The sequence below is a fragment of the Massilia sp. TWP1-3-3 genome (assembly GCF_049897805.1).
Lineage (GTDB): Bacteria > Pseudomonadota > Gammaproteobacteria > Burkholderiales > Burkholderiaceae_D > Telluria_A.
Genome location: NZ_JAFCWX010000005.1, coordinates 170,499 through 226,217 on the forward strand (window position 1 = coordinate 170,499; position 55,719 = coordinate 226,217).

56 protein-coding genes (2 of these 56 running past the window's edge) are annotated in these 55,719 nt (G+C 62.9%); 29 read left to right on the forward strand and 27 right to left on the reverse strand.

Annotated features, from left to right (window positions below; translation table 11 throughout):
- The 4 genes from ACP7D4_RS06845 to ACP7D4_RS06860 form a co-directional block, all read right to left on the reverse strand.
- Positions 1-723, reverse strand: the 5' portion of a protein-coding gene (locus ACP7D4_RS06845; protein ID WP_426208319.1) for an AAA family ATPase. Its footprint begins 888 nt before the window's first position; only the first 723 of its 1,611 coding nucleotides appear in the window; its start codon is at positions 721-723; the stop codon falls past the left edge of the window.
- A 75-nt stretch (positions 724-798) separates the two neighbouring features.
- Entirely contained in the window at positions 799-1,302 is a 504-nt protein-coding gene (locus ACP7D4_RS06850; RefSeq protein ID WP_426208321.1) for a hypothetical protein, read from the reverse strand.
- 140 nt (positions 1,303-1,442) lie between these two features.
- Positions 1,443-1,628: a hypothetical protein gene (locus ACP7D4_RS06855; RefSeq protein ID WP_426100480.1), complete on the reverse strand. Its 186-nt coding sequence runs from the start codon at positions 1,626-1,628 to the stop codon at positions 1,443-1,445.
- A 300-nt stretch (positions 1,629-1,928) separates the two neighbouring features.
- Positions 1,929-2,855 (reverse strand): LysR family transcriptional regulator, encoded by a 927-nt coding sequence (locus tag ACP7D4_RS06860; protein ID WP_426100478.1) that lies wholly within the window; start codon positions 2,853-2,855, stop codon positions 1,929-1,931.
- Positions 2,856-3,027: 172 nt separating this feature from the next.
- Between ACP7D4_RS06860 and ACP7D4_RS06865 the strand changes: the two genes are divergently transcribed.
- The 16 genes from ACP7D4_RS06865 to ACP7D4_RS06940 all read left to right on the forward strand — a co-directional run bounded on the left by ACP7D4_RS06865 (position 3,028) and on the right by ACP7D4_RS06940 (position 17,862).
- Entirely contained in the window at positions 3,028-3,294 is a 267-nt protein-coding gene (locus ACP7D4_RS06865; protein WP_426100476.1) for a hypothetical protein, read from the forward strand.
- Positions 3,295-3,367: 73 nt separating this feature from the next.
- The gene (locus ACP7D4_RS06870; RefSeq protein ID WP_426208322.1) at positions 3,368-3,634 is read left to right on the forward strand and encodes a hypothetical protein; all 267 of its coding nucleotides are present in this window, start codon (positions 3,368-3,370) and stop codon (positions 3,632-3,634) included.
- A 390-nt stretch (positions 3,635-4,024) separates the two neighbouring features.
- Positions 4,025-4,270 carry a hypothetical protein gene (locus ACP7D4_RS06875; RefSeq protein ID WP_426208324.1) on the forward strand — a complete coding sequence of 82 codons (246 nt, stop codon included), beginning with the start codon at positions 4,025-4,027 and terminating at the stop codon, positions 4,268-4,270.
- Between the two features lie 44 nt (positions 4,271-4,314).
- A complete protein-coding gene (locus tag ACP7D4_RS06880) occupies positions 4,315-4,578 on the forward strand; it encodes a hypothetical protein (RefSeq protein WP_426100470.1) in 264 nt (87 codons plus the stop codon).
- Positions 4,579-4,910: 332 nt separating this feature from the next.
- Positions 4,911-5,783: a BadF/BadG/BcrA/BcrD ATPase family protein gene (locus ACP7D4_RS06885; protein ID WP_426208325.1), complete on the forward strand. Its 873-nt coding sequence runs from the start codon at positions 4,911-4,913 to the stop codon at positions 5,781-5,783.
- 1 nt (position 5,784) lies between these two features.
- Positions 5,785-6,519 carry a GntR family transcriptional regulator gene (locus ACP7D4_RS06890; RefSeq protein WP_426208327.1) on the forward strand — a complete coding sequence of 245 codons (735 nt, stop codon included), beginning with the start codon at positions 5,785-5,787 and terminating at the stop codon, positions 6,517-6,519.
- Positions 6,516-7,640, forward strand: coding sequence for an N-acetylglucosamine-6-phosphate deacetylase (gene nagA / locus ACP7D4_RS06895; protein WP_426100464.1), 1,125 nt, complete (start codon positions 6,516-6,518; stop codon positions 7,638-7,640). The genes ACP7D4_RS06890 and nagA overlap by 4 nt, the downstream gene beginning before the upstream one ends.
- Entirely contained in the window at positions 7,633-8,643 is a 1,011-nt protein-coding gene (locus ACP7D4_RS06900; protein WP_426208406.1) for an SIS domain-containing protein, read from the forward strand. The genes nagA and ACP7D4_RS06900 overlap by 8 nt, the downstream gene beginning before the upstream one ends.
- 15 nt (positions 8,644-8,658) lie before the next feature.
- On the forward strand, positions 8,659-9,915 hold the full coding sequence (locus ACP7D4_RS06905) for an ABC transporter substrate-binding protein (protein ID WP_426208329.1): 1,257 nt from the start codon (positions 8,659-8,661) through the stop codon (positions 9,913-9,915).
- Positions 9,912-10,778 carry a carbohydrate ABC transporter permease gene (locus ACP7D4_RS06910; protein ID WP_426208330.1) on the forward strand — a complete coding sequence of 289 codons (867 nt, stop codon included), beginning with the start codon at positions 9,912-9,914 and terminating at the stop codon, positions 10,776-10,778. Before ACP7D4_RS06905 ends, ACP7D4_RS06910 begins: the two co-directional genes overlap by 4 nt.
- Positions 10,778-11,596: a carbohydrate ABC transporter permease gene (locus tag ACP7D4_RS06915; RefSeq protein ID WP_426100458.1), complete on the forward strand. Its 819-nt coding sequence runs from the start codon at positions 10,778-10,780 to the stop codon at positions 11,594-11,596. The genes ACP7D4_RS06910 and ACP7D4_RS06915 overlap by 1 nt, the downstream gene beginning before the upstream one ends.
- Positions 11,593-13,074 (forward strand): beta-N-acetylhexosaminidase, encoded by a 1,482-nt coding sequence (gene nagZ, locus ACP7D4_RS06920; protein WP_426208331.1) that lies wholly within the window; start codon positions 11,593-11,595, stop codon positions 13,072-13,074. Before ACP7D4_RS06915 ends, nagZ begins: the two co-directional genes overlap by 4 nt.
- 26 nt (positions 13,075-13,100) lie before the next feature.
- Positions 13,101-14,393 carry an MFS transporter gene (locus ACP7D4_RS06925; RefSeq protein WP_426100454.1) on the forward strand — a complete coding sequence of 431 codons (1,293 nt, stop codon included), beginning with the start codon at positions 13,101-13,103 and terminating at the stop codon, positions 14,391-14,393.
- A 1-nt stretch (position 14,394) separates the two neighbouring features.
- A complete protein-coding gene (locus ACP7D4_RS06930) occupies positions 14,395-15,528 on the forward strand; it encodes an ABC transporter ATP-binding protein (protein ID WP_426208333.1) in 1,134 nt (377 codons plus the stop codon).
- 140 nt (positions 15,529-15,668) lie between these two features.
- Entirely contained in the window at positions 15,669-16,961 is a 1,293-nt protein-coding gene (locus tag ACP7D4_RS06935) for a tetratricopeptide repeat protein (RefSeq protein ID WP_426100450.1), read from the forward strand.
- A gap of 340 nt (positions 16,962-17,301) precedes the next feature.
- A complete protein-coding gene (locus tag ACP7D4_RS06940; RefSeq protein WP_426208335.1) occupies positions 17,302-17,862 on the forward strand; it encodes a hypothetical protein in 561 nt (186 codons plus the stop codon).
- Here the strand turns inward: ACP7D4_RS06940 and ACP7D4_RS06945 are convergent.
- Both ACP7D4_RS06945 and ACP7D4_RS06950 read right to left on the reverse strand, forming a co-directional pair.
- Positions 17,859-19,379 carry a tryptophan halogenase family protein gene (locus tag ACP7D4_RS06945; protein WP_426208337.1) on the reverse strand — a complete coding sequence of 507 codons (1,521 nt, stop codon included), beginning with the start codon at positions 19,377-19,379 and terminating at the stop codon, positions 17,859-17,861. The genes ACP7D4_RS06940 and ACP7D4_RS06945 overlap by 4 nt on opposite strands.
- Before the next feature lie 73 nt (positions 19,380-19,452).
- Positions 19,453-22,191 (reverse strand): TonB-dependent receptor, encoded by a 2,739-nt coding sequence (locus ACP7D4_RS06950; protein WP_426208338.1) that lies wholly within the window; start codon positions 22,189-22,191, stop codon positions 19,453-19,455.
- A gap of 349 nt (positions 22,192-22,540) precedes the next feature.
- Here ACP7D4_RS06950 and ACP7D4_RS06955 point away from each other — a divergent pair, with 349 nt between their 5' ends.
- Positions 22,541-23,278, forward strand: coding sequence for a GntR family transcriptional regulator (locus ACP7D4_RS06955; protein WP_426208339.1), 738 nt, complete (start codon positions 22,541-22,543; stop codon positions 23,276-23,278).
- Between the two features lie 73 nt (positions 23,279-23,351).
- Here ACP7D4_RS06955 and ACP7D4_RS06960 read toward each other — a convergent pair whose 3' ends face one another.
- From ACP7D4_RS06960 to ACP7D4_RS06980, 5 genes are all read right to left on the reverse strand, one after another.
- On the reverse strand, positions 23,352-24,659 hold the full coding sequence (locus ACP7D4_RS06960; protein ID WP_426208341.1) for a hypothetical protein: 1,308 nt from the start codon (positions 24,657-24,659) through the stop codon (positions 23,352-23,354).
- Between the two features lie 3 nt (positions 24,660-24,662).
- Positions 24,663-25,445: an SDR family oxidoreductase gene (locus ACP7D4_RS06965; RefSeq protein WP_426100438.1), complete on the reverse strand. Its 783-nt coding sequence runs from the start codon at positions 25,443-25,445 to the stop codon at positions 24,663-24,665.
- A gap of 93 nt (positions 25,446-25,538) precedes the next feature.
- On the reverse strand, positions 25,539-25,988 hold the full coding sequence (locus ACP7D4_RS06970) for a CBS domain-containing protein (RefSeq protein WP_426208343.1): 450 nt from the start codon (positions 25,986-25,988) through the stop codon (positions 25,539-25,541).
- Between the two features lie 123 nt (positions 25,989-26,111).
- Positions 26,112-26,456 (reverse strand): DUF3579 domain-containing protein, encoded by a 345-nt coding sequence (locus ACP7D4_RS06975; RefSeq protein WP_426100959.1) that lies wholly within the window; start codon positions 26,454-26,456, stop codon positions 26,112-26,114.
- Positions 26,457-26,569: 113 nt separating this feature from the next.
- Entirely contained in the window at positions 26,570-27,532 is a 963-nt protein-coding gene (locus ACP7D4_RS06980; RefSeq protein WP_426100434.1) for a CobD/CbiB family protein, read from the reverse strand.
- Positions 27,533-27,799: 267 nt separating this feature from the next.
- On the opposite strand from ACP7D4_RS06980, the gene ACP7D4_RS06985 reads away from it, so the two are divergent.
- Together ACP7D4_RS06985 and ACP7D4_RS06990 are read left to right on the forward strand one after the other, a co-directional pair.
- On the forward strand, positions 27,800-28,120 hold the full coding sequence (locus ACP7D4_RS06985; RefSeq protein WP_426100432.1) for an NINE protein: 321 nt from the start codon (positions 27,800-27,802) through the stop codon (positions 28,118-28,120).
- Complete coding sequence (locus tag ACP7D4_RS06990; RefSeq protein ID WP_426100430.1) at positions 28,089-28,448, forward strand: DUF2752 domain-containing protein; 360 nt, start codon at positions 28,089-28,091, stop codon at positions 28,446-28,448. Before ACP7D4_RS06985 ends, ACP7D4_RS06990 begins: the two co-directional genes overlap by 32 nt.
- Here the strand turns inward: ACP7D4_RS06990 and ACP7D4_RS06995 are convergent.
- The 5 genes from ACP7D4_RS06995 to rpsP form a co-directional block, all read right to left on the reverse strand.
- Entirely contained in the window at positions 28,390-29,058 is a 669-nt protein-coding gene (locus ACP7D4_RS06995) for a CoA pyrophosphatase (protein WP_426208345.1), read from the reverse strand. The two genes, ACP7D4_RS06990 and ACP7D4_RS06995, sit on opposite strands and share 59 nt — an antisense overlap.
- A 67-nt stretch (positions 29,059-29,125) precedes the next feature.
- Positions 29,126-29,509 carry a 50S ribosomal protein L19 gene (gene rplS / locus ACP7D4_RS07000; RefSeq protein WP_426100426.1) on the reverse strand — a complete coding sequence of 128 codons (384 nt, stop codon included), beginning with the start codon at positions 29,507-29,509 and terminating at the stop codon, positions 29,126-29,128.
- Between the two features lie 150 nt (positions 29,510-29,659).
- On the reverse strand, positions 29,660-30,406 hold the full coding sequence (trmD, locus tag ACP7D4_RS07005; protein WP_426208347.1) for a tRNA (guanosine(37)-N1)-methyltransferase TrmD: 747 nt from the start codon (positions 30,404-30,406) through the stop codon (positions 29,660-29,662).
- Between the two features lie 26 nt (positions 30,407-30,432).
- Positions 30,433-30,960 carry a ribosome maturation factor RimM gene (gene rimM / locus ACP7D4_RS07010; protein WP_426100422.1) on the reverse strand — a complete coding sequence of 176 codons (528 nt, stop codon included), beginning with the start codon at positions 30,958-30,960 and terminating at the stop codon, positions 30,433-30,435.
- Between the two features lie 37 nt (positions 30,961-30,997).
- Positions 30,998-31,249: a 30S ribosomal protein S16 gene (gene rpsP / locus ACP7D4_RS07015; protein ID WP_426100420.1), complete on the reverse strand. Its 252-nt coding sequence runs from the start codon at positions 31,247-31,249 to the stop codon at positions 30,998-31,000.
- Positions 31,250-31,472: 223 nt separating this feature from the next.
- Here rpsP and ACP7D4_RS07020 point away from each other — a divergent pair, with 223 nt between their 5' ends.
- Positions 31,473-31,889 (forward strand): NINE protein, encoded by a 417-nt coding sequence (locus ACP7D4_RS07020; protein ID WP_426100418.1) that lies wholly within the window; start codon positions 31,473-31,475, stop codon positions 31,887-31,889.
- A gap of 163 nt (positions 31,890-32,052) precedes the next feature.
- Here ACP7D4_RS07020 and ACP7D4_RS07025 read toward each other — a convergent pair whose 3' ends face one another.
- Entirely contained in the window at positions 32,053-34,056 is a 2,004-nt protein-coding gene (locus tag ACP7D4_RS07025) for a hypothetical protein (protein WP_426208348.1), read from the reverse strand.
- 165 nt (positions 34,057-34,221) lie between these two features.
- Between ACP7D4_RS07025 and ACP7D4_RS07030 the strand changes: the two genes are divergently transcribed.
- On the forward strand, positions 34,222-34,821 hold the full coding sequence (locus ACP7D4_RS07030) for a glycine zipper 2TM domain-containing protein (protein ID WP_426208349.1): 600 nt from the start codon (positions 34,222-34,224) through the stop codon (positions 34,819-34,821).
- Between the two features lie 339 nt (positions 34,822-35,160).
- Here the strand turns inward: ACP7D4_RS07030 and ACP7D4_RS07035 are convergent, their stop codons facing one another.
- The 7 genes from ACP7D4_RS07035 to ACP7D4_RS07065 form a co-directional block, all read right to left on the reverse strand.
- Positions 35,161-36,951: an acyl-CoA dehydrogenase gene (locus ACP7D4_RS07035; RefSeq protein ID WP_426100412.1), complete on the reverse strand. Its 1,791-nt coding sequence runs from the start codon at positions 36,949-36,951 to the stop codon at positions 35,161-35,163.
- 112 nt (positions 36,952-37,063) lie between these two features.
- Positions 37,064-37,996, reverse strand: a complete 933-nt coding sequence (locus tag ACP7D4_RS07040; RefSeq protein ID WP_426100410.1) for an electron transfer flavoprotein subunit alpha/FixB family protein — start codon at positions 37,994-37,996, stop codon at positions 37,064-37,066.
- Between the two features lie 26 nt (positions 37,997-38,022).
- On the reverse strand, positions 38,023-38,772 hold the full coding sequence (locus ACP7D4_RS07045) for an electron transfer flavoprotein subunit beta/FixA family protein (RefSeq protein ID WP_426208350.1): 750 nt from the start codon (positions 38,770-38,772) through the stop codon (positions 38,023-38,025).
- A 194-nt stretch (positions 38,773-38,966) separates the two neighbouring features.
- Positions 38,967-39,194, reverse strand: a complete 228-nt coding sequence (locus ACP7D4_RS07050) for a sulfurtransferase TusA family protein (protein ID WP_426208408.1) — start codon at positions 39,192-39,194, stop codon at positions 38,967-38,969.
- 323 nt (positions 39,195-39,517) lie between these two features.
- Positions 39,518-42,127 carry an alanine--tRNA ligase gene (alaS, locus tag ACP7D4_RS07055; RefSeq protein WP_426208352.1) on the reverse strand — a complete coding sequence of 870 codons (2,610 nt, stop codon included), beginning with the start codon at positions 42,125-42,127 and terminating at the stop codon, positions 39,518-39,520.
- A 95-nt stretch (positions 42,128-42,222) separates the two neighbouring features.
- Positions 42,223-42,975 carry a glycerophosphodiester phosphodiesterase gene (gene ugpQ, locus ACP7D4_RS07060; RefSeq protein ID WP_426208354.1) on the reverse strand — a complete coding sequence of 251 codons (753 nt, stop codon included), beginning with the start codon at positions 42,973-42,975 and terminating at the stop codon, positions 42,223-42,225.
- 15 nt (positions 42,976-42,990) lie between these two features.
- Positions 42,991-43,989: a GlxA family transcriptional regulator gene (locus tag ACP7D4_RS07065; RefSeq protein ID WP_426208356.1), complete on the reverse strand. Its 999-nt coding sequence runs from the start codon at positions 43,987-43,989 to the stop codon at positions 42,991-42,993.
- A 96-nt stretch (positions 43,990-44,085) separates the two neighbouring features.
- Here ACP7D4_RS07065 and ACP7D4_RS07070 point away from each other — a divergent pair, with 96 nt between their 5' ends.
- Positions 44,086-44,757 (forward strand): DJ-1/PfpI family protein, encoded by a 672-nt coding sequence (locus ACP7D4_RS07070; RefSeq protein ID WP_426208358.1) that lies wholly within the window; start codon positions 44,086-44,088, stop codon positions 44,755-44,757.
- On the forward strand, positions 44,754-45,536 hold the full coding sequence (locus ACP7D4_RS07075) for an MBL fold metallo-hydrolase (protein ID WP_426208360.1): 783 nt from the start codon (positions 44,754-44,756) through the stop codon (positions 45,534-45,536). The genes ACP7D4_RS07070 and ACP7D4_RS07075 overlap by 4 nt, the downstream gene beginning before the upstream one ends.
- On the opposite strand, the gene ACP7D4_RS07080 is transcribed toward ACP7D4_RS07075, so the two are convergent.
- Positions 45,537-45,887, reverse strand: a complete 351-nt coding sequence (locus tag ACP7D4_RS07080; protein ID WP_426100396.1) for a DUF1294 domain-containing protein — start codon at positions 45,885-45,887, stop codon at positions 45,537-45,539.
- Between the two features lie 240 nt (positions 45,888-46,127).
- Between ACP7D4_RS07080 and ACP7D4_RS07085 the strand changes: the two genes are divergently transcribed.
- Entirely contained in the window at positions 46,128-46,646 is a 519-nt protein-coding gene (locus ACP7D4_RS07085) for a hypothetical protein (protein WP_426100394.1), read from the forward strand.
- 80 nt (positions 46,647-46,726) lie between these two features.
- Positions 46,727-47,116 (forward strand): DUF3597 domain-containing protein, encoded by a 390-nt coding sequence (locus ACP7D4_RS07090; protein WP_426100392.1) that lies wholly within the window; start codon positions 46,727-46,729, stop codon positions 47,114-47,116.
- Between the two features lie 3 nt (positions 47,117-47,119).
- On the opposite strand, the gene ACP7D4_RS07095 is transcribed toward ACP7D4_RS07090, so the two are convergent.
- A complete protein-coding gene (locus ACP7D4_RS07095; RefSeq protein ID WP_426208361.1) occupies positions 47,120-48,169 on the reverse strand; it encodes a serine endopeptidase in 1,050 nt (349 codons plus the stop codon).
- A gap of 265 nt (positions 48,170-48,434) precedes the next feature.
- The gene (gene ycaO, locus ACP7D4_RS07100; protein ID WP_426208363.1) at positions 48,435-50,141 is read right to left on the reverse strand and encodes a 30S ribosomal protein S12 methylthiotransferase accessory factor YcaO; all 1,707 of its coding nucleotides are present in this window, start codon (positions 50,139-50,141) and stop codon (positions 48,435-48,437) included.
- 208 nt (positions 50,142-50,349) lie between these two features.
- Between ycaO and ACP7D4_RS07105 the strand changes: the two genes are divergently transcribed.
- From ACP7D4_RS07105 to ACP7D4_RS07120, 4 genes are all read left to right on the forward strand, one after another.
- Entirely contained in the window at positions 50,350-52,632 is a 2,283-nt protein-coding gene (locus tag ACP7D4_RS07105) for a family 1 glycosylhydrolase (RefSeq protein WP_426208365.1), read from the forward strand.
- Positions 52,633-52,896: 264 nt separating this feature from the next.
- Positions 52,897-53,862, forward strand: a complete 966-nt coding sequence (locus ACP7D4_RS07110) for a hypothetical protein (RefSeq protein WP_426208366.1) — start codon at positions 52,897-52,899, stop codon at positions 53,860-53,862.
- A 63-nt stretch (positions 53,863-53,925) separates the two neighbouring features.
- Positions 53,926-55,683 (forward strand): cation:proton antiporter, encoded by a 1,758-nt coding sequence (locus tag ACP7D4_RS07115; RefSeq protein WP_426100382.1) that lies wholly within the window; start codon positions 53,926-53,928, stop codon positions 55,681-55,683.
- A 12-nt stretch (positions 55,684-55,695) separates the two neighbouring features.
- A protein-coding gene (locus tag ACP7D4_RS07120; protein WP_426208368.1) for a substrate-binding periplasmic protein crosses the window boundary here: on the forward strand, positions 55,696-55,719 show its start. 759 nt of this gene lie beyond the right edge of the window; only the first 24 of its 783 coding nucleotides appear in the window; it begins with the start codon at positions 55,696-55,698; its stop codon lies off the right edge, out of view.

Sequence of the window (55,719 nt, forward strand, 5' to 3'; positions counted from 1 at the left end):
CAGGTTGATCCTGCGCGGCACGCCATGGGTGAGCTGGTGGATGCGCGGGATCAGCGCGCGCGGAAACGGGGTGGAGGCGACCGCGCCGGCCACGGCCAGCCGGTGCGCGATGTAGCTGCCCGTCTCAAGCTCGGACAAGGAGCCCAGGTGATAGCGCGCGATCACGCGCTGCGCCAGCTGTTCGAGTTCGGGCCGCGCCAGCATGGTGCGCAGTTCGGGCTGGCCGATCAGGATAATTTGCAGCAGCTTGCGCTCGTTGGTCTCGAGATTGGTGAGCAGGCGCAGTTGTTCGAGCACGTCGGCCGAGAGGTTCTGCGCTTCGTCGATGATCAGCACATTGTTCTTGCCGCCGGCGTGGCTGGCCAGCAGATGCACGTTGATCGCGTCCACGTACGTCTTGACGCTGACCGGCCCGGCGCCCGGCAGCGTGAGCGCGATGCGAAACTCGTCGCAGATCGACAGCAGCAGTTCTTCAACCGTCAGCTTGGGGTTGAAGATATAGGCGAGCTTGCAGTTGGCGGGAATCTGCTCGATGAAGCAGCGGCACACGGTGGTCTTGCCGGCGCCGATTTCACCGGTCAGCAAGACAAAGCCGCCGCCGCTGCCCACGCCATAGAGCAGGTGCGCGAGCGCTTCGCGATGGCGTTCGCTCATGAACAGGTAGCGCGGATCGGGGGCGATCGAGAACGGCGATTGCTTCAGGCTGAAGTAGTGCGTGTACATGGATTCCCAACGGTTTTGCCAACAATCTTGCCGACGGTTGCGCCGAAGGCTACACCCAGATTCGCCCCGCGCGCGTCAGCGCAGTAGCGGCAGCGGCTTGTACTTGGCGCAAAAGACCTTGGACTTGGTCTTGAAATAAACGATCTTGCTGCCCGGGCGCGATTCGCGCACCGGAAAGGCCGACTTGTCGGTGGCGTCATGGCGCACGCCGACCGCCGCGCGGATCGCTTCGTCGAGCTTGTCGGGCGCCGAGTCGGTGACGGCGCCGAGGAAAATGATGTCGCTCGTGTCGTCGCTGACCATGACGTCGGTGACGGCCGCGCCCCACAGGTTGCCGTCGGCCTTGAACCAGTACGCGCCGCCTTCGTGCTTGTATGACGGGCCGAAAGCGGTGGACAGGTAGTCGTAGAAATAGGCATTGTCGAGCTGGCTGCGGCACAGCACCGCGCTGCCGATGACGGGACCGAAGGTCGACGGCGCAGCCATGCTGGCGGCGCAGGCGAACGACAACAGCGCCCCGGCCGCAGCAACCCAGGCGTTGGTGAACAACCGGGCGCGCATGTCGATCGCCGAGCGCATTGCCGCAGCTTTATTTGCGCGCGCGCTCGTCTTTCTTGACCTTCTTGGCGTCCTTCTTTTCCTTGGTCGACTTGGCCGGTTCCTTCTTCGTTTCTTTCTTGCTGTCTTGTGCTTTACTCATTTTAAAACTCCTCGGTGAACTATAACTTTGACATCCAGCTTCGGTTTGCCGCGATCTGCGCCTTGGCGGCGGCCGGCAAAGCTTCGAAACAGCCTGGATGCTGCTTGAGCGCGCTTTCGCGCACTTCTTTTTGCAAACCGTTGATTACGAACACATACACGGTAGCGCCTTCCATGTTCTTCCGTGTACCCATGTAGCGAATCATGTCACTCTCCTCACGTTCGTAGCGCAATTGCGTACATTATGACACCGGCACCGCAGTTTTAGCCATGAATTCACTGCAATTGCACTGGGGCGGGCCCGGGCGCCGTCCACCACGAAAAAAAGCCCGCACGGGGCGGGCTTTCGAGGTGAGCAGTACACTGCTCGCGCAACTTGTTGTTGTTGTATCCGCCTAGTCCAGAAGGCGTACCAATCTGGAATCACAAAGTTCCGAGTAGAAATATATCACGGCGCCGGACCGCACGGCCGACTATTCCGCCAATTGTGGCGGCAAAGAAACGACTCAAACCAGATCGAGCCAGGGGTCGCTTTCGGGACGGGGAAACTGGGCGCTCATGAAGTCGACAAAGCTGCGCACCTTGTAAGACATCAATTGCCGGCTCGGGTAGACCAGGTTGATCGGCATGACGCCCAGGTGATGCCCTTTGAGCAATTGCACCAGGCGCCCGCTGCTAAAGTCATCGTCCAGCGTAAACGAGGAGCGCACCATGATGCCCATGCCGGCCAGCGCCGCGTGGCGCAACACCATGCCGTTGTTGGAAATCATGCGGCTGGTGATGGGGATGTCGCCCTTGGCGCCGGTGTCGCCGTCAAAACTGACGGGCCAGCTGTGACGCAACTGTTCGAAGGCAAAATTGAGGCACTTGTGGTCCGACACCTCGTAGGGCGTGGCCGGCGAGCCGTTGCGCGCGATGTAGTCGGGCGAGGCGCACAGCACCAGTTTTGACAGCGCCAGCCGGCGCGCAATCATGGTCGCCTCGAACTTTTGCAGCCCCAGCAGGATGCCCACGTCGAAGCCCTCCTCGACTAGGTCGACCGTGTGGTCGGCCAGCGTGACGTCAAGCACCACGTCGGGCATGCTGGCGGCGTACTGCGGCAGCAGGTGCGCCAGCTGCGACTGGCCAAAACTGGTCTGGCAGTACACCCGCAGCGTTCCGCTGGCCTTGCGCGCCGAGGATGACGCGAGCGCGTCGGCCTCGTCGACGTCGCTCAAGATCTGCTTGACCCGTTCCAGGTACTGCTGGCCGGTCTCGGTGAGCGACAGCTTGCGCGTGGTGCGGTTCAGCAAACGCGTGCCCAGGTGCGCCTCCAGGTCGGCGACGTTGCGCGTAACGACGGTATTGGACATATCCAGCGCCTGCGCCGCGCGGGCAAAACTGCCGTGTTCTACCACCTTGGCGAACACTCTCATTGATTGAAGTCGATCCATGGCTGGCGATTATCCCGATTTGCGCAACATTGTATTGCCAGTATTCCCCTTTTTTGCGCGGAGCGCAACGTATAGACTTCGTTTCATGGATGAGCGAACAACGCTTGTCACCGCCGCAAGCCGTAAGCCCCAAGCCCGCAAGCGACGCTAACCAACTACCAGGAGAAACACCATGAATGCATCGACACTGTTTACCGCCGTAGCCGCCATCGCTTTTGCCGGTTCCGCTTTCGCCGCCGACGCGCCCGTCGCCAACGCAGCAGTGAGCGCCGCAGCGGCCGCTCAACTGACCGTCACCGCGCAAGCGCTGAACATTCCGGTTGTGCTGGTCAACAAGGCTGCCGGCCGCAGCCGCGCTGAAGTACGCGCCGAAGCTGTTGAAGCCGTCAAGCATCAGCGCGCTACCGAAGCTGGCCAGTTTGACTGGATCAGCAAGTAATTAGCCGCAAGCAGATACGTCCTACCCTATTGAATCGTACTGGCGCCGAGCGCCGCTTATCAGGAGAAATACCATGAATGCATCGAAACTGTTCACCGCTGTTGCCGCTTTCGCTTTTGCCGCTTCCGCTTTCGCCGCCGACGCGCCGGTCGCGCCAGCTGCGAGCACGGCTGCCGCAGCCGCCGCCGCTGCCCAGGCAGCAGCAGCCGCACAAAGCGTTGCAGCAGCCGCCGCCGCCAAGACCACGCTGACCCGCGCCAAGGTGCGCGCCGAAGCCATCGAAGCGAACAACGAGCGCCGCGCTTCGGAAGCTGGCAACACCGACTGGTTCATGAAATAACAGTCATCTGAAAAGAAGGCGCCTTGCGCCGGATGCGTAGCTTGCGGCCAGACCGCGAGGACGCTTCCGACGCAAGGCGCTTTTTTTTGTTTTTTTTCGTTCCTGCCACTTGCGCACCGCGCAAAACAGCGTTCCATCGCTTTGCCCGAAAGGTTCTCGGAATCAGACGGTAGGTCGGATTGCGCTTGCGCTTATCCGACCTACGCTTCTCACTGCAGCACCTCACACCAGCAGCAATCTTCCATTATCCCGGTTTCCGCAACAAGGCATTGCCTCAAGTCACCTTTTTTATCTCTGGCGCAACATATAAACTTCGTTTCATGGATGAGCGAACAGCGCTTGTCACCGCCACGAACCAAATTGTACTAACCAAATACCAGGAGAAATACCATGAATGCATCGAAACTGTTCACCGCCGTTGCCGCCTTCGTTTTTGCCGCTTCCGCCTTCGCCGCCGACGCCCCGGTGACCACCACCGCTACCGCCGCCGCTACTACCGCAGCCGCAGCCCAGGCGGTGGCCGCCGCTGCCGCCAAGGCCCCGATCACCCGCGCCAAGGTCCGCGCCGAAGCAGTCGACGCGAACAACGAGCGCCGCGCCTCGGAAGCGGGCAACACTGATTGGTTCATGAAGTAATCGCAGGCCAATCGGCGCCGCGCGCCACAATGAGGAGAAATACCATGAATGCATCGAAACTGTTCACCGCTGTCGCCGCCCTCGCCTTTACAAGCGCCGTCTTCGCCGCCGACGCGCCAGTTGCCAACGCCGCCGCCGCCGCCACTGCCACAGCTTCCACAGCCCAGGCCGCAGCTGCCGCGCAAGCCGTCGCCGACCAGGCTGAAAAAGCTGCCCGTGCCCGCGCCGACAAGCGCGCCCAGGCCGCCGACGCGAACGGCAACCGCCGCGCGACCGAAGCGAGTCAGTTCGACTGGATCATGAAGTAATCTACTCATCAAGACGACAACGCCCTGGGCCGGATGCACATGCATTCGGCCCAGGGCGTTTTTGCGTCAACAACTGCCGACGCGGACCACTTCGCCCCCTTTGGTATTAGCAAGGCTTCGAGAACGTGCCAAATTGCCACCAAAGACGGACCAAAGACATACCAACGGCATATTTCTATAAATTGTTAATAAACAAGCACTTACGATAAATAATTGGGCCGCCTCCGCAATGCCAATTCCGCAAATCTTAATACCACTTAAATACCTGTTGACATTGCGGTTTGCCAAACATATAGTGCCCTGACTCTTGCAGCGGAACTTGAAAAGCAAACATGATTGAATATCTGATCGGCGTCGACGGCGGTGGAACGGGAACCCGGGTGCGGCTGGCGCGCGCCGACGGCGCCGAACTGGCTCAGGGCGCCAGCGGCCCCTCCGGCCTGTCCCTCGGCATCGATCTGGCATGGCAGGCGATCCAGGATGCGGTGGCCAAAGCCTTTGCTGCCATCGGCATCACCAGCCCCGCCCTCGGCAGCGCGGCCATCGGCCTGGGCTTGGCTGGCGTGCACAACCCGCAATGGGCCGCGCAGTTTGCCGCGGCCAATCCCGGCTACGCAGCGCTGCGCCTGGCGTCCGACGGCTTTACCACCTTGATCGGCGCGCACCAGGGCCAAGCAGGCACCATTGTCGCCATCGGCACCGGCAGTGTAGGACAGGCGCTGCTGCCCGACGGCAGCGAGCGCGAAGTGGGCGGCTGGGGCTTTCCTTCCGGCGACGAAGCGAGCGGCGGCTGGATCGGACTGCGCGCCATCAACCACATCCAACAAGTCATCGACGGTCGCAAGACAAACAGCGCCTTTGCGCAGGAGATCATCGACGCCTGCGGCGGCGAACGCAATGCGATCCAGGTCTGGATCGGCACGGCGACCCAGACCAGCTACGCGTCGCTTGCGCCCATCGTCGTCAAACACGCGCCGACCAACGCCACCGCAAACGCCTTGCTGACCGAGGCCGCGCTTGAAGTGGCCAGCATCGCCCATGCGCTCGACCCGTCGGCCACGCTGCCGCTGGCGCTGTGCGGCGGCCTTGGCGCGCCGCTGCGCGCCTACCTGCCTGCGGCCCTGCTGGCGCGCAGCGTTGCGCCCTGCGGCGACGCGGCCAGCGGCGCGCTGCGCATGATTGCATTGCACTTGAAGGGGAAATGACATGCTGGCCCAGCTGAGCGACTTCAAACGCGATGACGACAGCGTCACGCCCCTTTACGTGCAGCTTGCGAACAAGCTCTCGTCGGGCATCACCAGCGGCGACTGGCGCGCCAACGAAGCGCTGCCCTCCGAGCGCATGCTCTCAGACATGCTGGCCATCTCGCGCGTCACGGCGCGCAAGGCGATCGACATGCTGTGCGAGCGCGGCATGCTCACGCGCCGGCGCGGCTCGGGCACCTACATCACGCCCAAGCTCGAGCAGCCGCTGGCGCGCCTGACCAGCTTTTCCGAAGAATTGAGCCAGCGCGGTTTTACCGCCGGTTCGCGCTGGCTGGAACGCAAGCTGGGCATTGCCGCGCCGCTCGAACTGCTGTCGCTGGGCCTGTCGCCCAACGTGCCGGTGGTGCGCCTGAAGCGCCTGCGCACGGCAGACGACGTGGTGATGGCGATAGAAACGAGTACCATCCCGGCACTGCACATGCCCGACCCGTACGGCGTGACCGATTCGCTGTACGGCTACCTGGAAGCGCGCGGCGCCATTCCAATGCGCGCCCAGCAGCACATCCGGGCCGTGAATGCGACCGCCGAACAGGCGCGCCTGGCGGGCCTGCCTCCCGGGGCGGCCATGCTGCACATTACCCGGGTCAGTTATCTTGAAAGCGGCGTAGCGGTGGAACTGACGCACTCCTACTGCCGCAGTGATTATTATGAATTCGTAGCGGAGTCGCGCAGATGAGCGAAGCACTTAGTGGCAATATCGGTGGCAACATCCTTACCCCGGACGGTTGGATCAGCGGCACCATCAGCTACGGCGAGCGCGTCACGGCCGTCGAAGGCGGCGCCGTCGATCCGGCCTTGAACGGCGACGATTACATCATCCCCGGCTTCATCGACCTGCACGTGCATGGCGGCGGCGGGCGCGACATCATGCAGGCGGGCGACGCGCCGCACGTGATCGCCGCGATGCACGCCAGGCATGGCACCACCTCGCTGCTGGCCACCACCATGACGGCGCCGCCGCACGAAATTACCGAAGCGCTCAAAGCGATCGGCGCGGCCTGCGCCGCGCGCCGCCCGGGTGCGGCCCGTATCCTGGGTGTGCACCTGGAAGGCCCCTATATCAATTCGGGCAAGCTCGGTGCGCAGCCCAATTATGCGCGCGCCGCCACGCTGGCCGAAGTGCAGCAGCTTGGCTCGCATGCGCCGATGCGCCTGATCACCGTGGCGCCCGAAGTCGCCGGCCACCTGCGCCTGGTGCGCGAACTGTCCAACGCCGGCATCCGGGTCCAGATCGGCCACACGCTCGGCTCCTACGAAGACGGCGTGGCCGCGCTCGAACACGGCGCGGCCGGTTTTACCCATTTGTTCAACGCGATGAGCCCCTTGCACCACCGCGAGCCCGGCATGGTCGGCGCGGCGCTGGCGCATGCCCAGTACGCCGAGATCATTCCCGACATGCTGCACGTGCATCCGGGCGCGATCAAGGTCGCCCTGCGCGCCATTCCGCACCTGTATTGCGTGACCGATTCGACCGCCGCCACCGGCATGCCCGACGGCGACTACATGCTGGGCCGCCACCGCGTGCAAAAGTGCATGGGCGGCGTGCGCCTGCCCGACGGCACCCTGGCCGGCAGCACTCTGACTATGGACCAGGCGCTGCGCAACCTGGTCGGCCTGGGGCTCGATCTGGCCGACGCTTCGCGGCGCGTGTCGACCAATGCTGCCAACTACCTGGGCGAAACCGCGCGCGGACGCCTGGCGCCCGGCGCCTTTGCCGACATGGTGGTCCTGGGCCGCGACCTGATGATCAAAGCTGTTTATATAGAAGGAGAAATGTGTGACCTCACTGATGCTTGAAGAAGCCCTGTCCGCCGCCGAATGCGTCGCCTTGCAATTGTCCAGCGATGTCGATCGCTACGCCGAACTTGGCCGCAAATTAAGGTCCACCAATTTCGACACCGCCTTGACCATCGCGCGCGGCAGCTCCGACCATGCGGCCAATTATTGCGCCTACCTGATCATGGCGCGCATGGGGCGCGTGGTGGCGTCGCTGCCGATGTCGCTCATCACGCTCAACAAGGCGCCGATCGAAACGCGCAACACGCTGGCAATCGCCGTCTCGCAGTCGGGCCAGAGCCCGGACGTGGTGGACCCGATGCGCTACTTTCGCGGCGGCGAAGCGACCACGATCGCGCTGGTCAATGATATCGAATCGCCACTGGCGCAGGCAGCCGAATGGGCAATGCCGCTCCACGCGGGCAAGGAACAGAGCGTCGCTGCGACCAAAAGCTTCATCACCAGCCTGGTGGCCGGCGCGCGCCTGGTCGCCCAGTGGCAAAACGACCCTGAACTGCTGGCCGGTCTGGAAGCGCTCCCTGACGCACTGCGCGCCGCGGCGCAAACCGACTGGACGCCGGCCCTCGAGGTACTGGCCCCGGCCCGCAACATCATGGTGGTCGGGCGCGGCATCAGTTTTCCGATCGCGCTTGAAGCGGCCCTGAAGCTGAAAGAAACCTCGGCCCTGCAGGCAGAAGCTTTCAGCGGCGCCGAGATCAAGCACGGCCCAATGGCGCTGATCGAAGACGGCTATCCGCTGCTCATATTCGCCACCCGCGGCCCGACCCAGGCCGGCGTGTTGCAGCTGGCGGCTGAAATGCGCACCCGCGGCGCCAAGGTGATTCTGGCCGCGCCGGCGGACGTGCCCGAGCGCGACCTGACGCTGCCGGTTGCCGCCACGCCCGACCTCGATCCGATCGTCGCCGTGCAAGCCTTCTACATCATGGCGGCCCACCTGTCGAAGGCGCGCGGCATGGATCCGGACCGGCCGCGCCACCTGAGCAAAGTCACCAAGACCAACTGACAGGCTGCGCCATCAATGAACATCAAGATACTGCTGACAGCATTGATGGCGCTAGCGCTCGCAACGTCGCCAGCGCGGGCCGACACAAAAATTGAATTCTGGACCTTCAGCATGAAGCCCAAGTTCACGCCGTATTTCGAGTCGGTGGTGCGTACCTACGAAGCGGCAAACCCGGGCGTCAAAGTCGAGTGGATCGATTTTCCGTGGGACGTGATCCAGACCAAGCTGGTCACCCGGATCGTGGCCGGCACCCCGCCCGCACTGGTCAACCTGAACGTGCCGTGGGCGGACGAATATGCGCGCGACGGTTTGCTCACGCCCGTCGACGCCTTTCTCGGCAAGCATACTTACATCCCCAGCACGCTGGAAGACCTGCGCTTCAAGGGTAAGACCTACGGTTTTCCCACGTACAGCAATGTCGCCGTACTTGCCTTCAATACCCTGATTTTCAAGCAAGCGGGCCTCACGCGGGGACCTGCGACGTTCGACGAGCAGCTCGCCTTTGCGCGCCAGATAGCCGCCAAAACGGGCAAGGCCGGCATCGCGCCCGCGCTGTCCAAAATCGATGGCCTGTTCATGTGGCAGGGCCTGGGCGTCATCGAGCATGGCAAGGCGGTGTTCAATTCGCCCGCCCACGTCGCGCTGGTGGAAAAGCTCGCCGTCACCTACAAGGCTGGCGGCCTGCTCAAGGAAAGCCTGTTCGCCGAAGATAATTTTCCCGCCGTGGTTGACGCCTACAAGGGGGGCCGCCTGGGCATGCTGCTCGCGCCGCCCACCGCGCTCAAACGCATCGAAGCTGACGCACAGGACGTCTACGCCATCACCGACGTCGCCCCCGCGCCTCTTGGGCCGACCGGGATTGCCGACGGCGGCTGGCTGATCCACTTCGCCATTCCGGCGCGGGTCGATCCCGCACTGCTGCCGGCGATCGGCAAGTTTGCGCGCTACCTCACGGGCGACGCCAACCAACTGGCGTTCGCCCGGCAGGCCAGCGTGTTCCCGACCAGCGTCAAGGCGGCCGCCGATCCGTTCTTCCTGGCGCTGCCTGCCAACTCTGGCGCCGCGCAAAAGGCCGTGGCCGCGGGCGCCGCATCGATGGCGCATTCGCGTACGCTGTACGTGGCCGGCATCGACGACTACGACGAACTACGCCGCTCCCTGGTGAAAGCGGTTGAAGCGGGCGTCACCGGCAAGCAGGACGTCAAAGCTGCGCTCGACCAGGCTGCCGCCATCTGGAACAAGAAACTCGCAACCCAGAGGCGGCGGCCATGAGCGCGCGCCGCCAAGCGCTGCAAGGCTGGCTGTTCCTCGCGCCGGCCCTGGTGTTGCTGGCCGTATTTTCATTCTGGCCGGTGGTGTTCGGCTCTTACCTCGCCTTTACCGACTACAGCCTGGTGCGCCCGACGCAGTGGGTCGGGCTGGATAACTTCCGCTATATTTTCGACAACGAGATGTTCGTCACGGGCCTGAAAAATTCGCTGATGTTCCTGTTGATGGTACCGCTTGTCCAGGTAGGGGCGATCGCGCTGGCGGTGTTGGTCAACAACCGCCTGCCGGGCATCCGCTACTTTCGCGCCGCGTTCTACGTGCCAGTGGTGACCACGGTGTCGGTGGTGGGCATCATGTGGGGCTTCATGTTCCACGAACAGGGCACGCTCAACTATGTGTTCCTGCAACTGCGGCTGGTCAATGCGCCCATCGGCTGGCTGACGGACGACACGCTGGCACTGTTCGCGGTGATGTTCGTCACGCTGTGGCGCGGCCTTGGCTGGTACATGGTGATGTATCTGGCCGCGCTGCAGGCCATCCCCACCGACATGCAGGAAGCAGCCATGCTCGATGGCGCCAATGCCTGGCAGCGCTTCTGGCGCATTACCATTCCCATGCTGCGCCCCACCATCATGGTGTGCTCCATCCTGTCGGTGCTGGCCGCGCTCAAGGCTTACCAGGAGGTCGACGTGCTGACCCAGGGCGGCCCGATGAATTCCACCTTCACGGCCCTCTACTACGCTTACGACCAGGGGCTCAAGCACCTCAAGCTGCCGCGCGCGCTGGCCGCCAGCATGGTGGTCTCGAGCGTGTGCGTGGCCATCGCGCTGGTGTGCCTGCGCTACTTGAAGCCGAGGCACCGCTGATGCGCGCGCGCCCTGTCAAGATCGCCGGCCACTACCTGATTCTGTGCCTGCTGGCCGTGGTGTGCGTGTTTCCATTCTGGTGGACGCTGGTCACGGCCTTGTCCACCGAGGGCAATGTGTTCGCCTTTCCGCCGACCTTCTGGCCGCGCGCGCCGTCGCTGGAAAACTTCGCCGCAGTGTTCCACGCGATTCCGATGCTCTCGTTTTTCAAGAATTCGCTGCTGATTGCCGCCTGCACGGTGTTCTGGAAGCTGGCGCTTTGTTCGCTGGCCGCCTACCCGCTGGCGCGCATGCATTTCCGGGGCCGCAAGCTGGTGTTCGGGATTATCCTCGCCACGCTGGTGCTGCCGTCGGAAGTGAACTTCCTGGTCAACTTCATCACGGTCACCAAACTGAGTTTGGTCGACACCTATACCGGCGTGATTTTGCCCAACGTGGTGACGGCGGTGGCCATTTTGCTGCTCAAGCAAGCCTTCGAGGAAGTGCCGCAAGATTTGGTCGACGCGGCGCGCGTGGACGGCGCCTCGGAGTGGACCATTTTTACCAAAATTATGCTGCCGCTGGTGGCGCCCTGGCTGGCCACGGTCGGCATCCTCACCGCCGTCGAGGCGTGGAACGAATATATCTGGCCCTCGATCGTCATGAGCAAACCGGATGAATTTCCTTTGTCGGTCGGCGTGCTGTACCTGCGCGGCACCTTTGGCAGCAGCACCCGCGTGATTGCTGCGGGCACCGTGCTGACCATCTTGCCGACGCTGGCCGCTTTCCTTTTCACTCAACGATTTTTCATGCGCGGCATGGACGGAGCAGTCAAATGAACCAATACCATCAACTTGCCGGTCAACTGATCATGATCCGGTTTCCCGGCACCGAACTCGATGCCGCTACCGCCGCCTTGATTCGCGAGAACCGCGTGCGCGGCGTGTGCCTGTTTCGCGGGAATATGAGCAACCAGGAGCAGCTCGCGCGCTTGACGTTTGATCTGCGCGCGGCGATGGGGCCGCAAGCGCTCATTGCGCTCGACCAGGAAGGCGGCGCCGTGGTGCGCTCGACCTGGGTGCCGGCGCCGCCGGCGGCGATGGGCCTGGGCGCAGCCGACGACGTGGCGCTGGCGCGCGATATTGGCGCGGCAGTGGCGCGCGCGGTCAAGGCCATGGGGTTCAACTGGAACTTCGCGCCCGTGCTGGACCTGAACAACAACCCGCACAATCCCGTGATTGCGGAGCGCTCTTTTGGGGCCGAGCCGCAGCGCGCCACCGAACTGGCGCTGGCCTGGATGGAAGGCAGCACGTCCGAAGGCGTGGCCTGCTGCGTGAAGCACTTTCCCGGCCACGGCGACACCCATGTCGACTCGCACCGCGACCTGCCCACCGTGAACAAGCCGCTGCAGGAACTGGAAGAGTTCGAATTCAAGCCCTTCCGCATGGTCGGCAACCGCGCCCCGGCCATCATGACGGCGCACATCATCTATCCCGCGCTGGACGCGGAGTTCCCGGCCACAATGTCGCGCCGCATCCTGCACGACCTGCTGCGCACCGAATGGGACTACCGCGGCGTGATCATCACCGACGGCATGGACATGCACGCGATTGCCGGGCGCTACGGCGCCGGCCCGGCGGCCGTGCGCGCACTGCTGGCCGGCGCCGACATGGTCATGGCGCTGGGCACACTCGACACCCAGCTTGAGACCATCGCCGCAATTGCCGTGGCGATCGAATCGGGCCAACTGCCCATGGCCGAAGTGAACGAGCGCCTGGCGCGCCTGGCCACGCTGGCCGACGCTTACCCGTGCCAGGGGCGCTCCTACATGGAAGACGCGGCCGACCGGCTGGTGATGGCGCACGGCTGGCGCCGCAGCCTGACGGCGCGCGGCAAGCCCCAGCGCCCTGCGGCCGGGGGCAAGGTGCGCCTGGTGGTGCGCCGCGATGTGGTGAGCGACGGCGTGTCCGAAGCGGGTGTACCGGCGGCGGTGGTGGCGAGCATGCTGGGGCGCCTGTACGACGTCGACATGGTCACCTTTACCGATGCCGAAACGTTCGACTGGTCGACGCTGCCGGACGATGGCCGCTTCGTGTTCCTGGCGTCGACCTCGCGCCTGCGCTATGGCCCCAACGCGCGCGACAGCTGGAAGCCGGACCTGCACCTGGCGCTGTGGAATCCGTACCAGGCGCTCGACATCGAGGCGCCCGCCCTGATCACCTACGGTTTTGCCGCTCCGGCGCTGGACGCGGTCGAGGCCTGGCTGGCCGGCACGCTGGAAGCGAACGGCACGGTGCCGGTGCCCGGTTTCGCCTAACACCCGTCAGAACAACAAGGTCCTCGATGAACAACACCTCCACCGCACGCGCCCCTTACCTGTGGGTCCCCAGCCTGTACCTGGCGCAGGGGCTTCCCTTCTTTGCCGTCATGCAGCTGGCCGCCGTGATGCTGCAAAGCCGCGGCATGGCAAACGACCAGATCACCCACTGGACGGCGCTGATCGGGCTGGCCTGGGTGTTCAAGCCGCTGTGGAGTCCCTTCATTGAACTTGCCAGCAGCAAAAAGAAGGTGGTCGTCATGTTCGAGCTGGCTGGCGGCGTCGCCCTTGGGCTCGTGGCGCTGTCGATGCACATGCCGTTCTGGTTTGCCGCCAGCATCGCCATGCTGGCCATGGTCGCCATCTGCGCCTCGACCCACGACATCGCCTGCGACGGCCTGTACATCGCCAGCCTGGATGAAAAAGGCCAGGCCGAATACGCCGGCTGGACCGGGACATTTTTCAACGCCGGCCGCGTGATTTCGGCCGGGGGCCTGGTGGCGCTGGCCGGCGTGCTGGAAAAGAGCAGCGGCGTCGTCACCGCCTGGTCCACGATCTATGCCCTGCTGGCGGCGATGATGATCGCACTGGGGCTCTACAATCTGGCGGTCCTGCCGAAAGGGACCAATGCCGTGAGCGCCGGCCACAGCGCGCGCGCCATCGCCGATACGCTGTCGGAAGTGATCGTTGAATACTTCAAAAAGCCCGGCATCTTTGTCTGCATCCTGTTCATCATCCTGTTTCGGGCGGGCGAAGCGCAAGTCCAGTCGATCGGGCCGCTGTTCTTGCGCGCCGCCCGCGAGCTGGGCGGCCTTGGCCTATCGACCACGGAACTGGGGGCGGTGTACGGCTCGGCGGGCACCGTCGCTTTCATTGTCGGCAGCATCGCCGGCGGCTACTTCACGGCGCGCCTTGGCCTCAAGCGCGCGATACTGCCGCTGATCCTGGCGGTCAACCTGCCCAACATCGTGTTCTATCTGCTTTCGCTGTACCAGCCGGCCAATATCGTCATCATCGGCGCGGCCTTGAGCGCCGAGATGTTCGGTTACGGCTTTGGCTTTGTCGGCCTGATCTTGTACATGATGCAGGTGGTCGCGCCAGGCAAATACCAGACTGCCCACTATGCCCTGTCGACCGGCATCATGCAGCTCGGCTTTGCGCTCTTCAAGTACTTCAGCGGCGACGTGCAGATCGCCCTGGGCTACCAGCATTTTTTCCTGTGGGTGCTGGCCTGCGCGGTTCCGGTGGCGATCATGTCGCAAATGATTTCAATGAGCGCGCGCCAGCAGAACCCGCTCGCCAAACTGGTTGCGGCCTGACATGGCCAGCGTTGAACTGAAGGGCGTGGCCAAACATTACGACAAGCAGCGCCCGGTGATTCACGGCGCCGACCTGGCGATCCGGGATGGCGAATTCATCGTCTTTGTCGGGCCGTCCGGCTGCGGCAAGTCGACCTTGCTGCGCATGATCGCGGGCCTGGAAGACATCAGCGCCGGTGAACTGTATATCGGCGCTCGCCTGGCCAACGATATTGCGCCGGCCCGGCGCGGCCTGGCCATGGTGTTTCAGTCGTACGCGCTGTATCCGCACATGACGGTGTTCGAGAACATGGCCTTTGCGCTCAGGCTCGCCGGCATCAAGGGCGAGCAGCTTGAGCAGGCCGTGGGCCGCGCCGCGGCCATCTTGCAGATCACGGATTTGCTCGAACGCAGGCCCAAGGAATTGTCGGGCGGCCAGCGCCAGCGCGTGGCAATCGGGCGCGCGATCGTGCGCCAGCCTGGCGTATTCCTGTTCGACGAGCCGCTCTCGAATTTGGACGCAAGCCTGCGCGTGCAGATGCGGGTGGAGCTCTCGCGCCTGCACCGCGAACTGAAGTCGACCATGATCTACGTCACGCACGACCAGGTTGAAGCGATGACGCTGGGCGAGCGCATCGTGGTGCTGAACGCCGGGGGCATCGAGCAGGTGGGCACGCCGCACGCGCTGTACAACGCGCCGACGAACCTGTTCGTGGCCGGTTTTCTGGGCGCGCCCAAAATGAATTTCATCGCCGGCCAATTGGCTGGCGCGCTCGATGGCACGGCCACGGTGCGGCTGGCCGGCGGCGCGCTGATCGAAGTCGCGTGCGAGGCCGCGCAGGCGGCCCTTGGCGCGCCCGTCACGCTGGGCATCCGCGCCGAGCACATGGTGCTGCAGGCGGGCGGCGCCAACAGCATCGCGCTTGAAGTGCGCCACGCCGAATACCTGGGCGACCAGACCATCGCCTACGCCAGCCTGGCCGGAGCGCCGGAGCTGCTGGCAATCAGGCAGGCGAGCGACAGCGCGCCGCTCGCGCCTGGCAGCCGCATTCACGCGTACCTGCCGCCGCAGCGCTGCCACCTGTTCGACGCGGCCGGCAAAGCGTTCTTACATCCGCTTACCATTGAAGTTGGAAATCAGGCCACCGTTGTTTAGTTTATGTGACAATACGCCCTTCGCCCCGAACGGCAACGTTTGAGGCACTGACAATTTCCAAATTTCATGTCCACTATTTGGCGGGTCGCCGCGTTATGGCGAAGGCACTACCCGCCCAGATACTATTTGAAGGATCATCCATGTCCCAGTTCCGTTTCGCACGTATCAGCCTGATCCTGGCCGCCCTTGGCCTGAATGCCGCGCCTGCCCTGCTCGCCAGCGCCCACGCGCAAGCCAAACCGGCCGCGGCCGAAGCGGCAAAGGCGGACACCATCCGTCCCGACATGTTCAAGCTGCTCGACCCGGCCAAGGTCAAGGAAATGATGACGGCGAAAAAATTCCCTGAAGTTCAGGCGAACATCGCCGCCGCTGAAGCGTTCCCCAACATCACGCCGTACGAAGGCTACGTCATCAACCGCATGAAGCTGGCCCTGGCCGCCAGCAGCGGCAACGATGCGATGGCGATGGCGGCGCTCGAGCCGGTCATCAACTCCGGCCGCCTGGACGCCCAGGAAAAAGCCAACTTCATCGAGGCGCTGGCCAACTACAACTACAACGCCAAGAACTACCCGAAAGCCATCGAATGGCTGAAGGTGTACCAGAAGGAAAGTACGACGCCGGACAAGGTTCGCCCCGCCCTGGCGCGCGCCTATCTGGTCACGAACGACTACGCGAACGCCAAGGCCGAGCTGGAAAAAGTCATCGCCGCGGCCGACAAGGCCGGCACCAAACCCGCCCAGGACGACCTGCGCCTGCTGGCCGGCGCGGCCGGCAAGCTGAAGGACACGGCGCTGTACACGACCACCCTGGAACGCCTGGTGACGCTGTACCCGACGCCGGAATTCTGGACCGACGTGCTGCGCCGCATGACCAACAAGACCACCTTCAATGACCGCCTGCGCCTGGACGGCTACCGCCTGCAGATGACCACGGCCAAGGAGATGGAAAGCGACGAATACCTGGACATGGCCGAGCGCGCCATGATGACGGGCTTTTTCGGTGAAGCCAAGCAAGCGCTGGATGCCGGCTTTGCAGCGGGCAAGCTCGGTACCGGCAAGGATGGACCGAAGCACAAGCAGCAGCTTGACAAGGCCGCCAAGGCCGCTGCCGACGATGCGAAGACGATCGATGCGGGCGAAGCGGGCGCGCTCAAGGCCAAGACCGGCACGCCGCTGGTCAACCTGGGCTATGCGTACGTGACGCTGGGCCAGTTCGACAAGGGTATCGACCTGATCAAGCAGGGTATCGCCAAGGGCAGCCTGAAAAATCCGGAAGACGCCAAACTGCGCCTGGGCGTGGCGTACGCCAAGGCCGGCAAGAAGGATGAAGCGCTGAAAGCCTTCGAGGCCGTCAAGGGCAGCGACGGCACGGCTGAGCTGGCGCGCTACTGGACGATGCATCTGAATGCACCGATGGCGGTGGCGGCGAAGTAATCGACGAGTTGCCCTTGAATGGGCGCTTGGGTCAACAGCGGTCCGCGGCGCAAGCCGGCGGGCCGTTTTTTTATTGTTTTGCCAGCGCCGGCCCGACAGAAATAGCGAAGTTGGCGAACTCGAAAACGAAAACCACATCGTCCCCGCGCGGGGACGATGTAGGGCGGCTGCACTATCGACCCTTCCATTCTATGGCCCCCGCATGCGAGGACAATGCATCGGGCTCTTACGTTTGTTACAGCCCCTCTGTTAGCCAGCGAACATTGCAATTCGTAAATTTCTCGCATACTTTTCCTACTGCTCGGAAACCGTTTTTTCGACATCATCATTGGGAACCAACATGGAACGCACGCGTGTCTTACTGATCAACGGTTCGCAGCAGGATGAACGCACCGGCCGCATGATCGCTCTGGCGCAGGAACTGCTCGAAGCCGACGGCCTGGAGATCGATATCCTCGACCCCGCCGTCCACCTCAGCGCCGACGTGTATGAGAAGTGGCTGTTCGCGCATGCCGTGATGATCATCGCGCCGGCCGGCGCATCGGTCGTCGCCTTGCACGTCAAGCCGCCCATCGACCGCCTGACAGCGGCCGGCTACACCGCGCACTTCGCCGAGCGCGCCTATGGCGTCGTGGTGCACGGCAAGGACGGCGCCATCGACGGCACGCGCCACCTGCTCACGCTGTGGCTCGATGGCATGGGCATGGTCGACTCGGACAGTTTTGCCGCGCTCGACCGCCACCTTGGCTACCATGAAGCCGACACCTGCGAGCAAGCATTCGACGGCGAAGCGGACTGCCAGGAAGAAGTGCGCAACGTCGCGCGCGCCGTGCGCAACGCCGTCACTGAACTGCGCGCCGGCCGCCTGTCACCGCCGGAACGGCGCGCCCGCGCTGCTTAGCGGCCCACCATCTCTTGCAGGACCAGCTTGTGATCGCGGAAATTGAGCGCGCAGCGGCGCAAAAATTCGCGCATCTGGGCACGCTGTTCGGCGTGCCCGGACGCCTCCTGCGCCGACGCCACGCGCGCCGCCGGAAACACGCCCATGCCGGCCATCAGCGCGTACCACGATCCTACCGGATAGTAGCGTTCCAAGTCCTGGCGCACCAGTTCTGCCGATAAATCCTTGGCCTGCAGCCAGGTGCCAAAAATGCCTTTCAAGCAATCGGACATGCCGCCAAGCTCGCTTGCATTGTCGCGCCAATAGACCGTGTCGGTGCGCGAACTGGTCTTGAAGTGGGCCACGATGTAATCCCGATGGCCGTCGAAAAAGCCATTGACCTCCTGGTTGTACGCGTGGCGCGCCGGTTCGCTGAAGTCGCCCTTGTCGAGAAACAGTGCAAAGATCGCCACCGTCATCTGGGTCAGGTACAGCGCGGTCGCTTCGAGCGGCTCGAGAAAGCCCTGCGACAGTCCCACGGCCACGCAGTTCTTGCTCCAGTGCTGCGCGACGCGGCCGATCTTCATCTTGAGGTGGCGCGCGGGCGTGCTGCCGTCCAGCTGGCCCAGCTTGTGGCGTAGTTCCGTTTCGGCCTGGTCCGCATCGCAGTAGCGCGTGCTGTACACATAGCCGTTGCCGTAGCGATTGGTCAGCGGAATTTGCCAGGCCCAGCCGTACTTCATGGCGGTCGATACCGTCTGCGGTGCGATCGGCCCGTCGAGCGGCGTGGGCAGCGCCACGGCTGCGTCATTGAACAGCACGTCGCTGTAGCTGACAAAAGGCGTCTTGAGCGTCTTGTCGATCAGCAGCGCTGAAAACCCGGAGCAATCGATGAACAGGTCGGCCGCTACCGCTTCGCCATCACTGGTGTGCACGGCGGCGATATTGCCATCCGCATCTTGCGTGGCGTGCGTGACGTGGCAAACCCGGTAGCGCACGCCCCGTTCGAGCGCCTTCTTGTGCAGGAACTTGCCCAGCAGCGCAGCATCGAAATGGTAGCCATAGGTGGCGGTAAACGGGAAACTTTCGCCGGCGAGCGGCGCCAGCTTGTTCTCGACCAGCATGCGCGACAGGAAGTAGTCGTCGGGCCGCGCATCGACGTCCCCCCCCTGCAAGCGCGCATGCACGTTGCTGATGAAGACAGGCTGGGTCAGCTTGTCGACCATGGTGGAAAATTGGTGGAAGTAACTGCCAAAGCCCGGCTTGGTGGACCAGCCGTCGAAAGTAATGCCGCTCTTAAAGGTGGCATTGCATTGCGGCATCCACTCGCTTTCCGCAATATTCAAGCTGTCGAAAAAGCGCTTGAGCGCGGGCGTGGAGCCCTCCCCCACCCCGATCACGCCGACGGTTGGCGACTCGAGCACGGTGATGGTCACGCCTTTGGCCGCCAGCGTGTCGGCCAGGATCATGGCGCTCATCCAGCCGGCCGAGCCGCCGCCGACGATGACGATATCTTTTAGTTCCGATGCATTTTTCATCTTTTCTCCCCGTAGTCCAGACGCAAGAAAACGGAGCCGAACCGCCGCTCCGTTTTCTTGTGCCTTGAACGACTTAGATCTTGGCGTTCAGCGTCAGGAAGAGCTGGCGGCCATTCTTGTAGAACGAGCCCGGCAGGTTGGCCGCACCGACGTTGTGAATCTCGGAGCGGTGCATCGGATTGTTCAAGTCCTTGCCGTCCAGCGAGATCGACAAGTTGTCGTTGATCTTGTAGGCCAGCGTGGCCGACAAGGTCCCGATTTCAGCCTGGTACTGCGCCGTATTGCGGCTAAAGCCGTTCAGGAAACCCGAGCGGTAGCTGTAGCCCACGCGCGCTGAAAAGCGGCTGCCTTCGAAAAACGCGCCCACGTTGTAGGCACGCTTGGATGCGCCGATCATCGTGCAATCCGGCTCGACCGAACGGCCGCACACGGAACCGGCCAGCTTGCCCGTTTCTTCGGCATCGGTCAGCGTGTAGTTGACGTTGAAACCGAAGCCGTTGGACAAGTCTTGCACGTAGTTCAGTTCCAGACCGCGAATCTCGGCCTTGGAATTGACCGGCGAACTGGTGTTGTACAAGACGTTCGCTTTTTCCTGCTGGTTGTAATAGATGCCCGAGCTGTTGCCGTACGATACGTAGCCATCGAGGTTGGAGGCAAACGCGGTGGCGCTGAGCACCGAACGCGGTGCGAAGTACCATTCGACGCCCACGTCAACGTTGTTCGACGTGATCGGCGCCAGATTCGGGTTGCCCGTGGTGCCGGTGTGCTGCTGGTCGCGCAGGTCAATGCCGGCCATGGCGCCCAGTTCCGGACGCGCCATCGTACGGCTGATGCCGCCACGCAAGACCATGTCCTTGTTCAGGTCGTAACGCAGGTTGGCGCTTGGCAGCGTGTCGTTGTAGGTATTGTTGTAGATGCGCGGCTCAAAGGACTTCGACGGCCCCATCTCGTATTTGAGCACGTTTTCCTTGGTTTGCGCAAAGCGCACGCCGACGTTACCCGACAAACCGTTGTCGTTGCCGAAGTCCGCCATCACGTAAGCCGATTTGGTCGGTTCCTTGATCTGGAATTCGGCCTGGCTGCGGTGGATGGTGAAATCGGTGTATTTGTCGACCCAGCCGAAGACCGCGTCTTTTGAAAAAGTCCAGTAATTCGATCCCACGCCCGACACGTCGCTCAAGTGGTCAGGGAAATGCGTCAAACCCGACAGCGGCAGGTTGGCCGGATTCTTCAGGCCAGGCAGGTCCGTCAGATCGATCACGGACAAGCTGCGTTCGTGGCGCGCCGTGCGCACGCCGGTCTTGAGCGTCTTGAAGAAACCGGCCGCCAGTGTGTACTCAAGATCGAGCTGCGCATACGATTCCTTGTCGTTCGACGTCACGTGCGAACCGAAGGTGCCGGGTATGCCGTCGTAGCCGCCGCCGATCGAATGCGTGGCGCTGCCGGCGGTAACGTAGTCGACCGGCTGGTCGGCGCCGTTGGTTTTGTAGCTGATGGCGCCGAAAGGAATCGGGTTGCTCAGCGCGCCGCTTTCGGTGTTGCCCAGACCCTTGGTCAGGCCCAGCTTGCCGCTCACGGTAAAGGCGTCGCTCAGGCGATACTTGCCGTCAAGGTTAAGAAACCGGGACGAGCTCTCGGCGATCGGACGGCCAAAGATTTCCTGGATCGAACCGGACATGCCCGCGCATGGCACGCAGTTGGCCGGCACGGTTGCCGCAAGTTGCGTAATGATGCCGTTGCTCACGGCGCCGCTGACGTTGGCGGCCGGGAAGGTTGGCGCGGTCCAGGAGTTGCCCAGGAAGCGGCCTGACGCTTGCATGAAGTTGTGGTTGATGTTCGGTGCGTCGAGCTTGGAACTGAAGGCGGTGACGTCGAAGGTCAAGTCTTTCGATGGCTTGAACTGGAAGTCGACCATGGCGCCCTTGCGGGTGCGCTCCTGCTCGAACCAGGCGGTGCCGCCCAGGTAGTTCATGTAGGCGCCGGCGGCACCGGGAATCGCATTGGCGACCGGCGAGCCAGGCTCGACCTTGTCGTACCAGATCGAATTTTCCTGGGCCACGCGGCTCAGGTGGCGCTTCTGGTGAAACGCTTGCAGCAGCACGCCAAAGGTGCTCGCCTCATTGCGCCACGCCACCATGCCGCTCAGTTGCGGGTCGGTGGTGCCGGCGTAGTCGGAGTGCATCGCGCCCACGCTCGCTTGCGCGGCGAAGGCTTTCTTGCGCAACAGGTCGAGCGGCTTGCGGGTCTGGATGTCGACCAGGCCCATGGCGCCGCCATCGACCAGGTTGGCCTGCGAACCCTTGTAGACGGTCACTTTGCCGATCAGTTCGGAAGGGAACAGCGTGAAGCTGACACTGCGTCCGCCACCGATGATGTTGTCGGCAAACCAGTCGCCGCTGGACACGGAGTGGCCGTTGAGGGTGGTCAGCGTCAGCGCCGACGGCGTGCCGCGCAGGGCCACGCGGTCGTTTTCGCCAAAGCTGCCTTCCGAGCCGCCAGCGGCGGCAACGCTCACGCCTGGCAAGCGCTGCAAGGAGTCAGCCACGTTCTTGTCGGCCATCTTGCCCACGTCTTCGGCGGTGATGACGTCGACCTTGGTCTCGGCGTTGCGGGCCTGGTTGATCGACTGCTCCATTGATGCGCGGATACCGGTCACTACGACGACGTTGGTGTCCGCCTGCGCGACCTGCTGGGCTTGAGCCTGCAAGGACACGCTCAATACCAGCATGGCCACGGCGGACGCTGCCGGCGTCAGTCGGTTGACACCTGGTGTGCGGACCTGCTTGCTGGCTGCTGCCTGATTCTGCTTCATATGTTTCCCCTGGATTGTGGCCTCGCTCCGAAGCCTGTTCATTATTCGGCACGTCTTTTTTGTGCTACCGGTACAACCACCTCTAAAACCAATCTAACGCCAATATACTCCTGTGCAATACCAGAGTACTACCAATTTCGATACAAATTTTGTATGCCAAATGGTCAAGGGTATCGAAGTTTCATAGGAGAACCAAAGTGGTCTGCTTGGTATGGGACCATTTGGAACCGATCCCACGGGCGTCGTGCAGCTTCCGGTCTTTTTTTGGTATTATCTGAACCGGCTATCCTGGCCGAAAGAAAAGTGTGGCAAGAACGCACCACTTTTCACCAGCGAAAGGCGTATTGGTATGACCTCACTTGTCCACATCATGCAAAGCCTGGCGCAGTCGAGCTCTTTGCCGCTCTACCAGCAATTGCAGCGCGCCTTGCGCGAAGCGATCGACAAGCGCGTTTTTGGCCCGGATGAAGCACTGCCGGCCGAACGCCAGCTGGCAGCTGACCTGTCGGTCTCGCGCATTACCGTGCGCAAGGCGATCGATGGCCTGGTCGGCGAAGGCTTGCTGGTCAAGCGGCCCGGTTCGGGCAACTTCATCAATACCAAGGTTGAAAAGAATTTCGCCAAACTGACTTCGTTCTCCGAAGACATGCTGGCGCGCGGGCGCACCCCGCGCAGCGTGTGGCTGGCGCGCTCGGAAGGCACGGTCACGCCCGAGGAAGCGATGCGGCTGGGCCTGTCACCCGGGGCGCCGGTGTACCGCTTTCACCGGATCCGCTATGCGGACGAAATTCCCATGTGCCTGGAGTACGCCACCATCGTCAAGAGCAGTTTGCCGGCGCTGGAAACGGTGGGCGTGTCGATGTACCAGGCGCTGGAGGAAGCGGGCAACCGGCCGGTGCGCGCCTTGCAGCGCTTGTCCGCCATTTTGCTCAACGCCGAGCAGGCCAAGCTGCTGCAGGCAAAGGAAGGCGATGCGGGACTTTCCGTCGAGCGGCTCGGTTTTTTGCGCGACGGCACGGCGGTGGAGTTTTGCCGGTCGTATTTCAGGGGCGACATGTATGACTTCGTGGCCGAACTAAGCACCTGACAGATCGTCAGCGGCCGGCATCGCCGGCGCGCCTGAGCATGGGTTGCGTCGGCTACATCCACCATTCGTCGACCTACTCCACGCGGCGCGCGCTTCGGCCGGCCTGCGGGTCGATAGCGTCCAGCACGGCAACGACGCGCGCCAAGCCCCCATTGACGAGTGCGGCGGGTCCCCCTTTTGCCAGCTTGCGCAGCGCCTTGATGGCACGCGAGCCCGCTTCCACGTTAGCCGTGGCGAGCTTGGGAAATTCGCTGCACAGCGCCTCCAATGACTGCTGCGCCAGCGCCTCTTCGCCGAGCTCCATTCCGGCGAGCATCAGCAAGGTGAATTGCGCGTGGTCGTTGCGGCTGCGCATGCTGCGCGCTCGCTCCCAGTACACGTCGCGCGCCAGCCGCGCTATATGCTGATTCGGAGCGGCAAGGTTGGTGCTGGTGACGAGGAAAGTTTCATCGCGCGCGCCGGTGGCGTCGGGCCCCGCCGGCTCTTGCAGCGTGCCCAGGAACTGCGTCAATTGCCCGAGCGCCAGCGCACGCGCCGCCGAAGCCGGCGCAGCGTGCAACAGTACGAAGCACATGCTCTCGGCCGTCAGCAGCGCATCGTCCAGCCGGCCCGCATTGGCGGCTAGCGCGTCCAGCACCGGCCCCCACCAGGCGCAACCGGGCTGCCCGTAAGCGAGCAGGACGCGGTAGTGGTCGTCGGCGCGCCGGGGCGGCCCGCTGCGCTGCCTGTCCTCAAGCGCCACCAGCGCTACGGCAAGGTCGGCCAGCGCGCCATCGACCACGCCATCCGAGACCGCCGCGTGAGGATAAAGGCAATACCATCGCAAGGCGGCAGCGTAGATGGATTTGGAAAACTCCGGCAGCGTCCAGTCATGCTGACGCGCCAGCGCCAGCAATTCACCCCTGCGCCCGCTGCACCCAAAGTCGCGCGCGCTGTAATCGATGGCGATGGCGCCTGGATTGGCGAGCAAGCGATCAGTCCTTGCCAATGCGTCGTCGATCGCCGCTGAATCAGGGTTGCGGCGTTGCCCCTGTTTGCGCCGGGGCATGAAGGAAAGCCGAAGCAGATAGAGGCCTAGCGCGCCCAGGACGGCGCCGGCCGTCGAGACGGCGATGGTCGACATCCAGAAATAGCGTGGCGTGCCAGCGCGGGTGGCCGGGATGCCGCTGTGCCCGAACCGCCAGGCGTGGCCGGCCAGGAAATGGCCGAGGGAGAAGCTGAGCAATGCCAAGCCGGCTGTGGTGCAGGTAACGGCAGCGAGGACGACAATCAGGCGCGGTTGCGTGTCAAGAGACCGATGCATGCGCCACCCCTGGCTGGCCAGCAGCAGTGCAAAGGCGACCATGGCGATGCACGTCAAGCCTTCCGCGACCATAGGCAAAAGCTAGATTGCGGTCAACCCGCCATCGACGGCCAACTGGTGCCCGGTGACGAACGAGCTTTTGTCGGAGCACAGCCACAGCGCCGCATTGGCAATCTCGGCGGCTTCGCCGAACCTGCCGATCGGGTGCACGTTGCGCAGCTTTTTCTCGCGCTGGGGCTCGCGTTCAAGGGCGCGCGCCATCATCGCGGTATTGATCACGCCCGGGCACACGCTGTTGATGCGAATGCCGCTGCGCGCGTATTCGGCCGCCGCAGTCTTGGTCATGCCGACGACGGCGTGCTTGCTCGCTGCGTAGATCGGTTGCGTCGGCGCGCCCACCAGGCCGGCAACCGAGGCCGTATTGACGATCGCGCCGCCGCCCTCCTGCTTGAGCATCTGGCGAATCTCGTACTTCATGCACAGCCAGGCGCCCTTGACGTTGACGTTGATGATGCGGTCAAACAAGGCTTCATCGGCGTCGGCCAGCGGCAAGTGCTCTTCTTCAATGCCAGCGTTATTAAATGCACAATCCAACCGTCCGTAATACGCAACAGTTTTATCGATCAAGGCTTCAACTTCCGTCGCGCGCGTCACATTGCAATGCACAAACAGGGCCTTGCCGCCGCCTTCGACGATCATTGCCGCCGTCGCATGGCCGCCGTCAACCGAGGTATCGGCCACCACCACGCAGGCGCCCGCGCGGCCGAAGGCAACTGCCGCAGCCCGGCCAATGCCCCCTGCAGCCCCGGTGACCAGCACCACTTTGCCCTCGAAGGAGGTATCTTTTTGCTTATCTTTGGACACGATCTTGCGCCTTTGCGGTTGCAGGACGGAAGTTTTTGCTGCCCTGTAGCAACATCTTAGCGTAAGTATGCGTATCTCACCAGCAAGATATTCTTATTGCCGGGCGCGTTTTTCGTGTGCCTGCTGGTGCGAACTAATGCGCGAAAGCTCGCCCATCTCCTCGGCCAGGAATTCGAGCAGGTCGTCGACGCTGACGATGCCCGTCAGGCCGCCCGCGCTATTGACGACCGGCACCCGGCGAATGCCCCGAAAGCGCATGCGCTCGATGGTTTCGTAGACGTCATCGTCTTCGGCGGTGGTTAACAGGTCGTCGCTCATGATGTCGCCCACCAGCAAACTGCCCGGATCGAGCCCCAGCGCGATGACGGAGACCACGATGTCGCGGTCGGTGATGATGCCCACTGGTATGCGCTGGCCGTCGGGGTCCTCGATGACGACCAGATCGCCCACGTGATATTTACGCATTAGCAAGGCTGCGCCCTGCACCGTTTCGTCGCGCTTGCAGGAAATGGTCTGGACTGTGCAAATTTCGCCAACTCGCATGCTCGTTCTCCCCGGCGGTGGCCCGCCCATGGTTGCGCGCGCGCAGATCGGCGCCCGTGGGTTCTACGCTAGCGGGATGAGTTGCTGCGGCTTTGACTTCGGTCAAAGCGATTCTTGCGTTCTTTAGAGTTTCGGATCGCCCGGAAGCGGCAGGAAACACGCTTCGACGATCTGCAGATCGTTATCGGTGGCGAAGTTGCGCACGAAGTGGTACGCCAGCGGCTCGATGTTCTTGATTTTGTTGTTGACCACGACCGCCTTCACGCCGTTGAGCATGGTCGGACGCACGTAGGGAGAGTACGACAAGTGCGCGTTGGGGCCGCCCGTGCCTTCCGGACGAAAGCACGACATGACGCCGCACAAGCGTTCGGCCCAGTCGCTGGGACGAAACTGCTTGCCATCACTGGTGAGGCCAAGAATAAAAAACTCGTCTTCGATTTTTATCTTGTTTTCAGGTAACTCGGCCATAGGGCGGCGTATCAGGGCAGGAAGCTGGCGAAACACCAGGCGTCGCGCGCCTGGCAATGTGGTACGTGAGTATTATATCTTATAGAAGAGTGCTCATGCACCCCGGGTCCGATCTAGTGGCCCAGCAAGACGGCGCCGGACAACAACAAGAGCAGCAACATCCACAGCAGCAAGGCGCGCCAGACCAGCCCCACCGTGCTCTGCAAGGCGCGCGGGCTGGGCTCTTCGCCCGGCATGATGTCCACTTCGCTGTCGCTCAGGTCGACGATGGCCGCGTCCGGCGGCAGCACCTTGGAGGCATTTTCGTTCGGCGTGCCCAGCCGCACGCCCATCGCGCCGCCGCCGGCGGCCAGGATGATGCCGCGCGCTTCATCATGCCAGCGGTGCGCAAAATTGCGCCACGCGTAAATGGCGTCCTCGAAGTTGCCCACCACGGCAAAGGCGATCGCGGTCAGGCGTACCGGCAGCCAGTCGATGCAGTAAAAAGCCCTGGCGGCGAACTGGCCAAAAGCTTCGTTGCGCATGTGGTCAGGCTCGTTCCAGGCCCGCGCCAGGTATTCCGAGACGCGGTACATCACGGCGCCGGCCGGCCCGAGCGGCATCAGGAACCAGAAAAAGACGCCGAACACGTTGCGGTGGGTTGTGATCAGGGATTTTTCCACGGCGATGCGGGCAATTTCCGACGTCTCCATGCCGACCGTGTCAAGCCGGGTCCATTCCGCGAGCAAGGTGCGCGCGGCGGCGTCGTTGCCGGCCGTGAGGGCCAGCTGGATGGAGGTGAAATAGTGGCTGTAATGGCGAAAACCGAGCGTCAGGTAGACGATCAGCACATTCCAGGCAAAGGCGACGAAGATCCAGCCCAGGCTCAGGAAAGTCCAGTAAATGGCGGCGGTCGGGATCATCAGGCCGGCCATCAGCAGCAGCCAGCCCATGCGGCCATTGCTCGCGTCGCCCGCATTGAACCAGCTTTCCATGCGCATGGCGAAAGCTTTGATCTCGGCATAAATCAGATTATCTGCGCGCAGGGGCTTGAGCTGCTCGATCAGCAGCGCGCAAAGAATGGAGAGAAATGTCATTGGACGTCCTTTTGAAATAATGCAATACCGCTTCGCCCGCTACGATAGCCTAGTGCAGGGGCAGAATCAAACTTATTGCTAATTAAGTGACGAAGGCGGCGACCTGCGAACTTACTCAGCGCGCTGCCCAGGGGCTGCTGTTGGTTTCCAGTTAGCGAAGAAAGACGTCATTGCAAAATCAACCATTTTTAAGATGTAAAATTTTGCAACATCGGTTATGCTTTCCTAAAATTACCATTCGGCAATTTACTTTTAGGGATTACTTCCATGGCGTTCTGTCCTTCCTGCGGTTCCGAAGTTAACGATAACGCGGTTGTCTGCGTCAAGTGCGGCGTCGCCGTCAACAATAACCGCAATCCGGCCGGCCAGATTGGCCCCGTGTCGGACAAGGAATGGCTGCCGGCGCTGCTACTGGCATTTTTCGTCGGCATGTTCGGCGTGCACCGCTTTTATACGGGCCACATCGGCATCGGCATCGTGCAGCTGCTGACCTTTGGCGGTTGCGGCATCTGGGCGCTGATCGACTTCATCATGATTATTACCGGATCGTTCACGGATGTTAACGGCCTCCCGCTCAAGAAAACCTGATCGCGCCGACATCGCCATTGCCCTGGCGCTTGCTGGCCTGGGCGCGGTCGCCCTTGTGGCGCCGCAGATCGTGCTGCAGCTGGCGCCGCCCTGCCTGGTGACCTTGCTGCTGCACCAGAGCTGCTGGGGCTGCGGCATCACCCGCGCCGCGCTGGCCTTGCTCCAAGGCGATGTTGCGGGGGCCTGGGCATTGAACCGGGCCTCGCTGCTGGTGCTGCCGATGCTGCTGTGGCTCTATGGGCGCCATGTGCGCATGATCTGGCGCGGCTTCAAGCGCGCAGGAAATGAAACAGGTTGCGCAACATCCCCGCCGTCGCTCCCCAGATGAAAAAACGCTCGTACGGCATGGCATAAAACGTCCTGCGCCCCGCCCATTCGGGCAGTTCGAACGAGAGGCGCTGGTGATTGGCGCCATTCATCAGGAACGCCAGCGGCACCTCGAAAATTTCGGCCACCTCGTTCTCGTCCGGCGTCATCTCGAACGGCGGCGCGACTAAGCCCACCACCGGCGTCACCTTGTAGCCGGTGCCGGTCACATACTCGGGCAAGGTGCCGATCACTTCAATGTGACGCCGGTGCAGGCCGATTTCTTCCTCGGTTTCGCGCAGCGCCGTGTCAATCGCATCCACATCGACCAGCTCGGCGCGCCCGCCCGGAAAGCTGATCTGGCCCGCGTGGTCGGTCAGGTGCGCCGTACGCTGGGTCAAGAGCAAGCTGAGCCCTTCGGGGCGCAACACCAGTGGGATCAGCACCGAGGCCGGCGTCATGCGCGGATGGCGCGCTTGCGCATCGTCGACGATTTCGCTCTGCCAGGCAGCAACCGGGCTGGCGAAGCGGGCGCGCAGCCAGCCAGCTTCCAGGCGCGCGGCGTCCAGCGCGCCTTCGCCGCCCAGGCCGTCGACCGGCAGCAGGGCTGGATCAAAAGGTAGTGTAGCCAAGAAAAATGTCCTATAAACAAAAAAAGGCATCCGGGAAGGGATGCCTTTCAGTATCGCAGACCTAAAATTACTTAGGAGCAGCGGTAGAAGCGCGACGGTTAGGCAGTTTCTCTTTGATACGTGCCGATTTACCCGAACGCTCACGCAGGTAGTAGAGCTTGGCGCGGCGAACATCACCACGACGCTTGACTTCGATCGAAGCGATCAGCGGGGAGTACAGCTGAAAGGTACGCTCAACGCCTTCGCCGGACGAGATCTTGCGAACGATGAAGTTCGAGTTCAGGCCACGGTTACGACGGGAGATCACGACGCCTTCGTATGCCTGGGCGCGCTTGCGGGTGCCTTCGACGACGTTGACGTTGACGATAACGGTATCGCCTGGTGCGAAATCAGGAATAGTCTTGCCCAAACGAGCAATTTCTTCTGCTTCAAGTGTTTGAATCAGGTTCATTTTTTATAACTCCGATAACCATCATGCTGGTGCCTCGCCGGAACTGGCATTCAATGTCTTTCGACATCTCAGTTCCCGATAACTTGTGCCCAGTAGAGGATGGGGTTTAAGCCGCGGACAACATGTTCGCGGATTGGTGTTGCAACAGGTTTACAAACCTGCCAAAAACTTTTCATCGGCCTTGCTCAGCTGTCCGGCGCTGCGCGCGCGGACCAGCAAATCAGGCCGCTTTTTAGCGGTGGCTTCGAGCATGCGCTCGCGCCGCCACTTCACAATCTCTGCGTGGTTGCCACCCATCAGCACCGGCGGCACGCCCACACCTTCATACGCATCGGGCCGCGTGTAATGCGGCGAATCGAGCAAACCATTGACGAAACTGTCTTCGACCGCCGAAGCGTCGTCGTTCAGTACGCCCGGCAATTGCCGCACCACCGCATCCATCAAGGCCATCGCCGCCAACTCGCCGCCGGACAGAACAAAGTCGCCCAGGCTGATTTCTTCATCCACGCAACGGTCCAGCAAACGCTGGTCGACCGCTTCGTAGCGGCCGCACAAGATGACCAGGCCCGGCTCATCTTTCAACTGCATGACCCGTTCGTGCGTGAGTGGCCTGCCCTGCGGGGACATGAACACCACCCGCGGAATGGACAACTCCAGCATGACCTGGCGCTGCTTGGCGGCGCCGATCGCGGCCTCCAAAGGCTTGGCCAGCATCACCATTCCGGGTCCGCCGCCATACGGGCGGTCGTCGACGGTGCGATGATTGTCGGTCGTGAAATCACGTGGATTCCAGCACGACAGGCCCCAGCGCTTTTGCTCAAAGGCGCGCCGGGTCACACCCGACTGCGTCAATGCGGAAAACATTTCGGGAAACAAGCTCACGACATCAAACTGCACGCTGACCTCGCCTCTTGGAACCGGCCCTAATAATCCAGGCCCCAGTCCACGGTAATTTTTTTACTTGCCTGGTCAACAGTGATGACGAACCGGTCGACAAACGGAATCAGGCGCTCAGGCGCCTTCTCGCTCGCCGCATCAGGCACTGGCGTGATCCGCAGAATAGACTGCGCGCCGTTGTGCATCATGTCGGAGACCTGCCCCAGGGCTTCACCCTGCAGATTCAATACATCGAGCCCGATCAGATCGGACCAGTAAAATTCATCGGCCGGCAATTGCGGGAACTGGCTGCGCGGGATGAACACGGCGGCGCCCTTGAGCGCCTCGGAAGCATCCCGCCCTAGCGTACCCACCAACTGGGCCACGACGTCGCCGCCGTGTATTTTTGCAGTGCGCACTGTGACGCTCTGCAGGCTGGGCTTATCCAGCCACCAGGTTTTTACGGACAGCAGCGCATCCGCGTCGGACGAAAACGGGGTAACCCGAATCGAACCGGTGACGCCAAAGGCGCCGGATACATACCCGACTTGCGTCAGGTCGTCGGGGGCTTGCACCCCGGATGCTGCGGAAACGCTCAAACCGGAACCGAACTTAAGCTGCTGCTTTTGGCTGGCTGTTGACCAGACGGGCAACGGTTGGCGACATTTGTGCGCCAACGCCTTGCCAGTAGGCCAGACGGTCTGCGGTGATACGCAGACTGACTTCAGCGCCGGCCGCCATCGGGTTGTAAAAACCGATGCGCTCGATGAAACGACCGTCGCGGCGATTGCGCGAGTCCGTTGCAACGATGTTGAAGAACGGGCGCTTCTTGGCGCCTCCACGAGCTAAACGAATAACGACCATAGTAATTCCAAAAAAGTTGTGCTGGGCGGAAAAAGCCGACAATTATAGCGCGCTATGCCGCGCAGCAGCAAGCGTTAATGACAACAGGGCGCGCAATCGGGAAGAATCGAGCATTATCGCCGATTTCGGCCATTACCGCCAACTGCATCGTCGGAAAAAGGAGTGCTTTGGCCATGAATTTAGTCGATACTGCCATCTTTCCCGCTTTTGATACCCATAATACATGTCCACGACTCACAAAAACAAAACCTTCGCCTGCCTGCTGGCCGTCCTGTTGGGCGGCATCGGAGCGCACCGCTTTTACCTGCGCGGCAGCGTGGACAAGCTCGGCCTGATCCACCTGACCGCGTTGCCAATCGCCGGCCTGGTGTATGGCCTGGCGCCGCAGGCGGACTGGTTTTTCAAGCTGCTGCCGCTGCTGGTGTCGTATGTGGTGGGGTTTATTGAAGCGTTGGTTATCGGCGTAACGGCCGACGAGAAATGGGATGCTGCGTTTAACGTTGGCTCTGGCAAGCAGTCGGATTCCAAATGGTACCTGGCACTGCTGCTGGTCGCCACCCTGCTGCTGGGCACCACCGTATTAATTGCGACGATGTCGCGCCTGGTTGACCTGCTTTACACGGGCGGCGCGTACGGCTAGACATTGCGCGGTGTACCGCCCCGCGAAAGTGCCGCATTACCGTAGGGCGCAAAAGCGCGAAGCGCGCATTGCGCCCTTCGCGCTTTTGCGCCCTACCGATACTGCTGCAATATCACAAGGGTAATGCTGGGCCGGATCTGGCGACCCGGCCCAGCATCACTGCTTAATGCGCGTGGCGACGCTCTGCCACGTCAAACCGGGCCTGGCTGCGCTTCTCGGACATGCTGAAGAAGCTGGCCGGCTGCGGCGTACCGTTCACCGGGCCGCTCAAGGCCAGGTTCGCCTCCCAGCTCCGGTTGGCCGGCATCTGGATGGTCGCTGGCAGCGTATCGACAACGGCAGGGTCGATCCACGGCGCTACCTTGATGATGACCAGCTTGATGCGCGGCTTGATGGACGGCAGCGCGATACGGCCACGCTGACCCCAGGCGACGATCAACTGGTCGCTCGTCATGCCATCCTTGAACAGGTTGCTGTAAGCGATGTCGTACTGGATGCCATGACGGTACGACATCATGAACTCCTCGAACAGCATCGCCAGGTCCTCGCGCGAGTTGGCATTGTCATTAATCGAGTACGCGTACTCGTCGGAGGCGACATCGCTGCTGAAGAAGTTGCCCACTTCGGCTGCCGTGTACGCCTTTTGCACAGCGGTCGGCGTCACGCCCAGGAACATGACCTGCCCCAGCCCCTTCATTTGCGACGACAGCAGCGGGTATGCCGTTGCCAGGTCATCCGACGGCAGCGACTTGGCGGCAGCGCGCGGCTCGACGTTGCCGTAGATCGACAGCGTCGTGTTCAGGTTGCGCGACGAGGGCGCGAAGTAGTCGCCGGCGTGGGCCAGCTCGTGGTACAGCAGGCGGCCCAGGCCAAGGATCAGGTCGCTCTCGGGACGCGTGACGCGTTCGCCGGCCGGATAGCTGCGGCGCGCGTAGTCATTGTTCTTGACCAAACGCCCCAGGCTGGTGAAGTTGAGCTGATCATCATAGGCCAGACGGTAATCCGGCACTTCCGTGACCACGTCGCGCTGCTCGGGCGTGAGCCACAGGTAGTTGGCGTCCAGGTAGATGGCGCCGGTCGCAGGCTGGTAAAAACTCGGGCGTACGTGCGAACCGATGACAATCGTGCTGGTCGCGGCCAGCATGCGGCGGAAGTCCCCCTTCGCGTCTTGCGAATTGAGGAATTTCTCGAAGTTCGCACCCAGGAAGTCGTGCGAGACGATTACGCGCGCCATCACCTGGGCCACGCTCGGCACCCCTCCCGATCCGGCGTCGGACTGCAGCAGCGGCAAGGTGCCGGCCTTGCACAGGGTCGTGCCCGTGTCGAGGAAATACAGGCCCACGTCGTAGCTGCAGCGCGCCAGCACATTGGCGTACGCGCCCCCCACCACATACGGATGCACGCGCGCGGTGTTCTTGAAGATGTAGCCGTTCGGCGTCGCCGCCTGGCGATCAATACTGACGATGACGTCGTCGCTGTCGACCTTGCCGCTGGTGGTCGTCATCGTCGCGCGAAATACGAGCGTGCTGTCGACTGACGCAGTGGCCGGTGTGGTGAAGATCATCACGTCCTGGTCGTCGGTATTCATCTTCACCGGGGTGCCGGACACCTGGCTCCAGACGATCTTCGACACCGCCTCGCCACTGGCGAGCGTGGGCCAGGCGCGCACCGAGGTGTCGGTACCCACGCGCAGCGAATGGTCGGCGCGCACAGTCACAAAGCTGCCGCTTACCGGGGCGGCGACGGTGATGTCGGTGGTTGCCGACGACGTGCGCCCATCGCTCAGGGTGGCGTCAGCGCGCAGGCGGATCACGCCCGCAGTGCTGGTTTCAATCGCTACCGTCGGGCTGCGCGCCGCTTGCAGCGTTACGCTCGGACCGCTGACCTGGGTCCAGGCGATCGAGGTGATGTACGGCGTACATGCCGACAGGGCTGCGGCGCCGGCAGTTTTTCCGGAGGCGACGGTGGCGTCTGCGGAGATCGTGATCTCGCATACTGGCGCCGGTGTTGGTGCAGGCACTGGGGCAGGGGCCGGGATCGGCGCGGGACCTGGCGCCGGCGAGCCATTGACGGGGGCCCCGCCGCCGCCGCCACCGCCACATGCGGCCAGGAGGACGGCCAGGGTCAGCGCTGCAGGCTGACGCACGACTTGAATAAATTGTTTCATAAAGTTTCCCGATAGATGAGTGTGGCTACAGGCGAACTCTGCCATAACGAATCTTAGGCAGGCGCACAGCTAGCACGATAGAAAAGCCAAGAAGTGTTTCACTGCTTACATGTGGATTACAATATCCCAACTTTAACCCCTACACGATTGACCAGGAGAAAAATAATGACAAAACGTCCATATTTGGCAGCGCTGTTGCTTGCCAGCGTCATGGGCGCGGCACACGCCGGCCCACAGCAACAACAGTACGCCGCGGACTCGCGCGAAGCGGCCAGCCGCTATGCCGATGACCGCGCCATGTGCGCCGACGAGCGCAACCAGGGCCAACGCATGAAGTGCCTGCGCGCGGCCAAGCAAGAGAACACGGTAGCACTGGCACAGGCCAAGAGCCGCATGTCGGGCCACCAGCAGCGCAGCAACACGGCGTCGTCATGCATCGACTGCGGCCGCGTGACTGCCGTCAATGTCAGCGAAAAACGCGGCGAAAGCAATGCGTTGGGGGTAGTGGCGGGCGGCGCCGCAGGCGCGCTGCTGGGACACCAGGTTGGCGGCGGCCACGGCAAGGACCTGGCCACGATCGCCGGCGCCGTTGGCGGCGCCTATGCAGGCAAAAAGCTGCAGGAAAGCCACAACGCCACCAAGGTCTGGACCGTGGAAGTGCAATACGATAACGGCCAGCGCGGCAGCTTCAACTATGACGCCGATCCTGGCGTGCAAAGCGGCGACCGCGTGCAAAAGGCCGGGCAGGCCATCAAGCGGATCTGATCCGCACTGCAAGCGCGTCTGAGCGCGCGCTGCAAGCGCGTCTGAGCGCGCGCTGCAAGCGCGTCTGCTCGCGCACTGGGAGCGCGACTGATCGCGCACTGTTCAACGTAGGGCGCAAAAGCGCGAAGCGCGCATTGCGCCATGCATGCGTCAACCAGGCGCAGGCATGGCGGAATGCGCGCTTCGCGCTTTTCCGCCCTACAGTTCGGGTACTACCGCTCAGCGCCAGCTAGCCTTCAATCGGCGCATGCGCCATCCAGTTCGGGTACTACTTCTCAGCGTCAGCAAGCCTTCAGGCGCATGCGCGCAACGCGCATGCGCCATTCAGTTCGGTTGACCTTAGAACTGGTCTTCGCTCAGCGCCAGCACACCTGCGCTGCCTTCGACGATCGCAATGCGCAGTCCCGGCGCCTGCGTCAAGAGATGGTCGGCGAAAAAGCGCGCGGTGGCGATTTTTGCCTTGTAGAACGACGCATCACCCTCGCCGGCATCAAGCTTTTGCTGCGCGATCAGCGCCGAACGCGCCATCACCCATCCGCCCAGCACGATACCGGCCAGCTTCAGGTACAGCACGCTGCCGGCAAACACGCCCTTGATGTCGGACTTCATGTTGGCGGCAACGTAGTCGACCACTTCTTCGAGCGCGGTGCTGCCCTGCGCCAGGGCGCGGTGCATGGCCTTGAAATCGGCGCCTTCATGCGCTGCCAGTTCCGCTTCGGTGGCGCGCACGCGCCCGATGATGTCCTTGGCGACAGCGCCGCCGTCGCGCACCGTCTTGCGGCCCACCAGGTCGTTGGCTTGGATGGCGGTGGTGCCTTCGTAGATCGTCAGGATCTTCGCATCGCGGTAGTGCTGCGCAGCCCCCGTCTCTTCGATGAAGCCCATCCCGCCGTGCACCTGCACGCCGTCGCGCGTGACGTCTTGCGACATCTCGGTCGCCCAGCCCTTGATGATGGGGACCAGGTACTCGTACACGGCCAGGTTGGCCTTGCGCGTGTCGGCGTCAGGGTGATGATGGGCCACGTCGCTGATGCCCGCGCCCACATACGCCAGCGCGCGCGCCGCCTCCACTTGCGAGCGCATCGACATCAGCATGCGCCGCACGTCCGGATGGTGGATGATAGCCACCGGACCGGCGGAACCGGCCAGGTCGCGCGACTGCACGCGGTCCTTGGCAAATGCGGCAGCCTGCTGGTAGGCGCGGTCGGCCAGGCCGATGCCCTGCATGCCCACGCCAAAGCGGGCCGCGTTCATCATGATGAACATGTATTCGAGGCCGTGGTTTTCTTCGCCGACCAGCGTGCCGACCGCGCCGCCATGGTCGCCGAACTGCAGCACCGCAGTCGGGCTGGCCTTGATGCCCAGCTTGTGTTCGATCGAGACGCAGTGGGCGTCGTTGCGTGCGCCCAGCGTGCCGTCGGCATTGACCAGGAACTTGGGCACGATGAACAGCGAAATCCCCTTCACGCCCGCAGGCGCGTCCGGCGTGCGCGCCAGGACCAGGTGCACGATGTTCTCGGCCATGTCATGCTCGCCGTAGGTAATGAAAATCTTGGTGCCGAAGACCTTGAAGGTGCCGTCGCCCTGCGGCACGGCGCGGGTGCGCACGGCGGCCAGGTCGGAGCCCGCCTGCGGCTCGGTCAGGTTCATGGTGCCGGTCCATTTGCCCGAGATCAGCGGCTCGAGGTAGGTCGCTTTCTGGGCGTCGGAACCGGCCGTGAGCAGCGCTTCGATCGCGCCGTCCGACAGCAGCGCGACCAGCGCGAACGAGATCGAGGACGCGTTGAGCATCTCGATGCAAGGTGTGGCAACCAGCTTGGGCAAGCCCTGGCCGCCAAATTCGGTCGGGTGCTGCACGCCCTGCCAGCCGGCTTCGGCAAAGCCCTTGAAGGCTTGCTTGAAGCCCTTGGCGGTCGTGACCTGGCCGTCGTGCCAGAAGCTCGGGTCCTTGTCGCTTGGCCAGTTCAGGGGCGCGACTTCATTGGCGCAAAATTTCGCGTTCTCTTCGAGGACTGCTTCCACCGTGTCGGCGGTGGCGTCTTCACAGCCTGGCAGCGCGTTGATGGTGGACAGTCCGGCCAGTTCGTTCATCACGAACAGCATGTCTTTCAGCGGGGCTTTGTAGCTCACGTAAATCTCCTAGTTTTTGCGAAAAAAAACGCATTGCACCACATGTCTCGTCGACTCATGGTGGAATGCGCCTTCGATTTTTTTCCACCCTACGGATAGAGTGTGCGAGCGTTTAACCTAATTGCTTGACCAGGTCCGGTACGACCTCGAACAGGTCGCCCACGATGCCGTAGTCGGCTACCGAGAAAATCGGTGCTTCCGGATCCTTGTTGATCGCAACGATCGTCTTCGAATCCTTCATGCCGGCCAAGTGCTGGATCGCGCCGGAGATGCCGACCGCGATGTACAGCGCAGGCGCGACGATCTTGCCAGTCTGCCCAACTTGCCAGTCGTTCGGCACAAAGCCTGCGTCAACGGCTGCGCGCGAGGCGCCCATGGCAGCGCCGAGCTTGTCGGCCAGCGGCTCGAGGATCTTGAAGTTGTCGCCCGAACCCATGCCGCGGCCACCGGAAACGATGACTTTGGCAGCCGTCAGTTCCGGACGGTCCGACTTGGCCAGTTCGCGGCCGACAAAGGTCGACTTGCCCGAGTCGGCAACCGCGCCCAGGGCTTCGGTCGCAGCCGAGCCGCCGGTGGCGGCAGCCGAATCGAAACCGGTGGTGCGCACGGTGATGACCTTGATCTTGTCGGACGATTGCACGGTGGCGATCGCGTTGCCGGCGTAAATAGGACGCTCGAAGGTGTCGGGCGCATCGACCTTGGTGATTTCCGAAATCTGGGCCACGTCCAGCTTGGCGGCCACGCGCGGCAGGATGTTTTTGCCGTAGGCGGTAGCGGGAGCGAGGATGTGCGAGTACGCAGCGGCAATTGCCAATACCTGCTCGGCGACGTTTTCGGCCAGGCCGTCGGCGTGGTGCGGCGCGTCAGCGACCAGCACCTTGGTGACGCCGGCGATCTGCGCTGCTTCAGCTGCGACCGCGCCGCAATTGCTGCCCGCGATCAGGATATGGACTTCGCCGCCGCACTGAACTGCTGCGGTAACGGTGTGGTGGGTGCTTCCCTTCAGGGATGCGTTGTCGTGTTCTGCGATGACTAGTGCGACCATGATGTGTCCGTATCTTAGTAAATGAGTTAGATAACTTTGGCTTCGGTGCGCAGCTTGGCAACCAGGGTCGCGGCGTCCGCAACCTTGATGCCGGCCGAACGCTTCGCAGGCTCGACGACCTTCAGGGTCTTCAGGCGCGCGGTCACGTCAACGCCGAGTTCTTCAGGCTTGACAACGTCGAGCGGCTTTTTCTTGGCCTTCATGATGTTCGGCAGCGTCACGTAGCGCGGCTCGTTCAGGCGCAGGTCGGTGGTGACGATCGCGGGCAGCGTGAGCGAGAGCGTCTCGAGGCCGCCGTCGACTTCGCGGGTGACCGTGACCTTGCCGTCTTCGAGCACGACTTTCGAGGCGAACGTCGCCTGTGGCCAGCCGAGCAAGGCCGCCAGCATCTGGCCGGTCTGGTTGGAGTCGTCGTCAATGGCTTGCTTGCCCAGGATGATCAGCTGCGGCTGCTCCTTGTCGGCCAGCGCTTTCAGCAGCTTGGCAACCGCGAGCGGCTCGAGGTCGGCGCTCGTTTCAACCAGGATGCCGCGGTCGGCGCCGATGGCCATGCCGGTGCGCAGGGTTTCCTGGCACTGGGCCACGCCGCACGAAACGGCGATCACTTCGGTCACCTTGCCGGCTTCTTTCAGGCGCATCGCCTCTTCGAGCGCGATTTCGTCGAAAGGATTCATCGACATTTTAACGTTGGCGATATCGACGCCGCTGCCATCGGACTTGACGCGTACTTTGACGTTGTAATCGACGACGCGTTTGACGGGAACCAGGACTTTCATAGGTATGCCTTTGGGAAGTGGAATGAGGTGACGTTACTTAGTGTGGCCTAGATTATAAGAGGAAAATCGTTTCAGCACTAAATTAAAGCACGATCGTGCGATTTTTAGGTAGAGGAAGTGCCCTAATTCCAAGGTCGCTGCGGGAAGGTGGAACGGTCGGCGAAGCTGCTGTTGCGTGGCTTCGCCGCTCTACATTATTTACGGCGCATCAAAAACGTGAATTCGCGGCCGTTTTGGGCGTGCGACAACAGGGCATTGCCGGTTTGCTTGGCGAATGCTTGGAAGTCACGCACGGAGCCGGAATCGGTGGCAACGATCTTGAGAACTTCGCCCGTCTCCATTTCGGCCAGTGCCTTTTTCGCCTTCAAGATCGGCAACGGGCAGTTCAAACCGCGCGCATCGAGTTCTTTCTGGTATTCCATGATTTCGCTGTCGAAAGTGGTGTCGCTCATCGATTGCTCTGTAGGGTTGGTTGTTGGACTCACAGACCTCAATATACTCCAAATTAAAAATTTTGACGCACCGCACCAAAATTTAAGTTTTTTGTTGCATGGTCACAACGACAATGGACATGTCGCAATGATCATGCTGTATAGGAGCGCAGGAATGTGGCAGCGCCGAGGATGCTGCGTGTGCACATCAGTGCGTAGGTCGGAAAAGCGCGAGCGCATTCCGACCGCCATGGCAATGCGAAGTGCCCCCCCCTTCTTGCGAAACCACCGCTGCGGGAGGACGACGCTGTGTATTACGCCTTCTGGCCAACCCACGCAACCACACCGGCCAGGGCCGCTGCCAGGTTGGTCGGATCGGTGCCACCGGCCTGCGCCATGTCCGGACGTCCGCCGCCCTTGCCGCCTACCTGCTGCGCCACAAAATTGACCAGCTCGCCCGCCTTGACCTTGCCCGTCGCATCAGCCGTTACACCGGCAATCAGGCTGACCTTGCCGTCAATGACGCTGGCCAGCACGATGGCGGCTGTCTTCAGCTTGTCCTTGAGCTTGTCCATGGTTTCGCGCAAGCGCGCCACGTCGGCGCCGTCGAGCGTGGCGGCCAGCACCATGATGCCGTTCACGTCCACCGCCTGCGTCACCAGTTCGTCGCCCTGCCCCGCAGCCAGCTTGGACTTGAGCGCCGCCAGTTCCTTTTCGAGCGACTTGACCTGGTCTTGCACCTGGGCGATGCGGTTGCCCAGTTCCTCGGGATTGGTCTTGAGCGCGCCCGCGGCTTCATTCAGGCGCCGGTTCAGCGACTGCACCAGCGCCAGCGCGCCCTCGCCCGTCACCGCTTCCACGCGGCGAATGCCGGCGGCAACGCCGCCTTCGCCGATGATCTTGAACAGGCCGATGTCGCCGGTGCGGGTCACGTGCACGCCGCCGCACAGCTCTTTGGACGAGCCAATGTCGAGCACGCGCACTTCGTCGCCGTATTTTTCGCCGAACAGCGCCATGGCGCCATGCTTGACGGCGTCGTCAAAGGACATATTGTGCGACTTCGTTGCGTGGTTCTGCAAGATCTCGCGGTTGACGATGGCTTCGACCTGAATGATCTGGTCGGCCGTGAGCGGCGCATTGTGCGAGAAGTCGAAACGGGTCTTGTCCGGGTCGACCAGCGAGCCTTTCTGGGCCACGTGCGCGCCGAGCACTTCGCGCAGGGCCTTGTGCATCAGGTGCGTGGCCGAGTGGTTGCGGATGGTGCGCGCGCGCTTGGCTTCATCGACGTTGGCGTCAACCGTGTCGCCCACTTTCAGGGTCCCGGAACGCAGTACGCCATGGTGGCCATACACGTCCGCCTGCACCTTGAGCGTGTCTTCGACCTCGAACTGGCCGCCAGCAGCGGTGAGCACTCCCTGGTCGCCCACCTGCCCGCCCGACTCGGCATAAAACGGCGTGGTGTCGAGAACCACCATGCCGGCCTGGCCCACCTTGAGTTCCTGCACCGAGACGCCGTCGGCGTACAGCGCAACGACCGTGCTGCCGTGGACCAGCTTGTCGTAGCCGACGAACTTGTTTTTTTCGCCGCTGTACTCAACCTTGGCGATCGACTTGAACTTGCCGGCCGCGCGTGCCGTCTTCTGGTCTTCTTCCATGGCTTGCTTGAAGCCTGCTTCGTCCAGCGTGATGCCGCGTTCGCGGCAAATGTCGGCGGTCAGGTCAAGCGGAAAACCGTAGGTGCTGTACAGCGTGAAGGCGGTCACGCCATCGAGGTTCTTGCTGTCCTTGGCCAGCTGCGCTTCGAGGATCTTCATGCCGTTTTCCAGCGTTTCGCCGAAACGCTCTTCTTCGGTCTTGAGCACCTGGGCGACACGCTCTTTGGCTTCGGCCAGTTCGGGATAGGCGGCGCCCATTTCTATGGTCAGGTCCTCGACCAGCTTGTAGAAGAACGGCTTGGTCTGGCCCAGCTTGTGGCCGTGGCGCAGCGCGCGGCGGATGATGCGGCGCAGGACATAGCCATGGCTTTCCGGCGCGGGAATGATGCCGTCGACGATCATGAAGGAAGCGGCGCGGATGTGGTCGGCGATCACCCGCAACGACTTGTTTTCAAGATCCAGCGCGCCGGTCTCGCGCGCGGCGGCGCGGATCAGGGCCTGGAACAGGTCGATCTCGTAGTTGGAATGCACGTGCTGCAGCACGGCGGCCAGGCGCTCGAGACCCATGCCGGTATCGACGCACGGCTTGGGCAGCTTGTGCATCACGCCCGCGTCGTCGCGGTTGAACTGCATGAACACCAGGTTCCAGATCTCGATGAAGCGGTCGCCGTCTTCGTCGGGCGAGCCTGGCGGGCCGCCGGGAATGTCGGCGCCGTGGTCGTAGAACACTTCGGTGCACGGGCCGCACGGGCCGGTGTCGGCCATGGCCCAGAAGTTGTCGGACGCGTAGCGCGCGCCCTTGTTGTCGCCGATGCGGATGATGCGCTCGGCCGGCACGCCGATCTCGTTGGCCCAGATGTTGTAGGCTTCGTCGTCTTCCATATAGACGGTAACGGTCAGCTTGTCGGCGGGCAGACCGTAGACCTTGGTCAGCAGCTCCCACGCATAGTTGATGGCGTCGCGCTTGAAGTAGTCGCCGAAGCTGAAGTTACCCAGCATTTCGAAAAAGGTATGGTGGCGCGCCGTGTAGCCGACGTTTTCCAGGTCATTGTGCTTGCCGCCGGCGCGCACGCAGCGCTGCACCGAGGTGGCGCGCGTGTACGGGCGGCTGTCGGTGCCGGTAAATACATCCTTGAACTGGACCATGCCGCTGTTCGTCAACAACAGGGTCGGATCGTTACCCGGCACCAGCGAGCTGGAGCGAACAATCGCATGGCCCTTCGATTCGAAGAATTTCAGGAATTTGTCGCGGATTTCAGATGATTTCATGTTGTATGGGCGAGTGAGAGCAGCATGCTATAAAAAGACGATTATAGCGCAGTCCCCTGGCCGGCCAGCGGCCACCCCGCAGTGCGGCCGGGCGTTCAGCGCGGTCCGGCGGGTCCGATCAGGTCGATCCTGTCAGTACACATCGCGTCGACTCCCCACTCGACTAGCTCGCGCGCACGCCCCGGATCGTTCACGGTATAACAAAACAGCCCCAGGCCGGCCGCCTTGATCTGGCGTGCCAGGGCAGGCGTCAGGTTTTTTTGATTCGTATGGATCGCAACCGCGTCCAGCGCTATCGCCTGCTCGCGCCAATCGGCAGGCACCACGTCGAGCAGCAGCGCACGCGGCACATCGGGCGCGGCTTGCCGGGCCGCCGCCAGCGCCACCACACTGAACGACGACAGCAGCGGCACCACGGGATCGTCGCGGGCGATCTCGAGCCCGAACATGGCGCGCGTGAGGGCGGCCACCACCCGGCCTGTTTCAGCCTCGAACCCCGGCGCCGGCTTGATCTCGATATTCATCCAGATCCCATGCGCCTGGCAAAACGCCACGAACTGCGTGAACAGCGGCACCGGCTCGCCCTTGAACTGCGCGCCAAACCAGCTGCCCGCATCCATCGCCACCAGCTCGGCGGCGTCATAGTCGAACACATTGCCCGACCCGGCAATCGTGCGCCCCAGATAAGGATCGTGCATCACCACGGGCACGCCATCGCGCGCCAGCATGACGTCAAACTCCACGGCGTGAAAGCCATGGTCGAGCCCGCACTGCAGGGCTGCGATGGTGTTTTCAGGCGCCAGCTTGCCGCCGCCCCGATGGGCAAGAAATCTTGGGTAGGTCCACATGCCGCCACATTAGCATCATTGGCGCGCCGCCGTCTTGAAGCGGCGCCGGTATTCGGCCGGCGAGTGCCCCACCAGGCGCTTGAACAGCGTGCCGAAGGTGGCCACGTCGCCGTAGCCCACCTTTGCCGTCACTTGCGCCACGCTCTGGCTGGTCGACTCCAGCAGCAGCTTGGCCTTGCCGATGCGCGCCTGCTGCAGATGGGCCAGCGGCGAGATGCCGGCATCGTCCTTGAAGCGGCGCAGCAGCGTGCGCGCGCTGACATGGAAGACTTGTGCGAGCGCCTTCAGGTCGTAGGGTTCGGCCACGCGCTCTTCGAGCCACCCGGCGACCTGCGCACCAAAAGTGCCGGACGGACGGGCCAGCATGCGGCTGTCGATGTACGGCGCCTGGCTGGCGCGCCGGTCGTCGAGCAAGGCCATCCTGGCCACCGCGCGCCGCACTTTGGGACTGGCGGCCTTGCCGATCAGGTGCATGGCCAGATCGAAGGTGGCGCTGAACGAACCGGTGGTGGTCACGCCGCCGTCCTCGACCAGCAAGGCGCTGACGTCGACGTTCGCTTGCGGAAAACGCTGCGCCAAATCGGCGGCGAACAGCCACGAGGTGGTGGCGCGGCGCGCGTTAAGCAAACCGGCCTCGCCGAGCAGGAAGGCGCCCACGCACACGGCGGCCACCGGCGTGCCCTTGGCAAAAGCGCGCCTGACATAGGCCGTTTCCGGCGCCAGGCGGCGCAACGGCTGCAGGCAGCTGGCGCGGTCGCTCAGTTCCATGCCGGGGATAACCAGCAGGTCGGGACGCGCGCGCGGCGCGCGCCGGGTACCGATGCGCAGGCCGCCGGCGGCCGTGGCGTCGGCGCCCGTCAGGCTGATCACCGTCACCTCGAACAGCGGGGCCGAGGCCGCGCCCTCCAGCGCCTGCGCCACCCGGTTTGCCACCAGCAGCGTGTCGCACAGGCCGAAGATCTCCATGCCCATGCAGCCGTCGTAGGCAAGTACTGCTATGCGCGTCGTTTTCATGCTGGCGATAATGCCATATTTTTTAGCGATATCGCCACTTTTTTATTTGGCGCCTCGAGCCCAGAATGAACTTCTGATCAACCAAGGAGAACCATGATGCGCCTCTCAATCATTCTGTTTGACGGTTTTACCGCCCTCGACGTCGTCGGCGGCTACGACGTGCTGGCCAACCTGCCCGGCATGGAAGTCGAATTCGTCGCGGCCAAGTGCGGCCTAGTGGCCGTCGATACCGGCTGGCTGGGCATGCAGGCGTGCAAAACGTTCGACCAACTGGAAGCGACCGACATCCTGTATGTTCCGGGCGGCCCGGGCGTGGAGGCGGCACTGGCCGATGATGCCCTGCTCGCGTGCGTGCGGCGCATATCGGCATCCTGCGCCTGGACCGTGAGCGTTTGCAACGGCGCCGAAATCCTCGGCGCGGCCGGCCTGCTGGAAGGCAAACAGGTGACTACCAACTGGTTTGCGCGCGACAAGGTGGCGGCGTACGGCGCGCGCGTAGTCAAGCAGCGCTATGTACGCGACGGCCAGTTGGTGACCGGTGCGGGCGTCTCGAGCAGCATCGACACCGGCCTGTTCCTGGCAGGCTTGCTGGCCGGCGAAGAAGTGGCCAAAACCATCCAGCTTGGCATTGAATACTATCCGGATCCGCCCTTCGGCAACGGCACGCCGGACGAACAGCCGGCCGCGCGCCAGCAAATGATCGCTGCGGCCGAACGCGGCGGCGTCAAACGCCTGGCGGCGCGCCGGATTCCCTTTCAAGGAGCGTGACCTTGCAGATCACCCAACTGCGCAACGCCACCATCATCATCCACAGCGGCGCCCACCACATCCTGGTCGATCCGATGCTTGGCGCAAAATACAGCTTGCCGCCACTGCGCGTCTTCGACGGCAAGCGCGAGCGCAATCCGATCCTCGACTTGCCCCCTGGCGCCACCGGCGCGCTCGAGCAGGTGACGCACTGCCTGATCACCCACTGCCAGAAGGGACACTTCGACCATCTCGACTACGAAGGAAGGCGCTTTTTGCGCGAGCGCCGCATCCCGGTGACCTGTACCGCGCACGATGCCGGCTACCTTGCCAGGCGCGGCCTCGATGCGCAGCCGCTGGCGCCGGACAGCAGCACGCCCCAACCCTTCCTGAACGGGACCATTCAGACGGTCCGCTGCACCCACGGGCGCGGCTGGATTGGGGCGCTGATGGAACACGGGGTCGGTTACCTGATTGCGCTGCCCGGCGAGGGCACGCTGTACCTGGCCGGCGACACGATCCTCTCAAGCGCCGTGTGCCAAGCCGTCGAGCGCTACCAGCCGGACATCTGCGTGGTGCCGGCGGGCGGGGCGCGCATGGACCTGGGCGGCGAGATCATCATGGGTCCGGACGAGGTGATTGCATTTGCGAAAATGGCGCGCGGCACGGTAGTGGCCAACCACCTGGAAGCGCTCAGCCATTGCCCGCCCACGCGCGCGGCCCTGGCTGCGGCGGCGCAGGCGGCCGGCGTGGGCGCGCGCCTGCGCATTCCGGCCGACGGCGAGCGGCTCTCGTTCTGATCAAGCGCGCTGCAGGATCGACAGCGGCGAGGCCAGGTAAACGAACAGCGCACTATTGAGCAGCACGGTGAACCAGAAGCGGCTTTTGAAGGATTGCTTGTTCGACTTGTGGCGCAGCAGCTTCTGGGCCACGACCGCGCCTGGCCAGCCACAGGCCAGGCCCAGCAACAACAGCGTATTTTCCGACGTGCGCCAGCGCCCCGCTTTGGCCGCCGACTTGTCGAGCGCGTACATCGCAAAGCACACCAGGCTCGCCACGAGGTACAGCGCGCCCACCAGCGGCGGCAACGCCCACAGGTGCACTGCGGCGGCGAAGATCACTGCAAAGATGACGAGGGCGAGAAGTCGCATAACGAATATTGATTATCGGAAACTTCGAGTTTAGGTGTTTAAGGAAATTAAGTCCAAGTATTTCCCGATGGAAAAATCCGAACAGCTTCCCCGGCGCAACGGTTTGAACCCGGGCGGCGAATATCCCGGGTATGTGCGTTTGCGAACGGATAACGTTGTCTTTCCAGCCTACTCTGCTGCATCGACGACGCGCTCATCACAGCAAGGCGCGGATTTTTATTGCACACGGGGGAGCTCCACATGGCATTCGATTTAGGTAATTTACTGCAACAATATCTGGGCGGCGCTCACACCACCAACGCTGGCCGCGCATACGACGATTTCGACCAAGTCGCACAAAATGCACCGCGCGAGGCGATGGCCCAAGGCGTGACCGAGGCACTGCGATCGGACCAGACGCCGCCGTTCCCGCAAATGGTCAGCCAGCTGTTCGACAAGAGCGACTCCACGCAGCGCGCGGGCATGCTCAATCAACTGCTGCGCGGCATGGGTCCCGGCATCCTCAGTTCCATCGCCGGTGGTGCGCTGGGCAACCTGTTCCACGGTAACGAGGCGCCAGCGGCAATTACGCCGGCCCAGGCTGATGCAATGACGCCCGAGCAAGTCAAGGAATTGGCGGAACACGCCGAAAAAGCCAACCCCAGCATTGTTGACCGCATGGGCGCTTTTTACGCAGAAAATCCGACGCTGGTGAAAACCATCGGCGGCGCGGCACTTGCCATCGTTCTCGGCCGTATCGCCGAAGGCATGAAGAACTAAACTGCTTTTTCATCAAGCCAGTTTTACATCAAATCAGTTTTACACCAAGCCACTCTTACAACAACACACAAAGGCATATCATGGGCATCCTCAGCAATATCTTCCACAAAATCTTCCCTTCGTCGCATCCTGCCGTGCAGGCGCCAGCGCCAACGGCCACAGTCGGTCAGGCAGCACCGTCAGCCCCGTCGGCACCGCCGCCGGTAGCGGCAATTGACCAGGTAGATGTCGAGCAGATTCTGAACGGCATGCCGCAAGCATCGTCGCTGAACTGGAAGTCGTCAATCGTCGACCTGCTCAAGCTGCTCGACCTCGACAGCAGCCTGCAGTCGCGCAAGGAATTGGCCGCCGAACTGCACTACACCGGCGACACCAGTGACTCGGCTTCGATGAATATCTGGCTGCACCGCCAGGTCATGAACAAGCTGGCGGCCAACGGCGGCAAAGTGCCGGCCGACCTGAAGGACTAATTTTTAGTCAGGCATCCCGGCTTTGCCGGGCGTGCCGCATGAGAAACAGAAACGCGCAAAGGCTCCTTTGCGCGTTTTGCATTGGGGGCAGCGCTCGAACAGGCCAATGCCGCAATGGGGACAAAAGTCGAGCGCAGGGTCCTTCAGGTCAACCGGGCGTTCACACCCAGGGCACACCGACTTGGCCAGGCGGGTGTAGACCATGTCGTAATTGAGCGTTTCGCGGCGCTGCACTTCCGGCATCGCTTCGGCCGCCTTTTGGCGCGCCAGGTAGCGCTGCAGCGACAAGATGGCATAGCGCCCCGCCACCACCGTGAGCACGATGCCGGCAATATAGCGCACATAGCCGCCGTAGCTTGGCAGGTAGGGCACCAGCTCAACAAAAAACGCAAACAGCGCAAAGAAAATGAAACCCCAGACGAAAGGCCAGTAGGTGCTGCCGCGCTTTTTGGCGAACAGCCAGCCGGCACCCAACAGCAGGGGCAGCGTGAGCACCAGGCGATACAGGAAAACGCGCAGTTCCTTGAGCTGGTAGGCGCGCGCCAGCGCTTGCTGCGCGGGTTTGAGCGCTTCATCCATTTGAGCACTGGCGCGCTCGCTTGCCTGACGCGTGTCAAGCAATGCCTGGTCTTGCGTTTCGACCTCGGCCAGCGCGCTGCGTTCCACTGTCTTGACGGCCTCCAGGCCGCGCGTGCGGGCAATCAGGTCAGGATCTTGATCGGGGCGCATCGTGGCCTGGCGCGTGGCAATCCAGTTGCTGAAAGTTTCCTGTGCCAGGCGCGAGTTGGACTTGGCAACTTCCAGTTTCTGGGCAGCCTGTTCGCGCCGGGCGGTGACGGTTTCAGTACGTTTTTGTGCCAGCTCCATCGCTGCCGTGAGTTGCCGGTGCGTGGCCGGATCGAGAAATTGCTCAACTGTCAGCGGCTGTTCCACGTCCCACAGGTTTTCGACTACCTTGCCGCCCAGGCCGATGAGGAAGGCGGCGAAAGCGAATGCAACCAGCCACAGGCCGCGCTGCATCCATTTTTGGGTCAGTCGTAATCCTTTGCTCATGATGAACTCCTTGTAGTGAAGGCTGCATCATGGGCTTGCGCACGCGGGAACGCCAGTGGCGCGGCAAAAGCAGCACGGCGGTGTACAAGGAGGGGAGGATGGTGATACTGCGCCCCCGGTTGCGAGGGTGTTGCAGAAGGGGCGACAGTGCGGCGCAGCCACATCGTCTTCGCGCAGGCGGCGCAGCGACGTAACTCTGCTGCGCTTTCGCCCTTGTTTGCGACGGCCTCATGCCAGAGGCCGCGCAATGCATTGCAAGATCAGATTACACGAACAGCTTGTCGTAAGCCGCCAACAAGGTCTGGTGCATGGCGCTGCCCTGCATGTCGGGTCCCAGCGTCTCGAGCCCGAAGAAGCGCTCGCTGCGGTCGAGCAGCGCCTCGGCCTGGCGTACCGTGTCGGCGCCGTACAGCATGACCATCGAGCGGCGGTAGTTATCCACATCGTCCACGTTCAGGATGCTCTCGATGCAGCGGTACACCAGGCGCCGCGCCGGGGCCAGGTCCTTGAAGTGGTGAATCCAGTCGCACCCTTCCAGGATCCCGTCCTGGTCGCCCACCGCCAGCGACAGCAAAGTCTTCAGTTCGCCAACGCGCAACTGCTTCCACGGGGTGCCGAGGGGAATGGCCAGGCCCAGGATTTCCCACAGCGGCCGCTCATCGTTGACATTCATCGTCTGCAGCAATTCCAGCAGCTCGGCGCAGTCGTCTTCGGTGAGTTCGTTCAGGCGCACCAGCTTGGGACGGATGGCATTGCCGATGCTATTGTTTTCCCACTCCAGGTCTTCCACTGGATAAATTTCCGAAAACCCTGGCACCAGGATGCGGCAGCTGTAGGCGCCCTGCTCGCTGAAGTCGGCCACATAAATATCCTTGTCTTCGCCGTGCAGGCAATCGACCAGCCAGTGGTAGTCTTCTTCCGTCGTATTGCTAAAATTCCAGTCCACGAAGGGGAAATCAGGCTTGTCGCCCATGAAATTCCAGCTGATCACGCCGCTTGAATCGACGAAGTGAATTTCGAGGTTGGCGACGGCGTTGATTTCATTCATGTCGAAGCCAGGCTCGGGGAAGCCTTCCAGCGAGTCGAGGGCGCGGCCCTGCAACAGTTCGGTCATGGCGCGTTCCAGCGCGATCTCAAAACGGGGATGCGCGCCGTAGCTCGAAAATACGCCCTGGTCTTTGGGGTGCACCAGCGTCACGTTCATCACCGGATACTTGCCGCCCAGCGAGGCATCCTTGACCAGGATGCCGAAACCGGCCTTGCGCAAGCCGGCGATACCGGCTTGGATATTCGGAAAGCGCGCAATCACGTCGTCCGGCACTTCGGGCAGGCACAAGCCTTCGCTGATGATGCGGTATTTGATCTGGCGCTCGAAAATTTCGGAAATCGCCTGGCTGCGCGCTTCCATCATCGTATTGCCCGCCGCCATGCCGTTGCTGACATACAGGTTGCCGATGATATTTACGGGGAACAAGGTTTCGGCGCCATCTCGCAAGCGTATGTACGGCAAGGCGCAAATACCCCGCTCGACGTTGCCGGAATTTAAGTCAACCAGCACTTCGGCATCGATCTCGCCGTCGGGATTGTAAAAAGCGTGCAATTCGGGATTGAGGATTTCCGCCGGCCACGCGCCGTCTTCGGCGCGCGGAAACCAGCGCTCTTGCGGATAGTGCACGAACGGACGGTTGGCGCGCGTTTCGCCCAGGTTGAAATGGGTCCAGAAATAATGCGTGCCCAGGCGCTCGAAAAATTCGCCGTAGGCGCTGGCGCGCGCCGCCAGTTCGGTTGCGCCCTTGCCGTTTGAAAACAACATCGGACAATCGTTGTCCTTCATGTGGGTTGACCAGATGGCGTCCACTTCATGCAGCAGCGACGACTCGTTAAGCTTGAAACCGCGCGCGGCCAGCTTGGCCTGCATGGTCTCGATGGTGGATTCAAGGGCGGCGTCTTTGCCTGGAATGAAGGTTTGCATGCGAATTTCTCGGTGAGATAGGACAGAGGGAAAGCGGACAAAAGGCGTACCGCATCATACAGCAAGGCCAAGGGCTGCTTGCGCTTTCGCTGCGCTGCGTCAGCAAAACGGCCATCCGGACGCGATCTCTCGACAGTGAGCCGAACTTTCCCGTTTTAATGCATCTCTAATTTTTAAGGTTTCCATTCAATTACTGTGGGTGAGTTCCATGCATGAAAGACCATCCCTTCTGCATACTGCGCCGCTGCAACTTTGGGGCGGTCTCGAGTGCACTGTCAACCGCGTGCAAGACGAGTACTTCAGCCAGATCGACCGCAACGGCCATGCGCAGCGCAGCTGCGACATCGAGCGTTTCGCCTCGCTCGGCATCCAGGCCATTCGTTATCCCGTGCTGTGGGAACGCACGGCGCCCAATGGCCTTGCCGCGGCCGACTGGAGCTGGCCGGACCAGCGCCTGCCCGCACTGCGCGCAGCCGGCATTGCCCCCATCGTCGGACTGGTGCACCACGGCAGCGGCCCGGCGCACACCAGCCTGGTGGACCCCGCATTCGCCAGCGGCCTGGCCGACTACGCCGGCGCCGTCGCGCAGCGCTATCCCTGGGTCACGCATTACACTCCCGTCAACGAACCGCTGACCACCGCCCGCTTTAGCGGCCTGTATGGGCTGTGGTATCCGCACGGGCGCAGCAACGCGCTGTTCCTGCGCGCCCTGCTGGTCCAGTGCAAGGCGATCGTGCTCTCCATGCAGGCCATCCGCAAGGTCAATCCGCACGCCATGCTGGTCCAGACCGACGACCTGGGCAAAACCTACAGCACGCACGAGCTGCGCGACGTAGCCGAGTTCTACAACGAGCGGCGCTGGCTGGCCTGGGATCTTCTATGCGGCATGGTCGGCCCCGACTATGGCCTGTGGCCGTATCTTACCGCCAGCGGCATCGCCCCGACCGAGATCCTCTGGTTCCGCGACAACCCGTGTCCGCCGGACATTATTGGCGTCAACTATTACGTGACTAGTGAGCGCTGGCTCGACCACCGCGCCGAGCGCTACCCCGAGCATTTTCGTGGCAGCGCCGACGGGCGCGCCTGCGCCGATATCGAAACCTCGCGCGCGCTGGCCACGCCGACGGCCGGCATCGGTCCCCTGCTCGACGAAATCTGGGACCGTTACCGCATCCCGCTGGCCGTCACTGAAGCGCATATCGACGCCAACCGCGAAGACCAGTTGCGCTGGCTGCTTGAAATCTGGGAAGCGGGCCAGCAGGCCAGGCGCAACGGCGTCGACGTGCTTGCCGTCACCGTATGGGCGCTGCTTGGTTCCTTCGACTGGAACAGCTTGGTGACCGCCGCCAAAGGCTATTACGAGCCGGGGCCGTTCGACGTGCGCTCCCCGCTGCCGCGCCCCACGGCACTGGCCGGGATGATGCGCGAACTGGCTTGCGGCCAGGCGCCGTCCCACCCTGTCTTGCGCGGCCAGGGCTGGTGGCGCCGCGCGGGCCGCTTCCTGTGCCCGCCGGTCGCCACCGCCGAAGCGCTGACCTCGATCTCGGCCGACGGCCACCTGACCGTCGGCACTGCCGTTGCGCCCATCCTGATCACCGGCGCCACAGGTACGCTGGGGCGCGCGTTCGCGCGTATCTGCCACAAGCGCAATCTGGCTTACCGTTTGCTCAGCCGTAAGGACATGGACATTGCCGACCAGGACTCGGTGGAGCAGGCGCTCGCCAAGTACCAGCCGTGGGCCATCATCAACGCCAGCGGCTACGTACGGGTGGACGACGCCGAACGCGACATCGAGCGCTGCTTCCGCGAAAACGTGCAGGGCCCGGCCGTGCTGGCGAGCGCCTGCGCCCGCCACGGGGTGCACCTGACCACGTTTTCCAGCGACCTGGTGTTTGACGGCCAACAACTGTCGCCCTATCACGAGGACGATACCGTCTCGCCGCTCAATATTTATGGGCACAGCAAGGCGGCGGCCGAACAGATCGTGCTGGACCAGCACGCGGGCGCGCTGGTCGTGCGCACCAGTTCCTTTTTCGGCCCCTGGGACAATTACAATTTCCTCACGCAAGTGCTCGACACCCTGGCGCGAGGCGCGCCTTACACGGCCGCGAGCGACCTGACGGTGTCGCCCACCTACGTCCCCGATCTCGTGCACGCCTGCCTCGATTTGATTATCGACCGCGAGGCTGGCGTCTGGCACCTGACCAACGGCACTGCGCTGACCTGGGTCGAGCTGGCCGGCAAGGCTGCGTTGCTGGCGGACATAGACACCAGCCGGCTTGAAGAACGGCGCGCCGCCGACTTTCACTTTCAGGCGCGGCGGCCGTACTACAGCGCGCTGGGCAGCAAACGCGGCATCCTGCTGCCCCCGCTCGACAACGCCATCGCGCGCTTCATCGACCTGCGTGCCGCACCCGAGGAAGTCGCGGAGTTGCTACATACTGCCGAGACGCGGCAGGGGGCCGGGACTGCGCAGCGGCAAGTGGGATAGCAGCGCGCCGGGCTGTCGCAAAAGGTGTAACGCTCAAGAATACGACGGCGCTGCCTGGTGTGAGCGTGCTGCAGCGAGGAACGTAGGTCGGATAAGCGTTAGGCCTGGCTGCGCCTTGCACTTCCACCCATCTCGAAGCGCATGCATTCCCTGCGGACTGCGCCTTTTCCTGCTCCACTACCGACGTGTTACAGGTGCGATCAAGATGTTATTTTATACAACATTACGGGCTATACTACGTTTTCACTACGCCCAAGGAAACCCATGCGCCGCGCTCTCGCGTTTGTCCTCGCCATCCTGTTCTGCCTTCCCGCATCGGCAACCGGGCCTGGCGAGCGCGTCCAGTTCGCCTTCCACAGCCACTTTCTGCTCAACCTGCATCACTTTTTATTCGATAACGCCACCCTCGGCAAATTTGGTCCCCGGGCCGAATGGCAAGCCGTCACCGATCCATTCGAGCGCGCCGGTCTCGAACAAGCAGCCGCCTACTACCGCAACACCTACGCGCGCAGCGATGTTTTCGATCCTGACATGGACCGGGTCAAGCTGGCCTTGAGCCGCGCTCCCGACGCGCAGCGCAGCGTGGCCGGCCTGGCCCTGCCGCCGGCCCTGGCAGGCGCCCTCGAGCGCGCCGCCCCGCTCTACGCACGCACCATCTGGCCCATCCACGACAGCGCCAACCGGCGCTGGATCCGGCAAGCACGCGCCCTCGACGCCGTTTTCGGGCAACAGTTAAAAACTGGCATCGAAGGCCACCTCCATCGCACATTTCCCGCCAGTCCCGCGCGGGTGGACGTCGTCTTCCACACGGGCGAGCGCAGCGGCGCCTACACATCCGACGACGACCCCATGCAAACTATCATGCCCAGCGCGCGCACCGACTACCAGGGCCTGGCGGCGCTCGAAATGCTGTACCACGAGGGGGCGCACATGCGCGTGAACGGGGCCGTGATCGACGCCATCAACGCCAGCCTGGCGGCGGCCGGGCGAGCGCCAAACCGAGCTCTCTGGCACGCCGTGCACTGCTACACGGTGGGCGAAACGGTCAAGTCCGTCCTCAAGGCGCGCGGGGTCGACTACACTCCTTACGCCGACCCGGCCGGCATCTACCAACGCGGCTCATTCAAGACCAGCGCGCCTTTGCTGGCCATCTGGCGACGGCACATGACGCGCGAGATCAGCTTTCAGGACGCGATCGACGGCATGACGGCCGCCCTGCCCCCGCCGTAACGGACAGTACTATAGCCCGTGCTATAAAATGCCGGCGACACCAACCGCAGACCAGGACCGTCCGTGCAAGAGCAACATGCCTTCCCCTTTTTAAGGGAAATCCTCCTGTTTCTGACGCTGGCAGGCATCCTGATTCCCACGCTGGCGCGCCTGCGCATCAACCAGGTGCTGGGATTTTTGGCGGTGGGCGCCGCGTTCGGGCCCTTTGGCCTGGGCTTGTTCGCGGCCGACATCAGCTGGCTCGGCTACCTGACGTTCCCGCGCGCCGAAGGCGTGGTCGCCCTGGCAGAACTGGGCGTCATGTTCTTGATGTTCATGATCGGCCTCGAACTGTCGGCTGCGCGCCTGTGGTCCTTGCGGCGTTGGGTGTTCGGCGCCGGCACCGCGCAGGTGCTGGTCAGCGCCCTGCTGCTGGGCGCGATCACCTGGTTCATGGTCGGGCGCGTGGACACCGCCGTCATCGTCGGCCTGGTGCTCTCGCTTTCTTCCACCGCCGTCGTCATGCAACTGATGACGGCGCAGCACAGCACCAGTACCCCACTCGGCCAGGCCAGCTTTTCCGTGCTGATGCTGCAAGACCTGGCCGTGGTCCCGCTCCTGATCCTGATCGGCGCGTTGGGCGGCGGCGGCGGCGCCAGCCTGGGCACGCTCATTGCCATCGCCATGGGCAAGGCGGCGCTGGCCATCGCCCTGATCTACCTGGTGGGCGCTCGCGTGGTCCATCCGCTGTTTCGCGCCTTTGCCCGCCACCGCCAGCCCGACGTCTTCATGGCGCTGATCCTCCTGACCACGCTGGGCATCGCGGGCCTGTCGGCCGCCGCCGGCCTGTCGATGGCGCTGGGCGCACTGATCGCCGGCGTGCTGCTGGCCGAAACGGAGTTCAAGCACGAAGTCGAGCTGATGGTCGAGCCTTTCAAGGGGCTGTTGATGGGCCTTTTCTTCATGACCGTCGGGATGGGCATGGACGTGCGCCAGATCGCCGCCGCACCGCTGTGGCTCGCCGCCACCGTGTTTGGCCTGATCGGCATCAAGGCGTGCGTGGTCGCACTGCTGTTCAAGCTGGGCGGCCTGCCCTGGGGCCGCGCGATCGAAGGCGGCCTGCTGCTTGGCCAAGGTGGCGAGTTCGCCTTTATCGTGATCGGCTACGCCACCGCCGGCAAATTGATCGACCCGGCACTGGGACAGATGATCATGCTGGCCGTGGGCCTGTCCCTGTTCGTCACGCCGCCGCTGGCGCGGCTCGGACGCGCGCTCGCCGAGCGCTGGGAGACCAGCGAACAGCACGCGGCCGCGCTGCTCGACCATGCGCAGCTCGACTCGGCCCGCGGCCACATCATCATCGCCGGTTTTGGACGGGTCGGCCGCCAGCTGGCCAAGCTGCTGACCGAACAGGGCATCGCCTTTGTCGCTTTTGAAAACGATGCGCGCCTGGTGGCCCGGCTGCGCGCCGAAGGCCTGCCCGTCTTTTTCGGCGACGCCTCGCGCGCCGAACTGCTGCGCCGGGTGGACGCCGGCAGTGCCACCGCCATCGTGCTGACGATGGATCACGCCGCGTCGGCCTTGCACGCGGTGCGCGGCATCCGGCGCGAGTTTCCCGAAGTGCGCCTGTACGCGCGCTCGCGCGACGAGAAGCACGCCTGCGCGCTCAAGCAGGCCGGCGCCACCATCGTGGTGCCCGAAACGCTGGAAGCGAGCCTGCAGCTGTCAGCCTTCGTGCTCGAGGCAACGGGTCTGAACGCGGCGCGCGTGGACGTCATCGTCGATGCCGAGCGCGACCTATTTCTGGCGCGCCTGGCGCGCGAAAGTCACCGCCCCCAGTGATATTATGAAGCCATGAGATCGATCGCGACAACCATG

What these genes read in the sequence shown, in the direction of transcription:
- ACP7D4_RS06990 (WP_426100430.1), top strand. Translation starts at nt 28,089, where the DNA reads ATGTTAACGGCCTCCCGCTCAAGAAAACCTGATCGCGCCGACATCGCC.
- ACP7D4_RS06850 (WP_426208321.1), bottom strand. Translation starts at nt 1,302, where the DNA reads ATGCGCTCGGCGATCGACATGCGCGCCCGGTTGTTCACCAACGCCTGG.
- ACP7D4_RS07090 (WP_426100392.1), top strand. Translation starts at nt 46,727, where the DNA reads ATGGGCATCCTCAGCAATATCTTCCACAAAATCTTCCCTTCGTCGCAT.
- ACP7D4_RS06970 (WP_426208343.1), bottom strand. Translation starts at nt 25,988, where the DNA reads ATGCGAGTTGGCGAAATTTGCACAGTCCAGACCATTTCCTGCAAGCGC.
- nagZ (WP_426208331.1), top strand. Translation starts at nt 11,593, where the DNA reads ATGAACCAATACCATCAACTTGCCGGTCAACTGATCATGATCCGGTTT.
- ACP7D4_RS06880 (WP_426100470.1), top strand. Translation starts at nt 4,315, where the DNA reads ATGAATGCATCGAAACTGTTCACCGCTGTCGCCGCCCTCGCCTTTACA.
- ACP7D4_RS07070 (WP_426208358.1), top strand. Translation starts at nt 44,086, where the DNA reads ATGCGCCTCTCAATCATTCTGTTTGACGGTTTTACCGCCCTCGACGTC.
- ACP7D4_RS07080 (WP_426100396.1), bottom strand. Translation starts at nt 45,887, where the DNA reads ATGCGACTTCTCGCCCTCGTCATCTTTGCAGTGATCTTCGCCGCCGCA.
- ACP7D4_RS07110 (WP_426208366.1), top strand. Translation starts at nt 52,897, where the DNA reads ATGCGCCGCGCTCTCGCGTTTGTCCTCGCCATCCTGTTCTGCCTTCCC.
- ACP7D4_RS06915 (WP_426100458.1), top strand. Translation starts at nt 10,778, where the DNA reads ATGCGCGCGCGCCCTGTCAAGATCGCCGGCCACTACCTGATTCTGTGC.
- ACP7D4_RS07020 (WP_426100418.1), top strand. Translation starts at nt 31,473, where the DNA reads ATGTCCACGACTCACAAAAACAAAACCTTCGCCTGCCTGCTGGCCGTC.
- ACP7D4_RS07045 (WP_426208350.1), bottom strand. Translation starts at nt 38,772, where the DNA reads ATGAAAGTCCTGGTTCCCGTCAAACGCGTCGTCGATTACAACGTCAAA.
- ACP7D4_RS07065 (WP_426208356.1), bottom strand. Translation starts at nt 43,989, where the DNA reads ATGAAAACGACGCGCATAGCAGTACTTGCCTACGACGGCTGCATGGGC.
- ACP7D4_RS07030 (WP_426208349.1), top strand. Translation starts at nt 34,222, where the DNA reads ATGACAAAACGTCCATATTTGGCAGCGCTGTTGCTTGCCAGCGTCATG.
- ACP7D4_RS06985 (WP_426100432.1), top strand. Translation starts at nt 27,800, where the DNA reads ATGGCGTTCTGTCCTTCCTGCGGTTCCGAAGTTAACGATAACGCGGTT.
- ACP7D4_RS07095 (WP_426208361.1), bottom strand. Translation starts at nt 48,169, where the DNA reads ATGAGCAAAGGATTACGACTGACCCAAAAATGGATGCAGCGCGGCCTG.
- ACP7D4_RS06950 (WP_426208338.1), bottom strand. Translation starts at nt 22,191, where the DNA reads ATGAAGCAGAATCAGGCAGCAGCCAGCAAGCAGGTCCGCACACCAGGT.
- ACP7D4_RS06980 (WP_426100434.1), bottom strand. Translation starts at nt 27,532, where the DNA reads ATGACATTTCTCTCCATTCTTTGCGCGCTGCTGATCGAGCAGCTCAAG.
- ACP7D4_RS06900 (WP_426208406.1), top strand. Translation starts at nt 7,633, where the DNA reads ATGCTTGAAGAAGCCCTGTCCGCCGCCGAATGCGTCGCCTTGCAATTG.
- ACP7D4_RS06930 (WP_426208333.1), top strand. Translation starts at nt 14,395, where the DNA reads ATGGCCAGCGTTGAACTGAAGGGCGTGGCCAAACATTACGACAAGCAG.
- ACP7D4_RS06905 (WP_426208329.1), top strand. Translation starts at nt 8,659, where the DNA reads ATGAACATCAAGATACTGCTGACAGCATTGATGGCGCTAGCGCTCGCA.
- ACP7D4_RS06910 (WP_426208330.1), top strand. Translation starts at nt 9,912, where the DNA reads ATGAGCGCGCGCCGCCAAGCGCTGCAAGGCTGGCTGTTCCTCGCGCCG.
- ACP7D4_RS06925 (WP_426100454.1), top strand. Translation starts at nt 13,101, where the DNA reads ATGAACAACACCTCCACCGCACGCGCCCCTTACCTGTGGGTCCCCAGC.
- ACP7D4_RS06945 (WP_426208337.1), bottom strand. Translation starts at nt 19,379, where the DNA reads ATGAAAAATGCATCGGAACTAAAAGATATCGTCATCGTCGGCGGCGGC.
- rpsP (WP_426100420.1), bottom strand. Translation starts at nt 31,249, where the DNA reads ATGGTCGTTATTCGTTTAGCTCGTGGAGGCGCCAAGAAGCGCCCGTTC.
- rplS (WP_426100426.1), bottom strand. Translation starts at nt 29,509, where the DNA reads ATGAACCTGATTCAAACACTTGAAGCAGAAGAAATTGCTCGTTTGGGC.
- ACP7D4_RS06940 (WP_426208335.1), top strand. Translation starts at nt 17,302, where the DNA reads ATGGAACGCACGCGTGTCTTACTGATCAACGGTTCGCAGCAGGATGAA.
- ycaO (WP_426208363.1), bottom strand. Translation starts at nt 50,141, where the DNA reads ATGCAAACCTTCATTCCAGGCAAAGACGCCGCCCTTGAATCCACCATC.
- nagA (WP_426100464.1), top strand. Translation starts at nt 6,516, where the DNA reads ATGAGCGAAGCACTTAGTGGCAATATCGGTGGCAACATCCTTACCCCG.
- ACP7D4_RS06875 (WP_426208324.1), top strand. Translation starts at nt 4,025, where the DNA reads ATGAATGCATCGAAACTGTTCACCGCCGTTGCCGCCTTCGTTTTTGCC.
- ACP7D4_RS06855 (WP_426100480.1), bottom strand. Translation starts at nt 1,628, where the DNA reads ATGATTCGCTACATGGGTACACGGAAGAACATGGAAGGCGCTACCGTG.
- ACP7D4_RS07040 (WP_426100410.1), bottom strand. Translation starts at nt 37,996, where the DNA reads ATGGTCGCACTAGTCATCGCAGAACACGACAACGCATCCCTGAAGGGA.
- ACP7D4_RS07050 (WP_426208408.1), bottom strand. Translation starts at nt 39,194, where the DNA reads ATGGAATACCAGAAAGAACTCGATGCGCGCGGTTTGAACTGCCCGTTG.
- ACP7D4_RS06975 (WP_426100959.1), bottom strand. Translation starts at nt 26,456, where the DNA reads ATGGCCGAGTTACCTGAAAACAAGATAAAAATCGAAGACGAGTTTTTT.
- ACP7D4_RS06955 (WP_426208339.1), top strand. Translation starts at nt 22,541, where the DNA reads ATGACCTCACTTGTCCACATCATGCAAAGCCTGGCGCAGTCGAGCTCT.
- alaS (WP_426208352.1), bottom strand. Translation starts at nt 42,127, where the DNA reads ATGAAATCATCTGAAATCCGCGACAAATTCCTGAAATTCTTCGAATCG.
- ACP7D4_RS06870 (WP_426208322.1), top strand. Translation starts at nt 3,368, where the DNA reads ATGAATGCATCGAAACTGTTCACCGCTGTTGCCGCTTTCGCTTTTGCC.
- ugpQ (WP_426208354.1), bottom strand. Translation starts at nt 42,975, where the DNA reads ATGTGGACCTACCCAAGATTTCTTGCCCATCGGGGCGGCGGCAAGCTG.
- ACP7D4_RS06890 (WP_426208327.1), top strand. Translation starts at nt 5,785, where the DNA reads ATGCTGGCCCAGCTGAGCGACTTCAAACGCGATGACGACAGCGTCACG.
- ACP7D4_RS06885 (WP_426208325.1), top strand. Translation starts at nt 4,911, where the DNA reads ATGATTGAATATCTGATCGGCGTCGACGGCGGTGGAACGGGAACCCGG.
- ACP7D4_RS07085 (WP_426100394.1), top strand. Translation starts at nt 46,128, where the DNA reads ATGGCATTCGATTTAGGTAATTTACTGCAACAATATCTGGGCGGCGCT.
- ACP7D4_RS06935 (WP_426100450.1), top strand. Translation starts at nt 15,669, where the DNA reads ATGTCCCAGTTCCGTTTCGCACGTATCAGCCTGATCCTGGCCGCCCTT.
- ACP7D4_RS07025 (WP_426208348.1), bottom strand. Translation starts at nt 34,056, where the DNA reads ATGAAACAATTTATTCAAGTCGTGCGTCAGCCTGCAGCGCTGACCCTG.
- ACP7D4_RS06860 (WP_426100478.1), bottom strand. Translation starts at nt 2,855, where the DNA reads ATGGATCGACTTCAATCAATGAGAGTGTTCGCCAAGGTGGTAGAACAC.
- ACP7D4_RS06865 (WP_426100476.1), top strand. Translation starts at nt 3,028, where the DNA reads ATGAATGCATCGACACTGTTTACCGCCGTAGCCGCCATCGCTTTTGCC.
- ACP7D4_RS07105 (WP_426208365.1), top strand. Translation starts at nt 50,350, where the DNA reads ATGCATGAAAGACCATCCCTTCTGCATACTGCGCCGCTGCAACTTTGG.